47 protein-coding genes and 1 riboswitch (1 of these 48 running past the window's edge) are annotated in these 57671 nt (G+C 49.5%); of the genes, 31 read left to right on the forward strand and 16 right to left on the reverse strand.

Going from position 1 to position 57671, the window contains the following annotated elements; translation table 11 throughout:
* Nucleotides 1-198: 198 nt before the first annotated feature.
* Nucleotides 199-756, forward strand: coding sequence for an MATE family efflux transporter (locus JZI27_RS10000; RefSeq protein WP_280207432.1), 558 nt, complete (start codon nt 199-201; stop codon nt 754-756).
* The gene (locus tag JZI27_RS10005; protein WP_122908087.1) at nt 753-974 is read left to right on the forward strand and encodes a hypothetical protein; all 222 of its coding nucleotides are present in this window, start codon (nt 753-755) and stop codon (nt 972-974) included. The genes JZI27_RS10000 and JZI27_RS10005 overlap by 4 nt, the downstream gene beginning before the upstream one ends.
* A gap of 461 nt (nt 975-1435) precedes the next feature.
* Here the strand turns inward: JZI27_RS10005 and JZI27_RS10010 are convergent, their stop codons facing one another.
* On the reverse strand, nt 1436-1591 hold the full coding sequence (locus JZI27_RS10010) for a hypothetical protein (RefSeq protein ID WP_280207433.1): 156 nt from the start codon (nt 1589-1591) through the stop codon (nt 1436-1438).
* 60 nt (nt 1592-1651) lie between these two features.
* Nucleotides 1652-1792, reverse strand: a complete 141-nt coding sequence (locus tag JZI27_RS10015; protein ID WP_280207434.1) for a response regulator — start codon at nt 1790-1792, stop codon at nt 1652-1654.
* 225 nt (nt 1793-2017) lie between these two features.
* Here JZI27_RS10015 and JZI27_RS10020 point away from each other — a divergent pair, with 225 nt between their 5' ends.
* Nucleotides 2018-3157, forward strand: a complete 1140-nt coding sequence (locus JZI27_RS10020; RefSeq protein WP_280207435.1) for a nitric oxide synthase oxygenase — start codon at nt 2018-2020, stop codon at nt 3155-3157.
* A 113-nt stretch (nt 3158-3270) separates the two neighbouring features.
* The gene (locus JZI27_RS10025; protein ID WP_280207436.1) at nt 3271-4497 is read left to right on the forward strand and encodes an RNA polymerase sigma factor; all 1227 of its coding nucleotides are present in this window, start codon (nt 3271-3273) and stop codon (nt 4495-4497) included.
* A gap of 70 nt (nt 4498-4567) precedes the next feature.
* On the opposite strand, the gene JZI27_RS10030 is transcribed toward JZI27_RS10025, so the two are convergent.
* The 4 genes from JZI27_RS10030 to JZI27_RS10045 all read right to left on the reverse strand — a co-directional run bounded on the left by JZI27_RS10030 (nt 4568) and on the right by JZI27_RS10045 (nt 9176).
* The gene (locus JZI27_RS10030; protein ID WP_280207437.1) at nt 4568-6172 is read right to left on the reverse strand and encodes a family 10 glycosylhydrolase; all 1605 of its coding nucleotides are present in this window, start codon (nt 6170-6172) and stop codon (nt 4568-4570) included.
* Between the two features lie 93 nt (nt 6173-6265).
* On the reverse strand, nt 6266-8080 hold the full coding sequence (locus tag JZI27_RS10035; protein ID WP_280207438.1) for an SH3 domain-containing protein: 1815 nt from the start codon (nt 8078-8080) through the stop codon (nt 6266-6268).
* Between the two features lie 14 nt (nt 8081-8094).
* The gene (locus JZI27_RS10040; protein WP_280207439.1) at nt 8095-9030 is read right to left on the reverse strand and encodes a C1 domain-containing protein; all 936 of its coding nucleotides are present in this window, start codon (nt 9028-9030) and stop codon (nt 8095-8097) included.
* Nucleotides 9027-9176: a hypothetical protein gene (locus tag JZI27_RS10045; RefSeq protein ID WP_183184845.1), complete on the reverse strand. Its 150-nt coding sequence runs from the start codon at nt 9174-9176 to the stop codon at nt 9027-9029. The genes JZI27_RS10040 and JZI27_RS10045 overlap by 4 nt, the downstream gene beginning before the upstream one ends.
* A 203-nt stretch (nt 9177-9379) precedes the next feature.
* Here JZI27_RS10045 and JZI27_RS10050 point away from each other — a divergent pair, with 203 nt between their 5' ends.
* The 15 genes from JZI27_RS10050 to JZI27_RS10120 all read left to right on the forward strand — a co-directional run bounded on the left by JZI27_RS10050 (nt 9380) and on the right by JZI27_RS10120 (nt 31027).
* On the forward strand, nt 9380-11170 hold the full coding sequence (locus JZI27_RS10050) for a vWA domain-containing protein (RefSeq protein ID WP_280207440.1): 1791 nt from the start codon (nt 9380-9382) through the stop codon (nt 11168-11170).
* A gap of 13 nt (nt 11171-11183) precedes the next feature.
* Entirely contained in the window at nt 11184-14549 is a 3366-nt protein-coding gene (locus JZI27_RS10055; RefSeq protein ID WP_280207441.1) for a tubulin-like doman-containing protein, read from the forward strand.
* Between the two features lie 42 nt (nt 14550-14591).
* Nucleotides 14592-16943, forward strand: coding sequence for a hypothetical protein (locus JZI27_RS10060; protein ID WP_280207442.1), 2352 nt, complete (start codon nt 14592-14594; stop codon nt 16941-16943).
* Complete coding sequence (locus JZI27_RS10065) at nt 16924-18210, forward strand: vWA domain-containing protein (protein WP_122908080.1); 1287 nt, start codon at nt 16924-16926, stop codon at nt 18208-18210. Before JZI27_RS10060 ends, JZI27_RS10065 begins: the two co-directional genes overlap by 20 nt.
* Before the next feature lie 19 nt (nt 18211-18229).
* Nucleotides 18230-18865 (forward strand): beta-mannanase, encoded by a 636-nt coding sequence (locus JZI27_RS10070; RefSeq protein ID WP_280207443.1) that lies wholly within the window; start codon nt 18230-18232, stop codon nt 18863-18865.
* Nucleotides 18866-18875: 10 nt separating this feature from the next.
* On the forward strand, nt 18876-20141 hold the full coding sequence (locus tag JZI27_RS10075) for a TRAFAC clade GTPase domain-containing protein (RefSeq protein ID WP_280207444.1): 1266 nt from the start codon (nt 18876-18878) through the stop codon (nt 20139-20141).
* On the forward strand, nt 20141-22657 hold the full coding sequence (locus JZI27_RS10080; RefSeq protein WP_280207445.1) for a GAP1-N2 domain-containing protein: 2517 nt from the start codon (nt 20141-20143) through the stop codon (nt 22655-22657). The genes JZI27_RS10075 and JZI27_RS10080 overlap by 1 nt, the downstream gene beginning before the upstream one ends.
* A gap of 133 nt (nt 22658-22790) precedes the next feature.
* The gene (locus tag JZI27_RS10085; RefSeq protein WP_280207446.1) at nt 22791-23537 is read left to right on the forward strand and encodes a DUF4097 family beta strand repeat-containing protein; all 747 of its coding nucleotides are present in this window, start codon (nt 22791-22793) and stop codon (nt 23535-23537) included.
* Nucleotides 23538-23751: 214 nt separating this feature from the next.
* A complete protein-coding gene (locus JZI27_RS10090) occupies nt 23752-24705 on the forward strand; it encodes an ABC transporter permease (protein ID WP_251242745.1) in 954 nt (317 codons plus the stop codon).
* On the forward strand, nt 24702-25643 hold the full coding sequence (locus JZI27_RS10095; protein WP_280207447.1) for an iron chelate uptake ABC transporter family permease subunit: 942 nt from the start codon (nt 24702-24704) through the stop codon (nt 25641-25643). Before JZI27_RS10090 ends, JZI27_RS10095 begins: the two co-directional genes overlap by 4 nt.
* Nucleotides 25640-26398 carry an iron ABC transporter ATP-binding protein gene (locus JZI27_RS10100; protein WP_122908073.1) on the forward strand — a complete coding sequence of 253 codons (759 nt, stop codon included), beginning with the start codon at nt 25640-25642 and terminating at the stop codon, nt 26396-26398. The genes JZI27_RS10095 and JZI27_RS10100 overlap by 4 nt, the downstream gene beginning before the upstream one ends.
* A gap of 111 nt (nt 26399-26509) precedes the next feature.
* The gene (locus JZI27_RS10105) at nt 26510-27511 is read left to right on the forward strand and encodes a siderophore ABC transporter substrate-binding protein (protein WP_280207448.1); all 1002 of its coding nucleotides are present in this window, start codon (nt 26510-26512) and stop codon (nt 27509-27511) included.
* Between the two features lie 139 nt (nt 27512-27650).
* Nucleotides 27651-28742, forward strand: a complete 1092-nt coding sequence (locus JZI27_RS10110; protein ID WP_122908071.1) for a Fe(3+) ABC transporter substrate-binding protein — start codon at nt 27651-27653, stop codon at nt 28740-28742.
* A complete protein-coding gene (locus JZI27_RS10115) occupies nt 28743-30395 on the forward strand; it encodes an ABC transporter permease (protein WP_251242742.1) in 1653 nt (550 codons plus the stop codon).
* Nucleotides 30392-31027 carry an ABC transporter ATP-binding protein gene (locus JZI27_RS10120; RefSeq protein WP_122908069.1) on the forward strand — a complete coding sequence of 212 codons (636 nt, stop codon included), beginning with the start codon at nt 30392-30394 and terminating at the stop codon, nt 31025-31027. The genes JZI27_RS10115 and JZI27_RS10120 overlap by 4 nt, the downstream gene beginning before the upstream one ends.
* Before the next feature lie 101 nt (nt 31028-31128).
* Here the strand turns inward: JZI27_RS10120 and JZI27_RS10125 are convergent, their stop codons facing one another.
* The 6 genes from JZI27_RS10125 to JZI27_RS10155 all read right to left on the reverse strand — a co-directional run bounded on the left by JZI27_RS10125 (nt 31129) and on the right by JZI27_RS10155 (nt 35419).
* Entirely contained in the window at nt 31129-31431 is a 303-nt protein-coding gene (locus JZI27_RS10125) for a YxcD family protein (protein ID WP_280207449.1), read from the reverse strand.
* A complete protein-coding gene (locus JZI27_RS10130) occupies nt 31419-31877 on the reverse strand; it encodes a hypothetical protein (protein WP_280207450.1) in 459 nt (152 codons plus the stop codon). Before JZI27_RS10130 ends, JZI27_RS10125 begins: the two co-directional genes overlap by 13 nt.
* 118 nt (nt 31878-31995) lie before the next feature.
* Entirely contained in the window at nt 31996-32793 is a 798-nt protein-coding gene (locus tag JZI27_RS10140) for an FAD-binding oxidoreductase (protein WP_122908066.1), read from the reverse strand.
* A gap of 73 nt (nt 32794-32866) precedes the next feature.
* On the reverse strand, nt 32867-33529 hold the full coding sequence (locus JZI27_RS10145; protein ID WP_122908065.1) for a methionine ABC transporter permease: 663 nt from the start codon (nt 33527-33529) through the stop codon (nt 32867-32869).
* Nucleotides 33529-34566 carry a methionine ABC transporter ATP-binding protein gene (locus tag JZI27_RS10150; RefSeq protein ID WP_122908064.1) on the reverse strand — a complete coding sequence of 346 codons (1038 nt, stop codon included), beginning with the start codon at nt 34564-34566 and terminating at the stop codon, nt 33529-33531. The genes JZI27_RS10145 and JZI27_RS10150 overlap by 1 nt, the downstream gene beginning before the upstream one ends.
* A gap of 34 nt (nt 34567-34600) precedes the next feature.
* Entirely contained in the window at nt 34601-35419 is an 819-nt protein-coding gene (locus tag JZI27_RS10155) for a MetQ/NlpA family ABC transporter substrate-binding protein (RefSeq protein WP_122908063.1), read from the reverse strand.
* Between the two features lie 142 nt (nt 35420-35561).
* Nucleotides 35562-35665: riboswitch (SAM riboswitch) on the reverse strand.
* 229 nt (nt 35666-35894) lie between these two features.
* On the opposite strand from JZI27_RS10155, the gene JZI27_RS10160 reads away from it, so the two are divergent.
* The 11 genes from JZI27_RS10160 to recQ all read left to right on the forward strand — a co-directional run bounded on the left by JZI27_RS10160 (nt 35895) and on the right by recQ (nt 48928).
* A complete protein-coding gene (locus JZI27_RS10160; RefSeq protein ID WP_251242740.1) occupies nt 35895-36248 on the forward strand; it encodes a DUF2294 domain-containing protein in 354 nt (117 codons plus the stop codon).
* A 276-nt stretch (nt 36249-36524) separates the two neighbouring features.
* Nucleotides 36525-37607, forward strand: coding sequence for an ABC transporter substrate-binding protein (locus tag JZI27_RS10165; RefSeq protein WP_122908060.1), 1083 nt, complete (start codon nt 36525-36527; stop codon nt 37605-37607).
* Nucleotides 37608-37688: 81 nt separating this feature from the next.
* Nucleotides 37689-38618: a nucleoside hydrolase gene (locus tag JZI27_RS10170; RefSeq protein WP_251242738.1), complete on the forward strand. Its 930-nt coding sequence runs from the start codon at nt 37689-37691 to the stop codon at nt 38616-38618.
* 26 nt (nt 38619-38644) lie between these two features.
* On the forward strand, nt 38645-39466 hold the full coding sequence (locus tag JZI27_RS10175; RefSeq protein ID WP_122908058.1) for an ABC transporter permease: 822 nt from the start codon (nt 38645-38647) through the stop codon (nt 39464-39466).
* 6 nt (nt 39467-39472) lie between these two features.
* Nucleotides 39473-40261 (forward strand): ABC transporter permease, encoded by a 789-nt coding sequence (locus JZI27_RS10180; RefSeq protein WP_122908057.1) that lies wholly within the window; start codon nt 39473-39475, stop codon nt 40259-40261.
* A 36-nt stretch (nt 40262-40297) separates the two neighbouring features.
* Nucleotides 40298-41359: an ABC transporter ATP-binding protein gene (locus tag JZI27_RS10185; RefSeq protein ID WP_251242737.1), complete on the forward strand. Its 1062-nt coding sequence runs from the start codon at nt 40298-40300 to the stop codon at nt 41357-41359.
* 18 nt (nt 41360-41377) lie between these two features.
* On the forward strand, nt 41378-43087 hold the full coding sequence (locus JZI27_RS10190) for an adenine deaminase C-terminal domain-containing protein (protein WP_280207451.1): 1710 nt from the start codon (nt 41378-41380) through the stop codon (nt 43085-43087).
* Nucleotides 43088-43247: 160 nt separating this feature from the next.
* Entirely contained in the window at nt 43248-44606 is a 1359-nt protein-coding gene (locus JZI27_RS10195; protein ID WP_251242735.1) for an MATE family efflux transporter, read from the forward strand.
* 200 nt (nt 44607-44806) lie between these two features.
* Complete coding sequence (locus JZI27_RS10200; protein ID WP_122908053.1) at nt 44807-45484, forward strand: MgtC/SapB family protein; 678 nt, start codon at nt 44807-44809, stop codon at nt 45482-45484.
* A 129-nt stretch (nt 45485-45613) separates the two neighbouring features.
* Nucleotides 45614-47002: a class II fumarate hydratase gene (fumC, locus tag JZI27_RS10205; RefSeq protein ID WP_280207452.1), complete on the forward strand. Its 1389-nt coding sequence runs from the start codon at nt 45614-45616 to the stop codon at nt 47000-47002.
* Nucleotides 47003-47137: 135 nt separating this feature from the next.
* Nucleotides 47138-48928 (forward strand): DNA helicase RecQ, encoded by a 1791-nt coding sequence (gene recQ, locus JZI27_RS10210; protein ID WP_251242733.1) that lies wholly within the window; start codon nt 47138-47140, stop codon nt 48926-48928.
* Between the two features lie 466 nt (nt 48929-49394).
* On the opposite strand, the gene lplT is transcribed toward recQ, so the two are convergent.
* The 4 genes from lplT to JZI27_RS10230 form a co-directional block, all read right to left on the reverse strand.
* Nucleotides 49395-50600, reverse strand: a complete 1206-nt coding sequence (lplT, locus tag JZI27_RS10215) for a lysophospholipid transporter LplT (RefSeq protein WP_280207453.1) — start codon at nt 50598-50600, stop codon at nt 49395-49397.
* On the reverse strand, nt 50597-52711 hold the full coding sequence (locus tag JZI27_RS10220; protein WP_280207454.1) for an AMP-binding protein: 2115 nt from the start codon (nt 52709-52711) through the stop codon (nt 50597-50599). The genes lplT and JZI27_RS10220 overlap by 4 nt, the downstream gene beginning before the upstream one ends.
* A 161-nt stretch (nt 52712-52872) precedes the next feature.
* Nucleotides 52873-53511, reverse strand: a complete 639-nt coding sequence (locus JZI27_RS10225; RefSeq protein ID WP_280207455.1) for a response regulator — start codon at nt 53509-53511, stop codon at nt 52873-52875.
* A 30-nt stretch (nt 53512-53541) separates the two neighbouring features.
* Nucleotides 53542-54912: a sensor histidine kinase gene (locus JZI27_RS10230; protein ID WP_280207456.1), complete on the reverse strand. Its 1371-nt coding sequence runs from the start codon at nt 54910-54912 to the stop codon at nt 53542-53544.
* Nucleotides 54913-55086: 174 nt separating this feature from the next.
* Here JZI27_RS10230 and JZI27_RS10235 point away from each other — a divergent pair, with 174 nt between their 5' ends.
* Nucleotides 55087-57671, forward strand: the 5' portion of a protein-coding gene (locus JZI27_RS10235) for a sigma-54-dependent transcriptional regulator (protein WP_280207457.1). Its footprint extends 76 nt past the window's final position; only the first 2585 of its 2661 coding nucleotides appear in the window; its start codon is at nt 55087-55089; its stop codon lies beyond the right edge, outside the window.

Consider the following 57671-nt stretch of genomic DNA (forward strand, 5'->3'; position numbering starts at 1 on the left):
ATGGATACGAGTACAAACTTTCGGATATCCTCTAACGCAAAAAGGCCCAGAGCTTCGCTCTGGGTTTTCTTATGAAAAAGAATTGAGGATATCCACTATTTTCCATTAAGATAGAGAGGTCAGTAGCTACGATTCGATGTGGGAGGTATCTATGGAAACGGAAAAAATGCACCTGGCATGTGAAGTGGTGACAAAGGAATGGAAAGTAGTGGGGATGAGCATCACAGCCCCAGTGATTCAAAAACGCCTTTCTACTTTTTGTTGATCAATACGATCCTCAATATGCTCCTGCTGCCTGTCTTCATTTTTGGATGGGGCGGCGTACCTGCCTTCGGGTTGTATGGAGCCGCATATGCATCCGTAGTATCCGGTATTTTTACATGCGTATTCTTACTCGGGTATTTGTACCAAAGGAATCATGTCCTAAAGGTGGATCGCATGGTGTTGAAGCATTGCAGGCTAAATGGCGAGATATTAAAGACATTGCTTCGACTAGCCATTCCCACAAGCATCAGCATGGTGTCCCTCGCGATGTCAGAGATAGCGGTGATCACGTTCGTCAATGAGTACGGGTCGAATGCGACAGCAGCCTACGGAATCGTCAACCAGATCGCAAGCTATGTGCAAATTCCTGCGATGAGCATTTCCATTGCCATTTCTGTGTTCGTGGCGCAGTTTATCGGCTCTCAGAAAACGGCTCAGATTCGGTATGCGACCAAGACCGGGATATGGCACAGGCGATTTCAGCGACGATGAGAGCGTCGGGTACGGTCATGTGGCCCACGATATTCACGATTTCGTGTATTTGGTTGATCCAGGTGCCGGTGGCTTACTCGTTGTCTCATTTTACAGAGCTCGGCATCCAAGGAGTGTGGGTGACGTATCCCGTCGCTTTTCTGGTGAACTTCTTAGCCCAGTCTATTTATTACCGCTTTTACTGGAAAAAGAAAACGTTGCAGGCGCTGCTTCAATAAATCATAAAGACCCAGAGTGCTTAAGCTCCGGGTCTTCTCGTATAGATGATCGTCACTTCATAGCTTCGAAGGCAAGATCGACTTGCCCCCCGAGCTCATCCCAAAACCGTGAGATGTTGGGCTGGGTGTCGCCGATGATGCCCTCGCGATTCAAGGCGTAAACGATGACATGTGCGATCTCCCTTGCGATCGCTTGGTATGTACCATACCATGATCGCGATGCAGGGTACTATTGCGGCATGAGGGCCGAGAATGTGCTCGTCCCGGTATTTTTCGCGCAAATTTATTGATAATAATTATCAATTTCAGTAAATTAAGCTATAGACAAGTTGGAAATGCGGTCTTCTTAAGCGAGGTGTTTTTCATGATGACTTTGGAAAAGATGCAGACTTTTCTGGTGCTTATCCTGCAGCTGGAGCAGTTTTTTGATACCAAGCTGTTTACCCACTCAGGGAAACAGGTCAGATAATTTCATCGCCGATGCTCACCTGGTAGTTTTTCGTGTTCACGTGCAGATCCTTGAAGCGCAAGGTGTGTTCCCTGAAGTCACCGACCGTTCGCCGAACGAGAGCTTCCAGACGCAAAAGCAGCTCCTCCCGATGAAAGGGCTTGATCAAATAATCGTCGGCCCCTTTTTAAAAGCCGTGAATCTTGTCATCGATGCCTGTCCTTAGCTGTCAACAGGCGAAAATATTTTGCGATGCTAAAAACAACCCCTCCTCACCATCGAAGGCCTGTGTGGTTTCAAACATGACCGGCGCTGTTTGGCGGATGGTTTCGGAAAGATGTTGATCGTCTTCTATGATCAGGAGCTTCATGGGCAACACCTCTGTTGAAAAAATACCAGGTATGTATGTCACTACTATGTCCAAAAGGAGAAAAAGCGTACCTTTGGCCCCTTTTCTTTTCTGACAGAACTGTGAAGAAAGGCGTAGGTGATTGGTATTTGCATAGGAGGAAACTTATAATGAGGAGGATGCGTGATAGGAATGGAATCCGCTGTAGAGCCTTCTCTTAGAGGGAGAGCGGGAAAAGAGGGTAGGATGGACGATCAACAACGAATGGAAGCGGCAGAACGCTTTATTCAAACCTGCTACAAGGAACTGGGTAAAACCCCACAAGAGACAGAAGAGCGACTGCAAGCAATCAGAGAGTCTTTTGCCGCACAGGGCTTTTATGTACATACAGAAGAAGAACTCAGACACGGGGCGAAAATGGCGTGGCGCAACAGCAACCGGTGTATCGGCCGCCTTTTTTGGGAGTCGCTGCAGGTGTTTGACGAACGCCATGTGAAAAGTGAAGAGGAGATGGCACAAGCGCTGTTTCGCCACATCGAGTACGCGACCAATGACGGGAAAATACGACCGTCTATCACCATCTTTGCGCCTGCGGCAGGGGAAGGACCCCGCCCGCGCATTTGGAACCATCAATTGATCCGGTATGCGGGCTATGAGACAGAGCATGGGGTGCTGGGAGACCCTGTATCGATCGAGTTTACCCGACTTTGCGAGAAGCTGGGCTGGCAAGGGGAGCGGACGCGTTTTGATATCTTGCCGCTGGTCTTGCAAATGGGAGAGAAAACACCGCGTTATTTTGATATCCCCAAGCAATTGGTCTTGGAGGTTATGCTGCGGCACCCGGATTATCCGGCGTTTTCCGATCTTCATTTGAAATGGTACGGGGTCCCGATCGTCTCTGACATGCGTTTGGAGATTGGCGGTATCGATTATTTGGCAGCCCCGTTCAACGGCTGGTACATGGGAACCGAGATCGGTGCTAGAAATCTGGCCGATCAGGATCGTTACAATATGCTGCCCAAAATGGCCCAGATCATGGGGCTGGACACCAGTCGGGAAATCACGCTGTGGAAGGATAAGGCGCTGATCGAGTTGAATATCGCGGTTCTCCACTCTTTTAAAGAGGCTGGCGTGTCGATTGTGGATCACCATACAGCGAGTCAGCAGTTCCAGCGCTTTGAGCAGCGGGAAAAGAATGAGGGCAGGGAAATGACCGGAGATTGGACATGGTTGATCCCGCCTATCTCGCCTGCAGCTACGCATATTTTCCACAGTGCCTATGACAACCGTATGGAATCGCCCAACTTTTTTTATCAGGACAAGCCTGGTACTGCGGCATGTCCAAGTCATGTAAAGGGGCTGACTTGCCCTATGCATGAGCAGTAAATGACAATGACTACACCTGAGAGTGCCCTCTACGAAGGGCATTTTCTTTTTTCTTGGACTTTGTCACATATAGGATACCCTGCAACGTTATACCAGTTGAAAGGAGGGAGAGCGTGGACAGCAAAGCGATGGAAGCAGAGGATGCTGCACAGGAAGTCTTCATCAAGGCTTATCGCAATCTTAAAAAATACAATCGAATGATACCATTTGCAGCCTGGCTCTACAAAATTGCCTTTAACCATTGTATGGATCTGATTCGCAAAAGAAAGTGGAGTCGGCTGCTTCCCTTCCTGCAAGGTGTGGAACGAGGGGAGTCTCAGATTGATCAGCATATTGAGGACGTGTATTTTAGCGAGCCAGTATACCTTGCGATGACTTCACTTTCGGTGGAGGAACGTACCCTGCTGATCCTGCGAGGAGTAGAAGAAAAAACCTACGAAGAAATAGCCCTCATCATGAACAAGAATGCGGCCAGCCTGCGCAAAAAATTCGAACGCACAGCAGCCAAATTCAGATACGCGTATTCTCCTCAAGAGAAGGGAGGGGCGAAGCATGCGGAAACAGTCGGTTTGCTCGCTAGTGTTACTACGGCCTATGCCGCTGTCGAGTACTTTCAATTGAAAAATGAAAAGGGTGAGGTCATTTATCAGGAAAAGGATGCAACAGAAGCGCCGAACACGATCATCCAAGACCCGGATGGTACGATGCTGGCCTTTATGCAAAAAAGGGCAGAAGTCGAAGAGCAAATGGCTCCTGGAACAGTGGCTGCCGTCTACATCAAGGAGCATAATCCAAAGAAAAGCGTCGACACGATTATAAAGCCGTTTGAATTTGCCAAGCTGGAAGACATGCAACAGGAGGTTGGTGGACAATTTGAGATCCCCCAGGAGCTTCCGGGCGGGTTTGCGTTTGCCGCTGGAAGCGTAGAGTATGAGGTAGATCGCGATTACGACAAAGAAGAGCTGTATAAGCTGGCGGAAGCGACCGATCAGGATTTTGTGCAGCAGCCCTTGCGGTGGACTGATCAGCTGAGCCATATCACGGTCACGTACACGGCAGGAGAAGAATCGATACGGGTAGCCATCACCAATATCGAGGGTGTAGCGGATAATATGGTTTATTACGTCAATCAGGATCAAAGAAAAACGGAGAAAGTGGTTGTCGACCAGATCGAAGCCCTCTATGCAGAGCAGCCGATGAGGGAGACTGTGCTGAAAGATATCGTGTGGGTGACAGAGCATACGGGAGCCAAGCTGGAGTACCGGATTTCTACCCAATCACCGAATTGGGATGTTGAGGCAGCCAAGAAGATGATGAAAGTGTTCCAGACGAGTAAATAACGAATTAGCCCCGCAAACCTGATGCAGAGTGAGCTGTCCTCTGCTTCCAGGTAGCGGGGCTTTTCGGTTCCTAGCGGGTCAAGTAGTAGCTCCGAAGCTCTTGAATCAAGCCGAGTGGATTTTTGCGCAAATCCTTGGCGCTGAAGAAGATGCTTCCCTTTACTTCCGGATGCAAGGTGTTGTAATTCAGTTGATTGATGATCTCCTGCGCATTTTGCCAGCCTGCTTCATTGGTGCCCAGCTTGTACGGGGCGTGGCCGATGTACAGGGTCACATCCGTGCCTCGCACTTCATTGGACCACCAGGTCACGAGCTTGTCGTACTGGGCTGGAGCAAAAGACAGGCTCCAATAGATTTGCGGTGTCACGTAATCGATCCAGCCATGCTGAATCCAGGTGCGTACGTCCGCATGCATGTGGTCGTAGGCGGTGACTCCCGCTTTGGTATCCGAACCGCTCGAATCGTTGGCGATGTTGCGCCATACGCCGAACGGACTGATGCCGAACTGAACCTGTGGCTTCACGCTCTTGATCGACTGATCCAGCTGCTGTACGAACTGATTGATATTGTAGCGTCGCCATTCGGCTTTGTCTCCGAAGCCGTTACCGTAAGCACCAAAGGTCGCATCATCAGGAAAGGTGCCATTGGATGGATAGAAGTAATCGTCCAGATGAACGCCGTCAATATCGTAACGATTCACAACCTCCATAATGGTGGCAATAATGTGTTGACGCGCTTCCGGAATACCCGGATTGATGTACAGCTTGTTGCTGGAATTGACGATCCACTGCGGATACTTTTTCACCACGCTGTTGGCTGCTAGTATGTCGGTTTTGGCTTCTGTCGTTGCACGGAACGGGTTGAACCAGGCGTGGAACTGCATGCCGCGTCTGTGGGTCTCCTCAATCATGAAAGCAACCGGGTCATATCCCGGGTCTTTTCCTTGTGTTCCAGTCAGGTATTTGCTCCAGGGAACGAGACTGGATGGATACAGGGCATCGCCGGCAGGTCGCACCTGTACAAAGACGGCATTCATGCCCATATCCTGCAGTTCGTCCAGCATTTTCACGTATTCCTGCTTTTGTTTTTCTTGATTCCCATAAGAACCGGCAGAAGGCCAGTCGAGATTGTACACGGTGGACACCCATACGCCTCTCAGTGTGCTCGGGTTATGAGGCTGTGGCTGGGTGATCACATCCTGAGGAATGGGTTCAGGCTGCTGCACTGCGACATCGCCAGTCAACAAGGTAATCGTGCGAGTGGACTGATTCCAGTTTACCTGCAAGCCGAGCTGTTCCGAGACAAAACGAAGCGGAACCATCGTTCTGCCCGCTCTGTTTTCTACAGAAGCATCCAGCGGCATTTGACCGTTGTTTACCCATGCGAATTTTTGATTCATGGTCATGGAGAGCACGGTATCATCCTTGATGATGGTAGCGGTCTGGGATTGTCCATCCCAGTAGACTTCCGCCCCCAGGCTTTCACTGATTACCCGCAGGGGAACCATCGTCACGTTCACCTTTGGAATGATGTACGGGGAGACATCGCTATGTACCTGTTGTCCATCTAAGAAGATGCTGATCACAGGAGAGCTTTGTGCCTGTGCTGGGGCGCCAATAGCCGAAACACAAAGCACGAACAACAGTAAAAAGGTTAAACACTTCCGCCATTTCATTTGTGTGAATCCTCCAACACGTTAGTTTTGCGCTAAAACTCTTAATAAGCGTTAGACGTTTATTATAGCGCTTTGTTTCGCGAGATTGGGAGATTATTGGCTATTTGGAGGCAAAGAGCGAATCCAGCCTTCAGATCCTCCGTAATGAATCAGCTGCCAGCCGCTCTGACTGGAGATGACTTGATAGCTTCCTTCGATTACCTGACCGATCATGGCATGTTCTTCGCCTGGTCCTGCGTATACATCAAACGTGCGCCCGCTAGGGATGCTGGCAGGGATGTCGGCAGGAATATCAGCGGGCTTTTCGCTGGCAGCAGGGGTGTCTGGTATCTGGTCAGTTTCGGTTTGTTCAGTCGGCCATTCTTCCTGTTCGCTCGTTTCCTCTTGCGTTTCATCCGAATCCACCAGGTAATCCGCCCATTTTTCCTTGTACTCGAGTCCTGAATCCTTCAGTACGAAGTGCGCGATTTCCCGCTCACCTTCACCGACGGGGTTTTTCACAAGGATCTGGTCGGTGCTTTGCGCTTCCCAGCCATCTGCTTCCAATTGCCAGCGCTTGACGAAAGTCGCCCGGGACAGGTCGGGAACAAGGCCGAGATAGGAGTAGGCGCGCTCTTTACCCGCAGATTCCGCGACGAGGACAGGATATTCTTTGGAGCCAAGCATCTCCGACAGCGAGAAAATGACGGATTGACGATCCAGCGACAGAGCTTGATCCAGCTTGATCGTGGAGCCATCCTCCATACTCGCCGCCATGTAGAGATGTCCGTCGGTTTCATCCCATCCGATGGCATATGCTTGCGCTCCCCACAGCTCCTTGCCGGTCATGAGCGTTTGGAGCGTCTTGTCCGGAAATTGAGCCTGCAGCAATCGTCCAGGATCATAGGAAGTCCAGCGCTTCTCCAATTCGGACAGCTGCTCGGTGATATCCTCCAGACGGCTTAACTCCTGGAACAGCTCGATTGCTTTTTCAAAATGGTTCGTTTTTACATATTGTTCAGCCTTGCGATATTGCTCTCTCAGATGCTTTTCGATCATTTCCACCACTTCCGATTGGGAAGGGAGGAAGCTTTTCAGCTCCAGGTAAGCTTTCGCGCGAGTGACGAATTCACCCAGATCCTGCTGGCGGATGGTCTGATTGATTTCCTCTTTGGCATATCGCTCAAGCAGGGTAATTAGCCAATCTGTAGGAAAGTTCGCCTTGGCATATTCGCTGCGGCTGTTCGCAAAGCTCGTGATGACCTCGAAAAAGGTACCGTCAGCAGCCAAATCACGCAGCTTGGTTCGCTCGTAGCGCAGGAAGAGCACTTCCAGCTCCGCCTGTTTTTTATCCTTGCCCCCGTAATATTCGTCTGGGATTGTCGCCAGCGTATGGATAAACGAATGATTTTTATACTGTTTCTGGTCCAGATTGGCTTGCAGCTGCCCCTTGGCGTCTTTCATCGCTTGCTGATAGTACTGACCGAGTTGATTTTCAATGGCAAGGCGCTGAGCGATCTGATGGAAAAAGGAAGCAACCTGATTGTCGTTCTTTGCCGCTTGTTGTTTTAAGGATTGATAGCTTTGGTAGGCTGCCCGAGCTTGATCCGGATCGTTCTGTTGAATAGCGAATTGTACATCCCGAGCCAGGGATTCTAGCTCCAGCCGTACGGGAGTTAGTCGGGACAACAGGGCACTCCACGGTTCTTCTTCATAATGAATGGCAGAAATCTCACTTGCCTTTGCATAGGTTTCCTCAGCCAACAACAGGTTTTGAGACTCGTAATGGTCCTTGGCCTGCGCCATCAGCAACGATTTTTGATAGCTCTGCACGATCTTGACGCAAACACCGATCAGAGCAATGGCGACGAGCACGAGCAGAAGATTTCGGACCCACAGCGACTTTTGATAGGGAGAGATGATTTTCATAGCAAGAACCTCCTTCACAAAACGCTATTGAAGTCGGGATCAAAGGAGTAGTGCGTCTCAATTCGCCTTTTGGTCTCCTCTTCCAAACGCTCCCAGCCTGGCTGGCGATGATTGCTTACCATCCTGGCGAGACGAAGCAGGCGCTCCCGTGGCAAATAGTCGATGAATTCGATGATGAGGTCCTGGAACTCTTCCGCATAAGCACTCATCCTCAGGGCAGCTCCTGCCACCTGGCCGATCAGCTGTTCACCGTTTTCGTGCAGAAGGATGCGGCTTTTGTAACGACTGACGTAGGTGAGCACGGATCGTTTGACCAGCTCGGGCTTTACTTTGATCACTTCGCGCAAATACTCGACGAAATCCTTATCGTAGGTGGAGGGAATGAGAGAATCCAGCTCCAGCTCCATGTCTTTGCGCAGAATGAAGTGGTTCAAATACATGATTTTGCGGATTTTGATCGTATCGGAATGCAGGAAGTGGCTCATTTCCCGAATCTTTTCATAAGCGTCCTTGAAGCGCTCTGCCTTTACATCGGCACCGATATCCTCCTGCTGCTTCAGCAAGGATTTCTTGATGTTCTCGGTCTCTTGCGTCAAATAACGGAGGAAGTCCCGATTTTTTTCATAGATTCCGTACTTTTTTTGCAAGACAAAAAAGAACGCGGATAAAACGATGCCTCCGCCAATGGAAACACCAATCTGCAGCAGTGTGTCTGCGCTAAGAATCGCTAGACAAACAAACAGCGCGAGCAACAGGAATCGGGTCTGCACGTAGCGCCTGGTTACTTTGGCTGATATCTCGCGAACGGGCTGATACTCTCGCCCGCAAACGCTGCATTCTGTCTCCCAGAGCACGTGGTAGGTGTGGCAGTGCCTGCAGGCTTTCAAACGTTCGAAGACGTGTGCGGTCTTATGCGTTTTGCGAAACTGGACGCCAATTCGTTTCTTCATGGTAGTTCCTTCTTCCTGTTCAACAGATCGTGAAGATGCTGATCAATCTGTTGTTCGGAGGGATTCTGACGCTTCCATTTCAATAGCTTCAGCAAGCGAAAAACCAGTAGTAGCACAGCTGCGGACAGAAGAAAGTAGGTTAGCATAAATTTCCTCCATCAAGTTCTTGTCGAATTTTGCAACAAAAGGCCTACCCGTATCGTAATACGTAATAGGGAGGTAAAAATAGCTTTTTTTCTACTAGGGCTCCTCAATATAGTGGTAATATTGTCATAATGCTCCTTTATTTGCAACGATTCTCAACAATTGGCAAGAGAGGTCAAAGAAAAAACAGTGGAGGGGTTCACAGATGATCCGACTCAGTAAGCTGGTTCGAAATCTGTTATGTGTGGCGCTTCTGCTGGGTTCTGTAATGACAGGCGCGAACCTGGTTTTTGCCGGGACCAGTGGAAGTAATATGGATGCTGTATTGGTCGTAGACGTCAGCAACTCCATGAGCCAGAGTGATAAAAACAAAGTAAGCAACGAAGCGATGAAAATGTTCGTCGACATGACGTCGATACAGGCGAACAAAATCGGAATTATCTCTTATACGGATAAAATTGAACGGGAAAAGGCCATGATTCAGGTCAATTCCGAGCAAGACAAGAACGAGATCAAGGCGTTTATCGACAGCCTGCAAAAAGGGGCATACACCGATATCTCTGTCGGGGTAAAAGAAGCAGTGAAAATTCTGGATGCCGGACGTGATCCCGCCAACTCCCCGATCATCGTTCTTTTGGCAGACGGAAACAACTACCTGAATGAAGCATCCAACCGTACACAAGCGATGTCAGACCAGGATTTGCAAGACTCCATTCAGCAAGCGAAAAGCAAGGGGTATCCGATCTACACGATTGGGCTCAATGCAGACGGACAATTGAATCGCACGACGCTGGAGCAAATCGCCAGGGAGACGAACGGAAAATTCTTCGAGACGAGCACAGCAGACAATCTGCCGCAAATATTGAGCGAAATTTTTGCCAACCATCTGAAGCTGAAGGTGGTTCCAATCACGAACTTTACGTCCAACGGCCAGATCCAGGACGTAGCGATTCCCATTCCGAACGCCAATGTGATGGAAGCCAATATTTCGATCATGTCGCAAAAATCGGTTGAAGTAAAATTGTTTGATCCTTCGGGCAAGGAGATACATATTCCGTCCGATCAGGTTCGCTTCTCCCGTTCCAGTGCGTATTCGATGATCAAAATCGTCAAGCCGCAGCAGGGTGAGTGGAATCTGCAGGTAAAAGGGGTACCGCAGGACAAGATCGACATCAACATGATATTCAACTATGATCTGCAATTAGAGATGGAGCCGATCGCGAGTAACGCATTTAAAGCCGGGGACGTCATTCCTGTCAAAGCCGCACTCGCCAGCAACGGACAAAAGGTCGCGAGCCCAGAGCTGTACAACCAGATGAAGGCGACGCTGCTGATCAACGACCTTACCGATCAAAAGACGAGCGAAGTGGAAATCACGAACACGGGTAGCGGTTTTGAAGGCAGCTTTACGATTCCAGCCGACCACAAATACGAAATCAGAATCAAGGCTGAGGATACCAGCTTTTATCGCGAAACACCGCCAGTGACTGTCGATGCGTCATCCGCTGCCGGTGGGGCAACTACGCCGACACCGCCGCCAGCCGGGGATTCGGCAGCGACAGAGGAACCGTTCCCTTGGCTCACTGTCGTCATCATCGCACTCATTGTGATCTTACTGGTCGCGCTGGCTCTCTATCTGCTCTCCATTTGGCGCAAAGCGAACAAGGGGTTCATCGGACAGATTGCCATCGAGATTGTAGATGAGGACACAGGGGATAAATCCAACCCGCAATACAAGAAGCTGAACGCATTTAAAGGAAAAGTGAAGCTTCACCAGCTCCTGCAGCTGGCTCCAGAATTCCAGGAAACCGACAAAGTGGTGTTCCTGCCAGGGAAAAACGATACGCTGATCATCGAAAATCGCTCCTCCTGCCGCATCGAAAAGGGTGGAAGGGTGCTGGATGTCAGCAAAGGCAAGGAATTGAAGAAAAACGACAGAATCAAGATTTCGCTGTCGAGCGTGAACAAATCCGTTTTTGTAGACTACATCGTCTAGGGGTGGATCTAATATGAAAGCAGTCGTAAGAGAACATATTCAGCAATTGGACGTATCATTGGGCGGAGGCATCGTCAGTGACAAGATTCGTGTAGACACCATCGACAACCCGATGCTCGTAATCGGTTTGGGTGGAACGGGGATCGATGCTTTGCTTCGCTTGAAATATCAGGTAAACCGCCGCTTTAAGCTGCCGGTGGATTCTCTATCTAAAAAGCGCAAAGAAAAGCCGGACAATATCGAATTCATCGCTTTTGAAACCAATGAACATGACCGCAACAAAAAATACAAGGGCATCGGGCTTGATCCGGTCACGGAATTCGTCCTGCTCTCCAACCCGGAGATCGGCGGGGTTTTGCAAAACCGCAGTATCCTGGAGCCGTATATCACCGATTGGCTGTCTCCGGAGCTGACGATTACAGACGGGATCAGCGGAGCGTCAGGTGTGCGTCAGGCAGGCCGCTTGCTTCTGTTTACCAAAATCACGCAGGTCGTTCAAACGATTGAGAAAAAGATTAAAATGCTCACCGAAGGCACGAACAAAAAGCTGACTGTGTTCCTGCTGAGCGGACTTTCCGGCGGTACGGGCAGCGGCTGCTTCCTGGATATTTCGTATATCGTACGCGGAATTCTGGAGCGCGACTTCGGCAGTGGCGGCGTAGACAAGGTCAACATGCTGGGCTATCTGTTCACGCCGGATGTGAACCTGTCCAATAAGAGCCTGAGCTCCCATACTCGCGACTACATCATGAAAAACGGCTATGCGGCACTCAAAGAGCTGGATTACTGGATGAACGCTGACGAACGTATGGAGCGCTTCAAGCAGCAGTACGGCAATGTGCTGAATGTGCAATCGCCGATGCCGCCATTCAACCTGTGCCATCTGATCTCCGCGACCAATCTGGAAGGAAAGGCGCTGGAGAATGCCTACGATTACTGCATGAACGTGACGGCAGAGAACATCACGAACTTCATGGCGAGCGAGGAAAAGCGCTCCGGCGAAGAGTTCGCGATTCACGACTACATCAGCAATATCCGCACCAACATCAACCAAATGCCAAAAGCGTATGCGGCCAATTATCAGTACAACGTGATCGGCGCCTCCTCTGCGGTGCTGCCGATTGAAGAAATGACGACGTATCTGGCATATCGTCTGTTTAAGAAGATGGAGAAAATGTTCGCGGTCGCCCCTACTCAGGAGGATGCGGAGAAATTCGCACGCAAGCTGGGTATCGACATCGACTCGATCGCTCGCAAATTCGAGTCGCGCGTTCCAGAACCATTGCCAGGCTTTGAGAACAGCGAACGTTTGAACTACAGCAATGTGATCAGCCAGCAGGTGGTCAGCATCGATCACGAGCTGGAGCAGGGTTACCTGGCGAAAGCACGCGAGGAATACATCAAGTGCAAGAAGCAGACCCCGGGCGAATTGATCGAGACATTCCGTGAGATGATGACCCGTGTCTTCCTGCATCCACAGCAAGGACCGTTTTACGCATCGCGTCTGATCCACTCGGATAAAGGCTTTTGCCTGCTGAAAATGATCCTGTCTTACGTGGAGAGCATCAAAGCCAATCTGGAGAGCTTCCCGCGCGAGATCGAAGGTGCGCGCGAAAACGCGATTGAAAAGCTGGGCGATGCCCGCAGTGCCTTTATTTCCAAGGAAAAGAAGAAAAACATCTATATCGAAGCGAAGATCAACGAATACCAGCTGTTGGCAGACCAGGAAAAGCTGGAGCAGATGATCGAGTTCTACGAAGAGCTGCATCGTGTATTGAATGAAGAAAACAATCGGATCTACAGCGTCTTTACCGAAGTACTGAATGCCCTGAACCAGATCTTTGACAAAAACGGCGACATCTTGGTCAACGCCGAGGAAGAGATGGATCGCACAGGCAACAAGACGTACTACTGGAACATCGTCAGTGTGCCGGATGTCGCCAAAGTGATCGGCAACATTCTGGAGCAAAAGGACGCAGACGACCTGATCCGCGATTTCACCAGCGATCTGTTGAAGCACTCTGATCAATGGGTGAAGGAGCAAGAGCTCGATATCGTCAGCTCCATCTCCGACTTCCTGTCAGATAAATTCGGCGAGCTGATCACCAAATCGATGGAGGAGTTCTTGGTCATCAAATACGGGCAGGAAGAGACGCTGGATCGCATCGTTGAGCGCAAGATTGCCAGCAAGCTGGATGAAGAAGCGATTCCGGTCTTCCACTTGAGCAACAATCTCGGCAATATGCACTTCCCATCCTGGGGCTTTGTATCCGTGCCATTGAAAGCTCCATCGATTTTAAAAGGGATTCGCAACTACCAGGACACTGCGATTAGCGGCTCTCGTTTCACAGTGAAGGAGAGCGAGGTCAAAAACCGCATTTTCTGGCTGAATACGAAAAATGGTATTCCGCTCTTCGTCTACACGCCGCTGAAGGTCTACGAGGAAAGCTACGAGCGTACGATTCTGGATCGGGAAGGGGTTGGCCGCCACCTCGTACAGACGGAGAAGAACAACTGGGCCTACCTGCCGTCGCCGATTCCGGAAAAATCGTGGGGCGATACGTATCAGAACGACCGGATCAAGACGTATAACGCAGAAGTGCGCCGTCTGTTTGACAAGGCTATGCGCTTTGGCAGCATCCGTTCCAAAGGCGAGGACAGCAAAACAAGCAGCCGTTATGAATGCATCGTAACCAAGCCGTATGAAGTTCCAGCGATGGATACCTCCAAAATGAGCCCGGGCGAGCTCAAGCGCCTGTTGGCAGAGCTGAGGGGCTACATGAAGGATGGTCTGGAGCGCGACTTCCAACGCGATATTTTTGGCAGCATCCATGAAGAGATGGCCAAGGAGAACCTGATTCGCTATCCGGAATTGATCCGCCTCGTTCAAATCGAGGTGCGCAAATACGAAGCTATCGAGATGAAGATCCAGGAGCTGGAGCAAATCATAGGCGCGATGCAAGGGGAAGAAGAATTGCTTACCCGCTACATCGAAGCGCTCTACACGAATACGATCAGCAAAAAAGGCGCTTTGTTCGTCTATGACCGGGATGAGGAAGAAGAGGCATGGGAGCCGCTGCTCAACCTGATGAAAGTCAACAAGCATGTCGAGTACGTGGTGTACCAGCAGTTCCGCAGTCTGGACAGCAAAAAGCTGGCGACGTTGCAGCGCAAGGCGGCAAAACGCAGTGATCAGATGACGTCTGCAGAAGATACGCAAATGCTGGTCCAGCGTCTGGAGGAGATCGCGGCTTCCTTCCAATCGGTAAAAAGCGAGCTGGAATACGACAGGGATGAATACGTAAACGGGGAAGAGATGTACGAGTTTTACAAGAAGGTTTGGTCAAAAGTAAACGACATGCGCAAAACTTTGCAATAGCACAAGCGCACATGCACTTTAGATGAAATGGCGGGAAGAAGCATGAGGGAATTGCTGGATCAGTTCGCAACCGAATACGTGATCGATATGGAGAGACAACTGGATAACGGCTTTGGGCAGCGAAACATTCAGAACCCCGTGCTTTTTCTCTTCCTGGGGGATAAAAGTCTGGATGCCCTGCAAGCTGTCTGCCGGATGAACGAACAAAAATGGCACAACAGCGAAGAGGTGCTGTACATCCACGCCTATGAGAAGGAGACGTGGGAGCATCCGTTGGTGCATGGATTTCAACTCCCTGGGCCGGATTCGGATAAACGCAAGATGCGAAGCTCCATGTACGAATGCTTTGCACAGGATGAATCCATCCTGATGGAACTGAACAAAACCATGAAGCAGGCGAGTGTCCGAGTGGCCGAGATGGGTAAACGGTTTACGTCCTTTCAGCAGGTGAACCTCGCTGTCGTGACACGTGCAGACGATCCAGCCAACGTTCTTGTGCCTGAACTGACTCTGGTGCTGAAAAGCTATCTGGCGGAGCTTTTCAAGAACGTATCGATGGATTTATACGTTTTACTGCAGGAGAGAGGCGGCGAGGAATTTGCATTTTCTGCCGCGCTGGGCGTCAGCTTCCTGGAAGAGGTGAACCGCTATCAGCAACGTGATTACAGCTATCACGCCGATCTGCTGGTGACGAGCGACCTGGTTAAACTGCCTGTTGAGCATGATCGCGCTCCTCTCTTTTCACTCGTTTATCTGCTCGGCGACAAAAACGAGCATGGCATGTTTCTCGAAGCAGGCATGCGGGAGAACTACGAGCTGATCAGCCACCTGGTCTTGTTGCACAACAAGGGAGCAGAAGTAAACAGCAGCGACAGCTTTAGCAAGGTACAATTTGTCCGCAACATGACGGGCAGTCGGGAGGAAGCTACCTTTGCTTCCGCAGGCTTGTCCAAAGTCAAGCGACCTACTCACGCCATTGCCTTGACGGTACTGTCAGCGGTTTATGACACCTATTGGGAAAGGCTCAAGCAAGGGGCGATACCTGACAAGTCGAGCGTGCGGGAGCGGCTTGGTTTGATGTCTCACGATCTGCAAAGGCAGATTCGATTGGTGTTTCCGGATGAGACCAAGCGTGATGAAATGGGTGGATTGATGACCTCGGGTGTCAGCTACAAGGAGCTTGCCTCCATGACCCTGCGGGAAGCTGAGCAGGCTCTGTTTGAGGGGAGCAGTCAGATCTTTTTCGATACCAATCTGGTTCGACCTGTCTATCAGCGTCTGGAAGATTTGCTTAGAGAGGAAAGCCTCGCTTCGATTATCCAGGAGGAAATCGTCGGTGATCCTCGCTACGGTCTCTACGCTGCCTATCAGATTACCTCTGAACAAAGCAGCGTAGGGCATCTCTTGAACGAGCTTCGCGTGGGTATTCGGGAAACCAGCCGGGAGTTGGAGCTTGCACGGGCCGAGTTGGAGGAAATCTATCAACAACGCGTAGACCGCCAGGAGATTCGAGTGGGCGGTCTTTTCACCCGAGACAAGGAGCGAGTCAGAGCCTTTGTCCGTCACCTCTTTGATCAGATCTATGGCAAAAAGCTCGAGATTCTGGAGGGGGAAATCATCCTGCGCATCCTGCAGGAGCGGGAGAGGCAGGTAGGAGAGATTCATCGTCAGATCGGACGGCAGATCGAGCAATTGGAGGAGCTGCAAAAGCAGCTTCGTGAGCATGCACAGCGAAGCATTCGGGAAGCTGCCGATTATCTGGGAAAGAACATCGAGGACTATTACGGATCACTGGTGCGTGAGGCGATTGGTGCGATGGAGACACAGCGCGGGGCAGATTTTTATCTGGAGTCCCGGTACATCGGTACGGATTCGCTCCAGCTGTACAACGGAGTAGCTGGATTGATCGAGCGGCTCTGCCGGTTTTGTCGTACGGAGATTCTGCCTCGACCAGCCTTTGCGCTTACGTTTGACGCCGATTTGCTGGCGAGGGCCAATGTAGCGGCGGCGTATGAAAATCGCGCTGTGCTGACGCGCGACGATCTGTTCCGCGACCTTGCTTTTGCTTTGGAAGAGCGGGCAGCGGTCCACATCGAAGTTTTTCATTTCCTGCAAAAGCACAGATACGAGGAAAAATACCTGTTTGCTGACACCAGCAACGACTTCGTCCAGTTCGTTCTTCATCTGGACGAGGGAAATCGATCCTACAAGCAAGGATGCATCCACGAGGATCGAAAAAGCGGTATCGAAAAGCTGAACCTGATGGGCGGATTTGGGATGGAAGATCTCATGTATTATCGCAACAACAAGAAGTACCACACCTCTTATCAGGACAACGGCTTTTCATTCGCCGCCGAGGAAAGGATGAATCGTCATGAGACAAAGAAAGATTAATCTGCTCATGGTATTGTGCAGTCTGGTGGGTGGGGGCATCGGTTATGCGGTAGGAGAAATCCTGCTTGCGAATTTTTCAGGGGAATGGCCGACTTGGCTGTTAATGGGACTTTATTTTGGTCAATACGCATTCTTTGTAGGGCTGATGTGCCTGGTGGCAGAGATGGTTTCGCCCAGGCTCAATGGGCAGGGCTGGAAGCAGCGCTACGTCGGAGCATCCTGGAAAATGCTCGTACCCAGCACGTTTCTCATGATTGGCGTAGTGGCTATGCTCCTGCAGTTTGCTTATGGGGCTACGTTTCAAACCACGAGTGGTTCGGATAACATCGTCATGCTTCTGGATACCTCCGGCAGCATGAAGCGTTCTGACCCGAACAACCAGTTGTTCCCGGCAGCAGGTGACATGGTGCAAAAGATGGAGCAGGGGACAAATGTAGCGGTCATCTCCTTCAACGACCGTTCGGAAGTCGTCCAACCACTGATTCAGCTGGATTCGCAGACTGTGAAGGACGAGGTTGTCCAAAAGCTGCTGCAGCAGGCTGGAACGAGCGGCGGAACGAATATCGAGGAGGCTTTGCGGACAGCGCTGGAACATCTTCAAACCTCGCAAAAATGGAATCACAGTACGATTGTACTGATGTCGGATGGATACAGCCGTGTTGATCTGGAAAGCGCCCTTGCCCCTTTTAAACAAGCAAATATCGTCATTCATACCGTGGGCATGAGCGCTGTGGATGCAGAAGGAACCAATCTGCTGAAACAAATTTCTGCTAATACAGGCGGGAGCTATTTCGATGTCGAGCACGCTGACCAGATCACTGGTGTATTTGGACAGATCATCGAGCTGACGCGTCAGGAGCGCACACTCGTCTCCGACCGCAGCGATGCGACTGAGAGCAGTGCCTTGTACGCGAGCTTGCGGGTCTTGAGCATGGTCATCATCGGCACGCTGATGGGGCTGGCATTGGGCCTGATTTTTGACAATCGGCATCTGGCAAAGAGCTTTATTGTCGGCGGAGCCATTTCCGGGCTGCTCGCGGGTCTGGTGCTTGAATCCGGGTTTTCTTCAGGGGATTGGCCAGAAATGCTGCTTCGCCTCCTGGCAACACTGCTAATGGCTGTGGTGGTTGCGCTCTTTACGCTGCTCATCCCCGTAGCGGTCAATCAAGGCTCGTCGTCTTTTCAAGCGCGGCTATCACGCAGCAAGGCCCTGCCGGTTCGTTCCGGAGATGCCGGAAAACAAAACAGCAAGCGTTTTGATCTGTAGAGTGGGAGCATGATGTCTCATGATTGATCGGGAAATGATTACAGATGTTCTGATAAAAGATGTCGTGTGCCATCGCCAGGGAGATGAGTATGTCCTCAACTGGCACTGGGCGGAAGACGTGCCATGTGTATACGTGCACAAAACGACGAAGGACGCGCCATTCGATATCGAGCAGGTCGACGAAAGACAATGGAAGCTGTATACGCGCGAGGAGTACAAGGTACACAAAGGGTTGCGGGAAAAGAGCGAGGGAATCGGCCAATACACGTATCGCATTTTCGCGTGCCGTCTGGAGAAAGGCAAGCCGGTCTTGTTGGTGCCCAGCACGGATGCGCATGTGATCCACGTAAGCACGGGAAAAGCTAGGATTACGTACTCGCTAATCCGCAGCAAAAAGTGGTTCAGCTCCTATGATTCCTTGCAAATTCGCATATTTTCAGAGATTCCCGTACCGAAGGACGTCCTTTGCTACGTGAAAAAAGAAGGTTCCCCTCCCATTCACAAGGATGATGGCACACAGTACGCGTTTATTCGCGATATTGAACCGGGTGTGAATCTGTTGCCAGAAATCGAGGTCAAAAAGAAGGATGTTATCCGTCTCTTTTTTACGGACGGCAAAAAATACGGGGAACGCTACGAACTGATTCCCGAATAGGAGGGGCAGCATGTTTACGTTTCTGAAAAGCATGTTTGAGAAGAAACAGCCGATCAAGGAAAGACTTCCTTTTTACGATATTGTATGTCCGTTTTGCTTTTCCAAGTTCGAGCCTGACCAAGTGGTTTTCCGGGCCACACATGATCGTCCGGATGACGAGGATTACGCGCTGCAGGAAGATCATCGGCTCAATGCGTACCGGGACAAATTTGGCCTGGATGCGATCGAAGAACTGGAAGCCGTGATCGACCCTGAATCGATTCCGGAAGAAAATCACATCTACGTGGATCAGGTGCTGGTTGGAGTCACGGATCGCTACGGAGTCGTGTCCAAGCGCAGACTTTGCCCAAATTGCCACAACGAGCTGCCCATTACGGCAGGCAAGGCGCCGAGCAACATCATTTCGATCGTCGGTGCTTCCCAGGTGGGCAAGTCGGTATACATGACCTCGCTCATCCATACCTTGCAGAATACGACCGCCAATCATTTCAACGCGGCGTGCATGCCACTGAATGCCCAGATCAGCCGCAAGTTTCGCGAGCAGTACGAAGCGCCACTGTTTGAACGCGGTCAGCTGCTCGATTCTACGCAAAAAGAACAGCGGCAGGAGCCGTTTATCTTCCAGTTTGTATTCAAAGACAGCGAGCAGGCTCCGCTGATTCTCGTCTTCTTCGACGTAGCCGGCGAGGGTATGGTGGACCGGGAATACCTGGAGATATACGCGGCACACGTGAAGAATTCATCAGGTATCCTGTTTCTCGTCGATCCGTTGCAGATCAAGACGATTCGCGACCGCTTCCTGCTGCATGCGGGTGATGAACCGGGTGAATTCACAGCCCGATACGATGAGCCGCGTGAGGTGGTCATTACCCTGTTCGAGAATTTTATTGGCTATCAGGAACAGAGCAAAACCAACATCCCGACCGCAGTTGTACTTACGAAAAGCGATATGCTGCATGCGATCAAGGAAGAGGAAGGCACCTATATCCAGCCAAACAGCAATATTTTCCGCAACTTTGTTCACCAGCAGTATCTGAACACCTCCGAGTTCGAAAATATTAACGGTGAGGTTAGTCGTTTCATCGAAAAGGTAGACCGCCCGTTCAAGGACGCACTGGAGGTTTACTTTACCAATGTGGCCTATTTTGCCGTATCGGCTCTGGGCAGCAATCCGGTCAACCAGAAGGTGAGCGGGGTTGTCACACCTGTACGCGTAGATGAGCCGTTCATCTGGCTTCTGCATCAGCTTGACTACATCGAGGGGAGGGAGCGATAGTGAGTCGGCCGCTCATTTTGCAGCAGTATTACACCCGTGGGCGACAAGGGATCTTTCGGGCCAATGAAGGCTATGATACCGTCGCCAGAACACCTGGGCTGGACAACCAATTTATCAAGAAGACCTTGCATCCGTTTTGTGTGTACCATGCTCCTCGCCAACTGCAGGAACGAGCAGAGACAGACTTGTCGCAATATCCCAAAGCATTGGTTTGCTTTCGCGCGGAATCTGGAGAGCTGGTGCTCGGGCAGAGCGTGTTTGTCGGTGCCGATTTTACCGGACAGCGCAATACGTTCTTTAGCCATAACTACGTGATTCCTGCTGAAGCAAGCGATGTGTTCATCAAGGAACCAGCCCGTATCTTAAGCGTTCAATCCTTTCAGCAGCAGGTCGATGATGCAGCGAGCAAGGACCTTCCTGCGCTGGAGGCCATTCCTTATACAGCGAGCAAGCAGCTAGACAACAAAAAGCTTCTGCAGGGGCTTGGGATTGATGAGCCTTTGTTCAAGCAATTGCTGCATGCCGTCATGATGTCCCTGTCAGGGAAGAAGAAGGTTTTTATCAGCTTGCCAGGAGAAATGGCCGAAGCCACTAGACAGGCGAATCAATTGCTGGAAATCATCTATAGCTGCCTGCCTTATGAGATGCGCAGGCATTTTGGGTTTCTCACCTACAGCAACGAACCGCAGAGCAAAAAGCATATCCATCTCATGTTTGTGGAAAAAGGCAGCATCCGACCGGGAAACGGTCAAGGAGACAAGGATTTTCTGTTTGACCTTGCCAACCAGCGCTCGCTGAACACGGAATTGACCGAAGGCAGACACGAATACCTCGACTTCGTTTGGGAGTTTTTGCAGGATTCGCGGATACTCGCTTCATTTCACGCGTTTTGCGAGGAAGTGTTGCAGGGGGCTGAGCGTTCTGTCGCTCTGAACCTGGTGACTTACTACGAGCTGTGTGCGCTTTACCTGATTGAACAGGGACGCATGTCGGTCTATGAACGGAATCGTACGGCAATCTGGCAGTTGTTGAACAGCTATCTGCGGCAGACAGGACTTATCCAGAAGAACCGCTTGTACGACCTGATGGGCAAGCTGTTCCAAGCAGAGTCCCAAGCACTGGCACAACAGAAATGGCCGGAGCTGGAAGTGGTCAAGCAAATGATCGATTCTTATGATGTCGCACGCAATGAGGTCGCGAAGGCGGAGACGATTCAATATTTGATCGACGTACTGTTGAAGGGAAAGAACGCACACAAGGATGGATACGTTTCCGATGTGTACAAGTTTTTGAGCAGCCAGCGTGATCTGTTTGGCTCCCTGATGCGCAATGTGTTTGCCATCAAGCTCATTGTGAAGCCGTTGTTTGAAGACTATCTCACGGAGAGACTGAAGGCAGTTGCGGATATTCCCCAGATGCTCAAGGAGATTGAGTTCTGGGCAAAAAATGCACCACAAGCCATCCGACATGCCTTCTTCGCATCCACGACTATACCCAAGCTGCTCAATCTGTTGGCAGAGGAACGAAACAAGCTGGATGCGGTGTTACATATCCATCACTTTTTCGCGACGTTTGCCGGTTCACCCAGCTATGCGGAGGAATTGGTGGACGAAGTGGACAAGGCCTTGCTGAAGCGCATCGAGTTGACTTCGCTGTCCAAACAAGGCTTTGATACGGTTTTGTCTCTTCTGGAAGAGAAGCCGCAGACCTTTTTTGACGGACTCGACCTGGAAGGCCGCAACAAGCTGGACATGATGATGAATCTGGCTTCGTTGGAAGAGCTGACGACGACACCGCGGCCGGAGGAGTTTTTCCGCAAGTGGGATGCGCGTGATATCGAAAACCAGCAGAGACTGCTTCAGAACATGCTGGACAGTCTCCTTGGGGAAGAGAGCTTTTCCAAGGTGGCTCTTGTTTTCTACAACGCAGGGGACCTTGAGCGCACCAGCTTCCGCTATGGGGAAATGATCGCATTCGTGCATCAAAAGGGCGGGGATGAAGCGCTGCTTTCGTTCCTCCAGTGGGCGATGACACAACGGATGTTTTTTGAAGGAAAGTATATGGAACCACCATTCAGGGGTGCGCTCAAGTCGTTTTTCCGGGAAGACAAAGGGAGCCGGCTGCGTAGCAAAGAATGGCGCAAACGCTGGTATGCGATTCGCAATGCAGACTTCCGCAACATGCTGGACGAAGTGCGCAGCGAGACGACGCATCCTTTGGTCAAATTTTTTCGCAGTAAAGGCACGATCATCTCGGGATTGATCCTGCTGGTTGCCGCTGGTGCTGTTAGCGGTTACCTGCTCTTGCAGCCTGATCCGCTGCCGTCCACACAGCCGCAACCTGCGGAGGGTGATGGACAAACAGTGCCAGTCAGACCACCACAGCCCATAGAGGTGGTTCCGGTGTACAAGCTCTTGCTCGATCCACAGATTGAACCTGTTGAGCTGGTTCCGGTGAGTGAGAATTCTCCGCCAGACCAGACGCAAGAACCGGTGACTGAGCCAAACAATCCATAACGAATCAGCCGATGATCTCCAACTGCAGACGGACTTAGAAACACCTCGAGCGGCTGATTTCTCCCGTACTGGTCGATGCTACGATAGTGACAGGGAGATACATCCACTACGTTCGGGGGAGAATGAATCAAAAATGAAGGCAATGGGATGGTTGTGCATGCTGCTTGCAGGAGCCGTTCTGGCATCAGGATGTCAATTCGATCGAGTAAAAGAACATAGAGAATTGGAGCTGCCTGCCTCAGCGATTGAAAGCTTGGAGGTGGAGACCGGCTTCGGGGAGTTGACTATCATTGGTGACAAGGAAGCCAGCTCCATTCAGGCAAAAGCCACTATCAAGAGAAGCCAAAATGTAAGCGAGGAAGATATCCTCTTTACGCTGGAACAGGAAGGCAATACAGCAAAGCTTGTGCTGGACGATACGGCGGGATTTGGGCTCAGAAGTCTTGAGGTGAGCCTGACAGTCACGGTGCCTGCCGCAATGAGCATGATGGTCAAGGATGGTTCAGGCGATACCGAGATCAAGGATTTAGAAGGCCCCCTGGTCGTGCACGATGATTCCGGAGATTTGAAGATTTCAAATGTATCCGGTGAATTGGAGGTGCATGATCAGTCAGGAGACTTACAAGTGACCAATGCAAGCAACATCAAGCTGATCAACGACGAGTCGGGCGATATGAAACTAAAAAATACAAGTGGGGATATGCAGCTTCAAGATCAATCAGGTAATATTCACATCAACAATCATACAGGTGACCTCACGATCTGGGATGATAGCGGTGACCTTCTCATTGATGGTGTCGATGGGAACGTAACGCTTGAAGAGAAGGGGTCTGGAGATAAAACAGTCAAAAATATCAAAGGGTCCTGGACTGAACAGTGAGAAAAGGCCGCTGCCTCGATGAGGTGGCGGCTTTAATCGGTTGTTCACAAAGATTTTGGCTGGAATATAAAAAAGACTTTAACATGCTATTCGAAAATGCTAATATAACTACTGTAAGATCATTAATTGAGAATGAATATCGATATTATTGATAACGAGTATCTTTATTACTGAGACTCTATCCAAAATTAACCTTGATTCCGGGGAAACGCTTATGAAGATAAGATATCTGGTTGTTTTGCTCATCGTATTATCATTTGTTTCATTGTTTATCGGGGTTAAGGACATTTCGCCACTCGATTTGTTTGATTTGACTGAAGAATCCACGCAAATTTTGTGGATCAGCCGAATCCCTCGATTGATCAGCATCATTATCGCAGGGATCAGCATGAGTATCGCGGGTCTGATCATGCAGCAGCTCACGCGAAACAAATTTGTTTCTCCGACGACAGCAGGGACAGAGGACTCTGCGCGGTTCGGTATTTTGATTGCCATGCTGGTATTTACGGATGCGCCGCCATTGCTCAGGCTGGTTGTCGCTTTCGCCTTTGCCTTGCTCGGTACCTTTATCTTCATGAAGATTCTGGATCGCGTGAAGTTCAAGGACACCATCTTTATTCCGTTGGTCGGATTGATGTTTGGCAATATCGTTGGTTCGATCACGACGTTCTTCGCTTACAAGTACGATTTGCTACAAAATATAGGCGCATGGCTGCATGGAGATTTCTCCTCCATCCTGAAAGGCAGCTACGAGCTTCTATATATTAGTATCCCGCTCGTCATCATTGCGTATTTGTTTGCCAACAAGTTTACGATTGCTGGAATGGGCGAAGAGTTCTCCATTAACCTCGGCCTGAATTATAAGCAAGTTGTGAATGTCGGCTTGACGATCGTGGCGATGATAACCTCTGTGGTCATTCTTACAGTGGGAACTATTCCGTTTTTGGGATTGATTATCCCGAACATCGTGACGCTGTACCTGGGTGATAACCTGAAGAAAAGCTTGGCGCATACCGCCTTGCTGGGAGCAGTCTTTGTACTGGCCTGCGATATCTTGGGTCGTCTGATCATTTTCCCGTACGAAATCTCGATTGGCTTGATGGTAGGCGTCATCGGCAGCGGAATTTTCATTTTCTTACTCATGAGAAGAAGGGCATATGAACGATGAAAGCAAAAATTGGGGTACTAGCGCTCATATCCGTTGTGTTGATAGCCATATTTATGATGATCGATGCGGGTGGCAACTGGGATTATGTCCTGCCAAGACGCTTTAAGAAAATCCTGGCCATTATCTTAACAGGTAGTGTAATCGCCATCTCCACTGTCATTTTTCAAACGATTACGAACAACCGGATTTTAACGCCGAGCATCATCGGTTTGGATTCCCTCTATATGTTTATCCAGACCTTCGTCATCTTCGTGCTAGGATCTGCAAGTCGCACAGCGATGGACAAAAATATCAACTTTATCATTTCCGTCGGTTTGATGGTTTTGTTCGCCGCTCTTTTGTATAAATTGCTGTTCAAACGAGAGGGAAGAAACATCTACTTCCTTCTATTGATTGGCTTGATCTTCGGCACCTTGTTCAACAGTCTTTCGTCCTTCCTGCAAGTGCTGATTGATCCAAATGAATTTATGATTGTGCAGGACCGCATGTTTGCCAGCTTTAACAATGTGAATACCGACCTGCTGATCATCAGCTGCGGTCTGGTCATCGCCATCGGTTTCTACCTCAGACCTTTTCTCAAGTATCTCGATGTCCTTTCATTGGGCAGGGATGAGGCAATCAATTTGGGTGTAGATTACGATTATGTGGTAAAGCGGCTGTTGATTGTGATCGCGATCCTCGTATCGATCGCGACTGCACTGGTTGGACCGATTACTTTCCTGGGACTGCTCGTAGCCAACGTCGCTTATCAGTTTATGAAGACCTACCGGCACAAGCATTTGCTCATGGGTGCCTCACTGGTCAGCATTATCGCCTTGGTGGGCGGATTGCTGATCGTCGAAAGAGTATTTACGTTCTCGACTACGATCAGTGTCATCGTCAACTTTATCGGTGGAGTTTACTTCATTTATCTTCTGCTAAAGGAGAATAAATCATGATAGAAGTAAAAAATGTCTCGAAACGCTACAGCAACAAATATGTCGTCGAGGATGTTTCCCTGAAGATTTCGAAGGGCAAAATCACGTCCTTTATCGGGCCCAATGGAGCGGGGAAAAGTACCTTGCTGTCCATGATCAGCCGACTGCTCACGAAGGATCAGGGAGAAATTTTGCTGGAGGGTCAGGATATCAGCAAGTCCAAGAGTCAGGACTTGGCCAAGAAGATCTCCATCCTGAAGCAGTCCAATCACATCACGATTCGTTTGACGATTCGCGAGCTCGTAAGCTTTGGGCGCTTCCCTTATTCACAAGGAAACCTGACCCAAGAAGACTGGAAGCATGTAGATGAAGCGATTCGCTACATGGAGCTCGAGGATATCCAGCACAAGTTTCTGGATCAATTGAGTGGCGGTCAAAAACAACGGGCCTATATCGCGATGGTTATTGCTCAAAACACAGAGTACATACTCTTGGATGAGCCGCTGAACAATCTGGATATGAAGCACTCCGTTCAGATCATGAAGGTGCTGCGAAGACTGGTCGATGAGCTGGGCAAGACTGTGATTATCGTCATTCATGATATCAACTTCGCCTCTTGCTACTCGGACTACATTGTCGCTCTGAAGGATGGCAAGGTAGTGGAGGAAGGCGAGACAGACAGGATCATCAACTCGCACATTTTGAAAAGTGTTTATGACATGGATATTCAGATCGAGGACATCGATCAGAATAAAATCTGCGTGTATTACGCGTAAGCAATCTGCTCCCTATTCGTAAAATTATTATGGTGGAGGTCTGGCAAGCGCGCGCTCTATTTCCATCAATAATTTTAAATAAGTACCAACTATTTTATAGAGGTGATAGAAGTGAAGAAAAAATTATCCATGCTGCTCATGACGGGCCTGTTGGCTGTATTTACCGCTGCTTGCGGATCTGCAACGACAGCGCCTGCACCAGCAAAGAATAGCGAAGCTCCAGCTACAAGTGCCAATGCTACTACTCCTGCTCCAGCAGCGGAGAATGAAGAAATTACAATCAAACACAAACTGGGTGAAGCAAAACTGAAAAAGAACCCTCAAACCGTTGTTGTGTTTGACTTTGGTGTATTGGATTCCCTGGACAAACTGGGTGTTGAAGTAACGGGTGTAGCGCAAGCGAACATTCCGCCATATCTGAAAAAATACGAAGATGCAAAGTATAAAAATGCAGGCAGCCTGAAAGAGCCTGATTTCGAGAAAATCAATGCGATGAAACCGGACGTTATCCTGATTTCCGGAAGACAGCAAGAGGCTTATGAAGAATTGAACAAAATTGCGCCTACCATCTTCCTGGGTGTAGATACGCAAAACTACATGCCTTCTTTCACTGAAAACATGAAAACACTGGGAACTATCTTTGGTAAAGAAGCAGAAGTAGATGCAGAATTGGCTAAAATCGATGAGAGCATCAAACAGTTGAAAGAGAAAACGAGTGCTGCAACAGACAAGAAAGCCCTGATCGTCCTGACGAACGAAGGAAAAATCAGTGCTTACGGTCCAGGATCCCGTTTTGGTATCTTGCATGAAGTGTTTGGCTTCGCGGCAGCTGACGATAAAATTGAAGTAACGACTCACGGACAAAGCGTTTCCAACGAATATATCATGGAGAAAAACCCTGACTATCTGTTCGTAGTAGACCGTGGTGTGATCAATGAAGGTGCAGCTTCTACCGCTAAGCAGCTGATTGAGAACGACCTGGTGAAAAACACGAAAGCGTTTAAAGATGGAAACATCGTTTACCTCGATGCGAACTACTGGTATCTCTCCGGTGGCGGACTGGAATCCACTGCACAAATGGCAAACGAAGTATTGAACAACGTGAAATGGTAGTCTTTCACGTAGAGGATTTTCATAGTTGCAATCATGTTGAAGAAATCAATATAGATTGACATTACGCTGAAAAGTGTGTATGATTTTATTCATTGATAATGAGAATTGTTTTCATGTTAGATCGGGGAGGATATATACGATGAAGCGTCACACTGTTTTCTCTAAAATTTTTGCAGCATTCTTAGCGACTAGTCTACTTGCTGGATGCGGGGCTGGATCACAGGAACAAGGGCAGCCGGCACAAAAGGAAAATGCGAATGCCACTGCACCAGCCAAAGATCAGGAAGTCAATATTTATACCGCTAGACATTATGAAGTGGATGATGTGCTCTATAAAAACTTTACCGATGCTACGGGCATCAAGGTAAATGTGGTAAAAGGCAAGGCAGAAGAGTTGATTGAACGATTGAAGCGTGAAGGAAAGAACTCTCCAGCCGACTTGTTTATTACAGTGGACGGCGGTGTCTTGAACAACGCCAAGGAAAGCGACGTCCTGCAGCCCGTGCAGTCTGATCTCGTGAATGCGCAAGTAGCCGAGAAATACCGTGATAAAGATAACCAATGGATCGGATTATCTACGCGTGCCAGAATTATCGCCTACTCGAAAGAACGTGTAAAGCCAGAGCAGCTCTCTACCTATGAGGACCTGGCTAACGATCAATGGAAGGGAAAAGTGTTGGTCCGTTCTTCCAGCAGCATGTATAACCAATCGCTGGTCGCATCCTTGATAGAGCTCAATGGTGAAGAGAAGACAGAAGAATGGGCAAAGGGAATTGTGGCCAACATGAGCCGTGACCCTGAAGGCGGAGATCGTGACCAGGCGAAAGCGATCGCTGCCGGAGTGGGTGATGTAGCCATCATGAATACGTATTATGTGGGCCAAATGATGAATTCCAAAGACCCGGAAGAGGTAAAGGCGAGTGAGAAAATCGGCGTCTTCTTTCCAAACCAGGAAACTACGGGTACGCATCTCAACATTAGCGGGGTTGGTTTGACCAAGCACAGCAAGAACAAAGAGAACGCGGTTAAACTGATTGAGTATTTGACCTCTGAGGAAGCGCAGTCGATCATGTCGAAGCAAAACTTTGAATACCCGGTAAATGAAAAGGCAGAAAAGCCGGAGATTCTGAATACATTCGGAGAATTTAAGGCGCAAGAAATTGACTTTGCCAAGCTGGGCGTGCACAATAAAAAGGCAATCGAGATCCTGAACAAAGTAGGATGGAAATAAATGGTTTTCAAAACCTTGCTGCGCAATATCAAAATGAATACAAATGGCTGGTTGTTCATCAGCCTGATCGGGGTAGCAGTCATTCTGCTGCCCGTTTTCTCTATATTTGTTTCCTTGTTTGCAGAACCCAATGAAAACTGGGAGCACATCAAGCAGTACATGCTGACGAATTATATCCTGCAATCCGTAGGGCTTATGCTTTTTACGGGAATCCTCACGGTCATGATCGGTGTGACACTGGCGTGGCTGATTGCGGCTTACGATTTTCCATTGAAGCGTTTTTTTCACTGGGCACTTGTATTACCGCTCTCGATTCCGCCGTATATCGCCGCTTATACATACAGTGCTATGCTCAGCTATACGGGAGTTGTACAAACTGCGCTGCGCTCCACATTCGGGTTTACGCCTGACCAAAAGTGGTTTGATATTATGTCCTTTCCCGGAGCTGTTTTTATTTTCACGCTGTTCCTGTATCCTTACGTCTACATGCTTACCCGCTCCTTTCTTGAGCGACAAAGTGGATCTTATGTGGAAAATGCGATCTTGCTCGGCCGAAAACCAGTCTCAATCTTTTTCCGGATTGTCTTGCCAATTTCACAACCTGCTATTATTGGCAGTTTGATGCTAGTCATTTTTGAGGTTATAAGTGATTATGGCGTAACCAGTTACTTTGGAATCCAAACCATTTCTACTGCTATTTTTCAGACGTGGTTTGGCATGTACGATGTAGATACCGCACTCAGATTGTCCGCATGGATGATGGCAGGAGTGCTGGGATTGTTCCTGATCGAGAGAATGCTTCGGTATAACCGCAAGTATAGCGCCTCTACCAGCAAGTCGAGTCAACTTGTTCCAAAGCGGCTCAAGGGATTCTCTTCTTTTGCTGCTCTGTTCTTTTGTGGGGCTGTATTTGCCTGTTCTTTTCTGATTCCTGTTATTCAATTGATCGTCTGGTCATTCTGGACATATGAGGATGTCTTAACGGTTGCCTTTTTCGAGTTGACGATCAATACCTTATTCGTTGCTGCCATTGCTACCGGTATGATTATGTTTCTTGCTGTGGTAGTAGCCAACGTGGCTCGTCTGCAACCAAACCGGTTCGGCACAGTCTTATCCAAACTCATGGTGTCTGGTTATTCTCTTCCCGGTGCTATCATTGCAATTGGTGTGCTTACGTTTTTTATTGCACTGGACGAAAGAATGGAGTTTGTCTATCTCCTCTTCGGTTATGAGGATGCCCCCCTGCTGTTGAGCATGTCACTGGTCATGCTGATTGTCGCTTATGTTGTCCGATTTATGGCTACCGGCTACAATGCAGTAGAAGCAGGCTTTGAAAAGGTAGGGATGGTTTATACGCACGCTTCTCGCACGCTTGGCTACGGCATTACCCGAACCTTTTTTAAAGTGGATCTCTTCTTGATCAAAGGTGCGCTTATGGGCGGGACCATTCTCACCTTCGTGGAGATCATAAAGGAACTACCGATGGCACTGTTGCTTCGACCGTTTAACTTTGAGACGCTGTCTACCAAGACCTATCAGTATGCTAGTGACGAGCGCGTGATCGAAGCTGCCATTCCTTCCTTGTTTATCATTACTGTCAGCGTCATTTCTGTGCTTCTATTTCATCAATTAGGAAAGAAGATGGAAAAATGAGCTTTGTAAACATACAAGAGGTTTCCTATACCTATACAAGCAAGCAGCCGCCTATTTTGAATAAGGTTACCTTTTCGATTGATCAGGGAGAGATTGTGGGAATACTCGGCCCAAGTGGAAGTGGGAAAAGCACGTTGCTTCGTTTAATTGCCGGTCTAGGGACACCGGATCGTGGCATGATCTCGATTGCTGACCAGGTAGTCGTGGATGGACAAACCTTTGTTGCGCCGGAAGATCGTGGAGTGGGCATGGTCTTCCAGGACTATGCGTTGTTTCCACATCTGAACGTCGAAAAAAACATTGAGTTTGGTTTGCATCGCATGTCGAGAACAGAACGCAAAGCGCGACTCGACGAGATGATCGAGCTTGTGCAGCTACAAGAGTTCAGGAAGCGCTATCCTCACGAGTTGAGTGGTGGACAGCAGCAACGTGTGGCTCTTGCTCGTGCACTCGCCCCCAAGCCGTCTCTCTTATTGATGGATGAGCCTTTCAGTAATCTGGATACAGAATTAAGGAGCAGCATCCGAGATGAGCTCAGTGCTATCCTGAGAAAGGCAAAGATGACTTGTTTGCTCGTGACCCATGATTATCAGGATGTAAAGGCGATTTGTAACAGTGAAATCACCTTGTAAACGATGGTGGCGTACGCTCATATAGGGTTTCATAGAGGATGGAAACAGTTGAAGGGGCTGCCCTCAAGTAGAGAAATCAACTTGAGGGTCAGCCCCTGTGTTTATTGACCTTGGTATGTTACAAAAGCTTGAATGCCTTCTTCTTCATCCAGTACCAGTTCAATTCCAGCTGTGTAAGGATTGAGCTGCATCTGTGTCTGTAGATAGTAGCGGATTGCTTCAATCAGGTTGACCTCGATGAAGATTTGTTGTCTGCCCAGTGAGGATACCTCTGCGGAAAAACCGTATTCCTCATCCCACATCAGTTCAACCTCGACTTCCTGCGGTTGAATCTGTTTTTTGCTCGCCACATGCATGCAGATGGCGTTGATCAACAATTGCTCAGAGAAGGTTATCTTTTCCATGCGTTCGCTTCCCGTTTCTCACGTTGTGTTTTGAAGTAAACAAAGATCTTGCGGATCAAGACGATGACAGCGACGATCGCCAGCATGTTGATCAGGAAACCGAAGATCGCACCGAGAGCGCCCATGTCGCCGAACAAGCCGCCAAACAGCATACCTGCCAAACCACCCAGCATGAGACCTTTCATGAAGCCTCCACCCATGAAGCCGCCAGATTTGGTAGTCGAAGCAGCAGCTGGTGCGTTGGTTGGGGTTGTAGCTTTATTAGTAGGCGAATTCACACTGGAATTCGGAGTGCCTGGAGTTTGCGTATTTGTAGGTGAAGTCGTGTTGGAGTTAAAGGATTTTTTTCCGGACTTGTAGCCTTTCGCATCTGCCAGATCGTATTGATATCCAGCAGGAGCGAGAACGAGCATGAAGGCAACCAGTAGCATAACGAGTTTTTTCATCGTTTGAGTAGCTCCTCTCTGATTATAAAGCTTATTTATAAGTGTACACTAATATCTTGGGCTGTGACAATGATACATTTCGTGAACGAAGCAGGAATCCACAGGGAAAAGAGCTTGCTTAGTCCAGTATTTTTCCTGGATTTAGAATGTTTTTGGGATCGAATTGCTGCTTGATCAGCTTCATGAGTGGCAGCGAATCCGCATGCTCCTTGGCGAGGTATTTCTTTTTGCCGATGCCGATCCCGTGCTCGCCCGTGACGGTTTCGGGAATGCCGTACACTTTGAGCGTGATTTCCGTAAATACGCCGAGCGTCCCCTCTGAACCGACGAACAGACTGGTGAGGTGATAGCCTGACGAGGATTTTGCGGACAAGCCTCCTGTATGAACCAGACTGCCGTCTGCCATGACAACCTCCAGATCGCGCACCTGACTGCGCATGATGCCATAGCGGACACTGGTCGTACCGCTGGCGTTGGTCGCTGCCATGCCGCCAATCGTCGCGTCTGCACCGGGGTCTACAGGAAAGAAGAGACCATGCTTCTTCAAAGCCTGATTCAGCTGTGTGCGGGTCACTCCAGGCTGAACACGGACGAGGAAATCATCGGGACGAACCTCCACAATCTGATTCATATGCTGAAAATCAAGGGAAATGCCCCCTTGCAGGGGAATGCTATTTCCCTCCAGACTCGAGCCAGCCCCAAAGGGAACTACAGGAATGGCGTGTTCGTTTGCGTACGCAAGGATGGCGGACACTTCCTGTGCAGAAGCTGGAAAGACGACAACATCGGGCAAGACGGGAGTGTGATGAGATTCGTCCTTGCTGTGTTGGTGCAGCATCGTTTCGTTGGCTGTAGCGCGGTCTTCCGCAGTGATGGCTTTTAAATCTGCAAGCAGACGCTCAGCGGATATGTTCATGGAAAAACCTCCCTACATCGTGTTCGGACTTGTTACGCACAAGAACCCCTAACAAGGTTAGAGGTTCGTTCATTTACACGCTTTTCTTCAATTTTTTTGCTGCCCAGTTCCCAAGCGATTGGATCAGCTGAACCAGAACAACGAGGATGACGACAGTAATGAGCATGACTTCGATATCCCATTGCTGGTAGCCGTATCGCAGGGCCAGGTCACCGAGACCACCCGCACCTACAGCACCCGCCATTGCAGTCGCTCCGATCAGACCGATGGTAGCGATGGTCAAGCACAGGACGATACCGGGTCTGGCTTCACGCAGCATGATGCGGAAGATGATCTGGGAGCGGGAAGCACCCATAGCCTGATACGCTTCGATGACACCGCGATCTACTTCCAGCAGCGCTGTTTCCATCAGACGAGCAATGTACGGTGCCGTGTACACAATCAGGGGTACGATGGCCCCTTCAATCCCGATGGAGGTGCCGACAACCAGCTCGGTAAACGGAATGATCGCGACCATCAGGATAATGAACGGCAGCGAACGAAGGACGTTGATAATGGCATTCAGGATGTGAAAAAGGGTTTTGTTTGGAAAAAGGTGATTGCCTTGTGTGATCACGAGCAGGACGCCTAACGGAATCCCGATCACGGTAGCGATGAACAAGGAAACACCCACCATGATCACGGTTTCTTCCAGGGATCTGGTGAATAATGGAATCATCTCGACTAATCGGTCCATTAGTGAACTGCCTCCTCTCGTGTCACGATATCCACTCTGTAGACGGATTCGCGCAAAAATTTGATGCCGTCTTGCACAGCCTGTTCATCTCCGGAAATGTGCAACAGTAAAATACCAAGTGCTGTACCTTTGATAGACGTAATCGATCCGTACAAGAGATTGGTCGTAACCGGGAAGCGAGCCGACAGATGTCCCAGGACGGGATCCAAGGCTGCATCCCCGCGAAAAGCTACACGGAGAATTTCCGCGGCAGGACCGCTTTGCTTGATGTTGGACAAGATTTCAGTCGGTACCTCATCATCAAAAATCGTTTTGATGAAATTGCGGGTAGTCTGTGCTTGTGGGTTGCTGAAAATATCCAGAACGGAGCCCTGCTCAATAACTTGACCATTTTCCATGATGGCGACTTGGTCGCAGATCTTTTTGATGACCTGCATCTCGTGTGTGATCAGGACAATAGTCAGATTGAACTTGCGATTGATGTCCAGCAAGAGATCCAGAATCGACTCGGTGGTCTGTGGATCAAGAGCAGATGTGGCTTCGTCGCAAAGCAAAATCTCCGGATCAGTCGCGAGCGCACGGGCAATCCCGACACGCTGCTTTTGGCCGCCAGACAATTGAGAGGGATAGGAATGAGCCTTATCCTCCAGGCCGACGAGTCTCAGCAGATCCTCAACCTTCTTCTTAATGACATCTTTCGGTACCTTGTTCATGCGCAAAATCTCGGCTACGTTGTCAAATACATTATAGGAAGAGAGAAGGTTGAAGTGCTGAAAGATAATCCCGATCTTCTTGCGTGCCTGTCGAAGCTCTTTTTCCTTCAGCGACAGCATATCCTGACCGTTGACGACTACTGAGCCGCTAGTTGGCTTTTCGAGCAAGTTGATCGTACGGAGCAGGGTACTTTTCCCAGCTCCGCTAAATCCGATCACTCCGAAAATTTGACCTTTCTCTACGTTCAGTGACACGCCTTTCAAGGCTTCAACCTGTTTGTTTCCGACCTTGTACGTCTTATGGATCTCTGTAAGCTGAATCATCTATCCAGTCTCCTTGCTGTGCAAATTTCCTGCCTTACCAGGACGGGAGGACGGCTCCATCAAAGTGTTCGTCGATAAATTTCTTCACTTCTTCCGAACGATATGCTTCTACTAGTTTTTTGATAGCAGGGTTGTCTTTATTCGATTCATTCACTGCAATGACATTAACATAAGGAGAATCAGATGTCTCGGAGAAAATCGAATCTTTTTTTGGAGAGTAGCCAGCAGACATCGCGAAGTTGGTATTGATACTTGCGAGCTCTACGTTGTTCAGGGAGCGTGCCAGGAAAGCAGCTTCCAGTTCTTTAAACTCCAATTTTTTCGGATTTTCAATGATATCCAGAGGAGTAGCTTCGTTTCCTACGCCTTCTTTTAGTTTGATCAATCCTGCTGCTTCATATAGCAGCAATGCACGGGCGCGGTTTGTTGGATCATTTTGAATACCAACAACTCCACCTTCAGGTACATCAGCTACGTTTTTATGCTTGGTGGAGTAGAGACCCATTGGGAATGTAACCGTTTTGTCTACGACGACGATTTTTGTCTTGTGGTCAGCATTGAATTTATCGAGAAACGGAATGGTTTGGAAGCTGTTCGCATCCAGAGCACCTTTATCCAAGGATTGGTTTGGCTGCACGTAGTCATTGAATACGACAACCTCTACTTCCAAGCCTTTTGTTTGGGCAACTTCCTTGACTTTGTTCATGATCTCTTCGTGCGGTCCAGCGGTTACGCCTACCTTCACTTTAGTCTGTTCAGCGGCTGCTGGTGCTGCTTCTTGTTTGGCTCCGCAAGCGGTCAACAAGGAAGCTGCAAGCAACAAGGATGTAAGCAAAAATCCGGTCTTTTTCATAGTAAATTTCTCCCCTTTTTTTCTGTTAAATTCTATATGTTTAAAAAATTGAAGCCCATGACCAAGTGTGTCTAGCAATCAAAAAAACCTCTTCCCGAAAGAAGAGGTTATCATGCAACACGAATAAAAGTCGCTTATACCTCTCTTATCTTCCGGAAAATATCTCCGCTGGAATTGGCACCATATCCAATTGGATAGGTTGCCGAGGTTTCATTGGGCCAGTCCCTCTACCTCTCTCTATAAGAGATGATTACATATGAAGTTAAATTGACACTAATTCTTACTTGGATAGTTGGATTATATAGTTCTTATTTATATCTGTCAAACACTTTTTGTAAGTAAGTAAAGTCGTACGAAGTAGAGCATATTTATCAAGGAAATGAGCAAAATACGAATATTGAACTTGAAAACGACTATGATCATATGTATAATGGGGGAGTAAAAAAGCCTGACAATTACGCTTGCAGGTGATGTTATGACCATACAGGACAATAGCGACAGTAGAAAGAAACTGTCTCATATCTATAATGAGATAGCCAAAGAGTTGTTCGGTTTTGGGACAACTTCACTAAAGGTTACGATTGAGAAAAACCTGATTGCTTTTCAAGCCAAGCACCGACGCTCTCCAAGATCCGATGCGCTCGAAGGCGAGGCTCCTGCACTAAAGCTGGAAGTAGATTTTCGGATGTCGCTTCTCTATAAGAAAAGACTGCGGGAACGTTTGGAAGAAGAAATGGGTCTGCAGCTGGAAGCGATATTGCGTGATTATGACGCTACTACACAGTGGGCCTTTACCAATGTGATCTTGTCGGATTCCACCGAAAAATAAATAGTCAACATTCCTATCTGGGATTTTTTCTTTTGATTTATCTTAAGGGAAGACCCGGTCGGGATGAAACAGACGTACAATTCTTTCGTTTACGAAGAAAAGTGCTCTTGTTTAGAAGAAATTATCTATTCAAGGGTGCTTTTCTTTTGTTTATTTCCTTATTTTTCCTTATTGAAGGGAGTGATGCGGGAAAGATCATCGGTTCTTTGGAGAAAGTAAAGTAAGGGGTTCATGGAACAAACAATAAAGAGATAGGTTTGAATGGAGGACTTTTACATGAAAAAATTATTTACTTCTTTGCTCTCTGTATCCGCACTTTCTCTCGCGCTGGCCGGCTGTGGCAGTGCAGATCAAGCTCAACAGCCAGAGGGAAATGCTGCTGGTGAAGCTCCAAAAGGCGCCCCTGCAAAGCTGGTGATCTCGACATGGGGTTTTTCTGAAGACTTCTTCCGCAAAGAAGTATATGAGCCATTCGAAAAAGAACACAACGTGGAAATTGTCTTGGAAATCGGAAACAACGCAGAACGCCTGAACAAAATTCGCCAAGGCAACTCTGCTGTCGACCTGATCTATCTATCGGACTACTACGCGCAGCAAGGGATCGATGACGGGCTGTTCGAAACGATCGATCGCAGCCGTATTCCGAACTTGAATGAAGTCTATGATATTGCCAAAGCCCCACTCGGAGAAGAGTACGGACCGGCTTATACCATCGGTCAATTCGGTATCGCGTACAATCCCAACCTGATTCAATCCGAGATCAAATCCTGGAAAGATCTGTGGAGTGCTGATTTGACTGGCAAGCTGACTCTGCCGAACATCACTTCGACCACTGGTCCGATGATTCTGGATGCTGCATCGCAAGTTTCAGGCAGCGCGACATTCAACGAAGACCAAGCATTTGCCAAAATGAAAGAAATCAACAGCGGAGTTGTCAAATACTACGATAAAACCTCTGAGTACGTGAACATGTTCAGCCAAGAAGAGATCGCAGTAGGACCGATCATGGAAATGTACTTCAAGGATATCCAGGCAGCTGTTCCAGAAGCGAAATTCGTTTCTCCTGAAGAAGGCGGCTACGCGGTCATGAATACCGTCAATATCGTCAAAGGCAGCAAAAACAAACAACTGGCTGAAGACTTCATCAACTACCAACTGAGCAAGGAAGTACAAGAGAAAGCTGCGAAAGCAAAAGTCGACTCACCTGTAAACACGACGCTGACTCTGACTGAAGAAGAAGCAAAAGGCATTACCTACGGAGAAGAAACGATCAGCAAGTTGCGCAAGCTAGACATGAAAGCTGTCAACGAACAGTCCAAAGCTTGGATTGACCGTTGGAACCGTGAAATTATCCAATAGGCACGGATGAACAGGACAAGGGTATTTCGAGTTGAATATACCCTTGTTTTTTTAGATCAGAATGGAGCAGGGGGTTGACGTATGAAAAAAATCGTATTGGATGTGGACACCGGAGTAGACGATGCGTTGGGCATCATGCTAGCCGTCAAAAGTGGTCGCTTCAACTTGCTGGGCATTACGACAGTCAATGGCAATGTTTCCTTGTCCAAAGCTACGGAAAATACCTGCAAAATCCTCGACTTTTTGCAAGTGGAACAGGAGATTCCTGTCGTTCGCGGAGCATCTCGCCCCCTCTTGCGCCATGTTTACTTTGAGCACCGGATTCACGGCGAAGATGGCTTGGGTGGAGCTCTTCGCGATGTACAGGTGCGCACCGAGGTGAAGGAAGGTTTTGGGCCTGATTTTATGATTGAACAGGTAAAAAAGCATCCGGGCGAAGTGACTTTGATTATGACTGGTCCTTTGACCAATCTGGCTTTGGCTGTAAGTCAATATCCTGAACTGGTCGATCAGGTCAAGGAAGTGATCTTCATGGGGGGAGTTGTGAAGGAACACGGCAATGTCACCCCGACAGCTGAATACAACATGTACGTGGACCCGGAGGCTGCCAAGATCGTCTTTCACGCCGGTTTTCCTTCGTTGACGCTCGTCGGTTTGGACGTGACGCGAAAAGTGCTACTAAACGAAGCGCATATACAGGAGCTGGGCGATACCCCGATGGCTGAATATGTGAAGCAGAGCACCTCCGAGTATACGCAGCGCTATTTTCAAAGAAACGGTGTGCGAGCCTGCGCCCTGCATGATCCTTTGGCGGTCGCGGTGGCCATGTCCCCGGAATTGGTGACCACACGAAAGCTGTATGTGGATATAGAGACGAGAAGTGAGTTGTGTGATGGGCAAACCGTATGCGATTTTCAGAATCGCTTGATGAAAGAGCCGAACATGCAGGTTTGTCTGGATGTGGATGCTCCCGCATTTTTTGAGCAGTTTATCCGTGTGCTGAAAGCCTGACGATACCGGGAACAGGAGTTAAAGCGATGAAGAATAAGGGCTTGTATGTATTGTTATTGCCAGGCGTAGTGTTTTTGACGTTGTTTCTGGTCATTCCTATTGTAATGACGATTGCCTCTACTTTTTTTCAGGAAGGCAGCTTTACTGTACAAGGTTACCTAACCTTTCTTACGGACCCGTACAATTTGAAAATCGTGTGGACGACATTGCGTGTCAGCTTCGTAACAACGATTGTGTGCATTCTGCTCGGTTTTCCGGCATCTTATTATATTTCCAAGCTGGGACCTCGCAAAAAAGGCATTTTGCTGGCATTGGCGATCTTCCCTCTGCTGACCAGCTCGGTCGTTCGGTCCTTCAGCTGGATGATTATTCTTGGAAAGAAAGGGCTCCTCAACAGCTCCCTATTGTCGATCGGGTTGATTGAAAAGCCTTTGGAGATATTGTATACCCCGACCGCTATGATGATCGGGATGATTCACCTGTTTTTACCACTGATTATCATCACCTTGGTAGGGGTGATGGAAAACATCGATCCTGATCTGCTGAAAGCAGCAGAAAGCCTGGGTGCTTCCAAATTCACAGCATTTCGACAGGTGATATTGCCCTTGAGCATGCCAGGGCTGATTATCGGCAGCATTCTCGTCTTCGTCGGCAGCCTGACAGCTTATACGACACCTGCCCTGCTGGGCGGCAAGCAAGGCGTCATCTCGACGTTCCTCTACCAGAATGCGATTACGCTGAACGATTGGCACATGGCTTCCGTGATCGCTACGATTATGATTGTGATTACCTTTGTGGTGATTGGCCTGATGAACAAAATAGCAAAGAAATTAAATCCGAAGGGGTAGAAGGGTATGCAGGAGAAAAATTACGGGTTGGCCCTGTTTACACTTCTCGTGTTCGTGTTTTTGCTAGGGCCGCTCATCATCATTTCCTTTACTTCGTTTGAACCTGGAACCGTCTTGAGGTTTCCGCCGGAGGGCTTCTCCTGGCGCTGGTACGAGAACATTTTTGAAGTGAAGATGTTCATGAAAACGTTTGGTACGTCCATGTTTGTTTCGTTGGCGGGCAATCTGCTTGCTTTGCTGCTGGGTGTTCCAGCTGCCTATGCGCTAAGCCGTTTTCAGTTCAAGGGAAAGGGAGCGCTGAATGCCATCTTCATTTCACCTGTCCTGATTCCCGGCATCGTCATGGGCTTTGCGATGCTCAAGTACGTGATTATTACCTACAACCTGCCTATTTACGCGGGGCTGTTGATCGGACATACCGTCATCATGCTTCCTTTTATTATTCGGGTCGTGGCGTCCAGCCTGTCCAACTTTGACTTCGCTATCGAAGAAGCAGCTCTCAGTCTCGGGGCCGGACGTATCGAAACCTTTTTCAAAGTGGTACTGCCCAATATCCGTTCGGGGATCATTGCAGCCATTCTGATCGCTTTTCTGGAGTCGTTCAATAATGTGGACATCTCTGTCTTTATGACAGGTCCAGGGGTCAGTACGCTGCCGATCCAGATGCTTACCTACGTGGAAAACAACTTCGATCCGACGATTGCCGCACTTTCTGTTCTGCTTATGATCATTACGGCGATCTTCATGTTTGTCATCGAACGTCTGATGGGTCTTTCCTACTTTACAAAACGATAAAGTAGTTTTACTAAACGGTAACGGAGGCATCAAAACATGGCATTGCTCACGCTGGAAAACGTATCGGTTGCCTACGACAATCAATACATTTTAGAAAACTTCCACTTGAATATTGAAAAGGGCCAGTTGATTTCGTTGCTCGGTCCGAGCGGCTGCGGGAAGACGACCACTCTTCGCCTGATCGCGGGATTTCTGGAAGCGAAGGACGGCAAATTTTTGTTTGATGGAAAAGATTACACACGAGTACCGGTGAACAAGCGCAATTTTGGATTCGTCTTTCAAAGCTACGCCTTGTTTCCGCATATGTCTGTGTACGATAATGTTGCGTTTGGCCTTCGTTTGCGAAAAGTGAGCGAGTCCGAAGTGAAAACGCGCGTGCGGAACATCCTGGACGTGGTCAGTCTCGGTGGCTTTGAGAAGCGCTTCCCCAAGGAATTGTCCGGCGGTCAAAGACAGCGGGTGGCAATTGCCCGTGCTCTCGTCATTCAGCCTGATCTGTTGTTGTTCGACGAGCCTTTGAGCAACCTGGATGCCAATCTGCGGGTCAACATGCGTGTGGAGATTCGCCGCATTCAGCAAGAACTGGGGATTACTACGGTATATGTGTCGCACGACCAGGAGGAGTGCTTCTCCATTTCGGATCAAGTGGCGATCATGAACAAGGGTGTCATCGAGCAGCTGGATGATCCGGCGACGATCTTTAAATACCCCAAGACCGAGTTTATTGCGCGTTTTATTGGTTTCAACAACTTTATATCCTTTGGTGAGCGCACCGAACAAAATGGTGAAATCGGGCTGCGAGTTGGCAACCATTCCTTTAGCGCGGCTCATAATCCTGGAACTGCCAATCCGGGAGCGAAAAAATGCGCGATGCGTCCGGATGACCTGATCGTGACGACAGAGGCCGAAGCGAGTCAAAGCGAAAATCGTCTGGCAGGCAAAGTGAAGATCAGTACGTTCTTGGGTCGGAGCTATCAATACGTAGTGGAGACCGATCTGGGTGATTTTACAGTCAATCAGGAAATGGAGACTCCTTATAAAAGTGGACAGGCAGTCAATCTGCTTTTCCCGAAAGACAAAATGGTGCTGGTGGACTAACGACAGGAGTGTTTGAACATGAAAGTGGACTTGCTGATTGAGAATGTTCATGTCTATAACAGCTATTTCAAGAAGTTTATAGCAGGAAATGTAGCCGTGCTGGACGGCAGATTTCTCTACATTGGTCAGCGTGGTACCGATACATTTGAAGCGGCGGATATCCTGGCAGGCGAGGGGCGTTATCTGGTCCCTGGACTGGTCGATATTCATTTGCATATTGAGAGTACGATGGTGACGCCGGAGACCTTTTCATACGGCTTGATTCAAAATGGGGTGACCACGGTCGTCCCTGAGCCGCATGAGATGGCTAATGTGTTCGGGATCGAGGGAATCAAGGAAATGATTCGTGCGAGCCGCGATTGTGTCGTCGACATGAAGTACGCGATCCCCAGCTCGGTGCCAGCCACCTCGATGGAAACGACCGGAGGGACTGTGGAGGTCGCCGATATCGAGGAGTTGCTGCGGTCGGAAGAAATCATCTGCATGGGCGAGATCATGAACTACGTGGACGTGATCTCGGACCCGAATTGCAAGACCAATCAGATCCTGGATTACTTGCGTAAAAATTACCCGGACCTCGTCATTGAGGGACACGTTCCAAAACTGCTCGATCTGGAGCTGCACCAGATTCTTTATGCCGGAGTCAATTCTGACCATACGCACCAGACGGTGGAGGGACTGGAAGCAAGGATCGGGGCGGGCATGTTTATTGAGATTCAGGAAAAATCCATGACGCCTGAAGTGGTGGAATACCTGATTGGGCATGAAGTATCCGAGCATTTTTGTTTTGTGACCGATGATGTCATGACGGATTCGCTGTTCAAGCGTGGTCATTTAAATCATATCGTAAAAAAAGCAATTCAGATGGGAATGACGCCTGAACAGGCGATCTACGCTAGTACGTTTACGCCGGCACGCCGGATGAAGATGAGTGACCGAGGTGCGGTCGCGCCGGGCAAGCTGGCTGATTTCCTGCTATTGTCCGATCTGCAGGCGTTTACGATTGACTGTGTCTATAAGAACGGGAAAAAGGCGTATGATGCTGCCGAAGAATACATCCAAGTGACCAAAGAAAAACAATTTCCTGCTCATTTTTATCAAAGCGTTCAGCTGAATCCGCTGACAGAAGCAGACTTTTCTGTTCGGATGGATGTGCCGGACAACCGCTATCCGTGCCGCGTGATGCTGGTACAGGACGGCTCCACCTTTACCGAGGATCACCGCGGGATTGTCGAGACGCGGGAAGGGCAGCTGTGCTGGGAGGAGAGTCCCTACGGCCTGATCGCTGTTTTTGAGCGCTACGGGATAAATGGCAACCGCGGGTACGGTCTGATCAGCGGCGATACGATCAAGCGGGGAGCCATCGCGACCAGCTACTCTCACGATAATCATAACTTGCTCGTAGTCGGTCACAATCCGAGGGATATGATGCTGGCTGCCAACGAAGTGATTGGCATGCAGGGTGGTTTTTGTGTCGTGGAGGACGGACAGGTGAAGGCTCGTTTGCATTTGCCGGTAGGAGGAATCCTGACGGAAGAGCCACTGGAAAAAACAGCGAAGGAAGTTGAACAGCTGCGCCGGGCGATGGAAGAACTGGGATACAAGCACTACAATCCGATCATGTCGATCAGTACGCATTCCTTGCCGGTAAGTCCAGCATTAAAAATTACGGATCTGGGCTTGATTGACGTCAATGCTGGAAAAGTCGTTCCTTTGCTGCTGATGTAAATGTAGAGGAATGTAAATAGCGCGCCACTCAAGAAGCCGTCTGGGACTATCGCCTGACGGTTTCGTCTGTTTGGATGTTTCTGTTGATGAGAGGTAGGCACTTTGCTATAATCGGAACTTAAATATTGGGATTGCCTTCCCTGGTTAGGACGTATAAACAATGGTTGAAACCTATTCTTTATCTGGAAAGTGGCGTCAGTTTCTAACGGTGTTGCTGCCTATTTTGATTTCACAACTAGCGCTATTCTCCATGACTTTTTTTGATACGATCATGTCAGGCCACGCCAGCCCGATCGATTTGGCTGGAGTTGCGATTGGATCGAGTCTATGGGCACCCGTCCAGGCAGGTCTGACAGGGATTTTGATGGCAGTGATGCCAATGATTGCCCAAATGGTGGGGGCAGACAACAAAAAACAGGTGCCGTTTACGGTGATGCAGGCCATGTACATGGCAGTGGTCATCGCGGTGGCGGTGATCCTGCTCGGAGCTTTGGTTCTGAACCCGGTTCTGAATATGATGGGACTTGAACCGGATGTTCGCCAGATTGCATTCGATTACCTCGTCGCCTTGTCATTTGGAATCATTCCTTTGTTTCTCTATACGGTTTTCCGTTGTTTTATTGATGCACTAGGACATACTCGGGTCACCATGGTCATTACGCTCATTTCCTTGCCCATCAATGTCGTGCTGAACTACGTCCTCATTTTCGGGAAATTTGGTTTTCCGCGATTGGGAGGAGTAGGTGCCGGTTATGCAACGGCGATCACCTTTTGGTGTATTTTATTGATCAGTCTGTACGTTGTGAAACGTGTGCAGCCATTTGTGGAGTTCGGTCTGTTTACCGAGTTTTACCGCATTTCCTTGAGCGCGGGCAGAGAGCTGCTCAAGCTGGGACTGCCCATCGGCTTCTCGATCTTTTTTGAAGTGAGTATTTTTGCTGCTGTCACACTGCTCATGAGCGAATACAGCACGATCACGATTGCGGCGCATCAGGCTGCGATCAACTTTGCTTCGTTTATCTACATGGTGCCGATGAGTATCTCGATGGCCTTGACGATTCTGGTCGGGTTCGAGGTGGGGGCGAAGCGTTACAAGGACGCCAAACAGTACAGCTATCTGGGTATCGGCAGCGCACTGTTGCTGGCGCTGTTGTTCGCGGTGGTTCTGTATGTGTATAACGAACAGGTAGCAGGGTTCTATACGACGGATAAGGAAGTGCTGCGGCTCACGCAAACGTTCTTGATGTATTCGATTCTGTTCCTGATTTCGGATGCTGTTGCAGCGCCGATCCAGGGGGTGTTGCGGGGGTACAAGGATGTGACCGTACCTTTTATCGTTGCGTTGGTATCCTATTGGGTCATTGGGCTTCCGCTGGGATACGTGTTGGCCCAATACACCTCCTTTATGGCGTATGGCTACTGGATTGGACTCATTACGGGCTTGGCTGCCGGAGCTGTCTTTTTGTTCGGACGTCTGCTGCGGCTGCAAAAGCGAATGATTACCGAAGCAAATTCATAAGGATGGTATGAAGGACTGGCGGAAAATCCCGATGCAAGGGATTTTCCGTTTTTCTGTAAGAAAAAACGGGAGGCTGGATGCAAGAGTTGGGGAAAATAAGAGAAATTTCACTCCTAATTTTTAGTTAGAACGTATATACTTTCATTAATGGAATTATGGAAGAATATCTGACATGGAATGTAGGGAAGGGGGAACTATGGATGTCGTATGATTTTTTATTGAAGCTAGGTATTGCACTTTTTCTTGGATTATTAATTGGCGTAGACAGACAGCTCAAGCATAAGCCGCTTGGTGTCAAGACGAGTATGGTGATATCCGTAGCCAGCTGCTTGATCACGATTGTCTCGATTCAATCCGTGCCGAAGTTCTCCGTACCTGGAGTAACCAATATGGATGCGATGCGTCTGGCAGCACAGATTGTGAGTGGGGTAGGTTTTCTCGGTGCAGGTGTGATTCTGCGCAGAAGCAATGATGTGATTTCCGGCTTGACGACAGCTTCGATGGTTTGGGCAGCTTCCGGGCTGGGAATTGCAGTTGGAGCAGGCTTTTACTTTGAAGCGGTGACGGCAACAGCCCTTATCATCCTGGCGATCAACCTGTTTCCTTTCATTCTGAAATGGATTGGTCCGAGCTCCTTGCGCCAACGCGATTTGTCGATCAAGATCATCGTGCAGGGCAATGGCGATCTGGACGATGTCTTCAGGCAGATTAAACACCTCCACATGCAAGTGAAAAGAGTGAAGGTAAAAGATGTGGATAACGGACAGAAGAAGCTGGAAATGATGATTGCTGCCTCGGATGATACGTATACCACAGATATATACAGTTCCTTGAAGCATGTGGATCACGTCGTTTCAGTAGAAGTGGAGAGCAGATAAACAGGAAAGACCAAAGACCGATTGTAGCCAAAAGTGAATGGTGCATCGGTCTTTTTTCATACAATAACTGGGCATGATAATGAGGTGAGTCTTTCAGATGCGTGGTCCCGTAAAAAAGGAGGAAGCGTGATGGATTACAGAATCGAAAGGGATACCTTGGGCGAGATCCAGGTTCCCGCAAGTGCGTGGTGGGGGGCGCAAACCCAGCGCAGCTTGCAGAATTTTCGCATCGGAACCGAGAAGATGCCGCTTGAGGTTGTCCGCATGTTTGGCGTGTTGAAAAAAAGCGCGGCTTTGGCTAATCACAAGCTGGGCAAGCTGGACGATGAGAAGGCAAGAGTGATCGTGGCTGCTGCCGATGAAGTCATTGCAGGTCAGTGGGACGACCATTTCCCGCTCGTCGTCTGGCAGACGGGAAGCGGCACCCAGTCCAATATGAACGTAAATGAGGTGATCGCTCACCGCGCCAACTCCATGCTGGAGCAAAGCGGAAGCGCCGTGCGCATTCACGCGAATGACGATGTGAACAAATCGCAAAGCTCTAACGATACCTTCCCTACTGCGATGCATCTAGCCGCTCTCGTTGCCGTCGAGGATCAGGTGCTTCCCGCACTTGCCCGGTTAAAAACCACCTTGGAGCAAAAGAGCAGCGAATTCATGAACATCATCAAGATCGGCAGGACCCATTTGCAGGATGCTACGCCGTTGACACTCGGCCAGGAGGTGAGCGGGTGGGTTCACATGCTGGATAAGAGCGGACGCATGATCCTGGAAAGCGCGCAGTACCTCCGCGAGCTGGCGATTGGCGGAACCGCAGTCGGGACGGGAATCAACGCACATCCCCGTTTTGGAGAAATGGTCGCTGCCGAGATAACACAGCAGCTGGGCAAGCCCTTTCAAACGGCGACGAACAAATTCCATGCGTTGACCAGCCACGACGAGCTGGTGCATGTTCACGGTGCGCTGAAGGCATTGGCGGCAGATCTGATGAAAATTGCCAATGACGTCAGGTGGCTCGCGAGTGGACCGCGCTCCGGTATCGGTGAGATCTCAATCCCTGCCAATGAGCCGGGCAGCTCGATCATGCCAGGTAAAGTAAACCCGACACAGAGTGAAGCCATGACGATGGTAGCCTGCCAGGTGATGGGCAATGATGCGGCGATTGGCTTTGCCGCCAGCCAGGGAAATTTTGAGTTGAATGTATTTAAGCCGGTCATTATCTACAACTTCTTGCAATCCACTCGACTGCTGGCAGATACTATGCATTCGTTTACGGACAACTGCGCAGTCGGAATCGAGCCCAATCAGATCGTCATCGAGCGCAACCTGAAAAACTCCCTGATGCTCGTTACAGCGCTGAATCCTCACATCGGCTATGAAAATGCCGCGGCGATCGCCAAGCTTGCCCACAAGGAAGGCTTGACGCTAAAAGAAGCCGCGATCAAAAGTAATCTGCTGACGGAGGAACAATTTGACCAGATCGTACGTCCCGAGCAGATGATTCACCCCAGAGAGTAGCCACAAGCCCATAATGAGAGCCGATCGTGCAGCTTTGTGCGATCGGTTTTTTTACGAACCCTTGTTTTGTCTTAAAGAAGACAAGTACACTAATAGAGGTCGATGATGAAAAAAAGTAAGAGAAGGTGAATTCTCTTGTTGCATAGAGCAGAAGAAGTATTGCAGAAATATTTTGGCTACCCGACGTTTCGGGAGGGGCAAAAAAAAATCATCACGAGCCTGCTGGAAGGCCACGACACCGTAGGTATTATGCCGACAGGCGGCGGGAAGTCGATCTGCTATCAGGTTCCAGCGATGCTGTTCGAAGGTGTGACGATCGTCGTCTCACCTCTGATCTCGCTGATGAAGGATCAAGTAGACGTATTGGTCAGCATGGGGATTCCTGCTACACAGATCAACAGCTCGCTAACATACAGCGAGGTTAGGGAGAGAATGCTGCAAGCCGCTCGCGGCGAGTACAAGCTGATCTACATTGCGCCCGAGCGGCTGGAATCCGATTCCTTCCAATCGTTGATCCAGGATGTACCGATCTCTTTTGTGGCCGTGGATGAAGCGCACTGCGTCTCCCAGTGGGGGCATGATTTCCGACCGAGCTATTTGGAGATTGCCCGCTTTCTGGACTCGCTGCCCCAGCGCCCTGTAGTCGTAGCACTGACAGCGACGGCTACACCGGAAGTTACGTCCGATATTCAACGACAGCTGTCCTTGGAGGGCGAACAGATCTTCATCACAGGCTTTGGTCGAGACAATCTGAATCTGTCCGTGCGCAGGGGAGAGAACCGCCGCGATTTCATTCAGGAGTATATACGTTCCAACGGTCAGCAAGCCGGGATCATTTATGCGGCCACGAGAAAAGACGTGGATGCGCTCCATGCTGATTTGAACAAGCGCGGATTTTCTGTGACCAAATATCACGCAGGACTGACAGAAGAAGAACGCGCAGAGAACCAGGAGGCATTTCTGTTCGATGACGTGCGCACGATGATTGCCACCAATGCCTTTGGAATGGGAATCGACAAGTCCAACGTCCGCTACGTGATCCATTACAACATGCCGAAAAATCTGGAGGCGTACTACCAGGAGGCAGGGCGTGCAGGACGGGACGGCGAGCCGAGCGAGTGTGTCCTATTATTCCAGCCGCAGGACATCCAGACACAGACCTTCTTCATTGAGCAAAACACGCTCTCCGATGAGCGGAAGGAGCACGAGTACAAGAAGCTGTACGCCATGATTGATTACTGCCGCACCCCACGCTGCTTGCAGCAGTACATCGTTCATTATTTTGGCGAGACCTCAGCAGCTGAATGCGGCCGTTGCGGCAACTGCACCGATCAGCGTGAGCTTGCCGACATCACGGTGGAGGCACAAAAAATCTTTTCCTGCGTCAAGCGCATGAAGGAGCGTTTCGGTGCTGCTCTGGTAGCTCAAGTGCTGAAAGGCTCCAAAAATAAAAAAGTGACCCAATTTTCCTTTGATCAACTGCCTACCTACGGCTTGATGAAAGAGTACAAGGAAAAAGAGATCGTCGATTTGATCCAGCTCTTGATCGCAGAAGGCTACCTGCAGGTGACAGAGAGCCAGTACCCGGTGCTCAAGCTGGGGGAAAAGGCCTTGCCCGTTCTGCGCGGAGAGGAGCAGGTCTGGCAAAAAATCGTGATTCGTCCCGTGCAGCAGACAGAAGACGACGACTTGTTCGAGCGTCTACGCAGCCTGCGCAAGGAGATCTCGCAGCGTGAGGGTGTGCCGCCCTATGTTATTTTCCATGATAGCACCCTGCGTGAGATGAGCAGCTTATGCCCGAAGGATAAGAAAGAAATGCTGCAAATCAAGGGAGTCGGGGAAACCAAGTTTGATAAATACGGTCAACCCTTCCTGGACTGCCTGCAAGTCTACGAGGCACAAAAAGGTGTAAAGTCAGGTGGCTGACAGAAGTAAACTGGGAAAAAGGGGGGACAATGATGAAATTGCAAAGCGCCTCATCCAGCTTAAAACGCAATATCCGGTCCAATTCATACGTGGGAACTGTGATCGCGAAGTCGTCCTCGCTTTCGACGAGAAGCCACTTCGTTCTGAAATGTCAGCGAAGGGACGTGAAAAGACGGAGTGGGTCGCCAAACAGTTAAACCGAGAACATCGAGACTTTTTAGCCCTACGATGGAGAAGCCGCTGCTCACCTGCTGATGACCAGCACAGATCCGCAGGTGAAAGAATTCATCGAGGAGAATGTGCTCAATGTCCCTACTGCTGCCGAAGTAATAGAAGTGTTCGAGAAGATATCTAGGAATCAACGATTGTAAACAAAGTACAAAAGGACAGCTAGGCTTGTTGCCGAGACTGTCCTTTTGCTATTGAACATTTTGTTTCGCACTCATATGGCCTGAGAATGTTCATCTCAAAAAAGTTCTCCCCTGAGTCCGAATCTGTTGGTTTTTTTCGCCAGGTAAGCCAGAAAGACCAACAGGATCAGGCCTTGGAAGACGATAGCTCCGGAGATCGAATTACTCATGTAGGTAAACAGGTAGTAGATTCCGGAACCTACTGCCATCAAGAAGTTTTCGATAAAGTTCTGAATGGCGATGGTTTTCCCGGAGCCCACCATCTTCTTTCCTTCCTCCTGCAAGATCGTATTCATCGGAATGATGAAGACCCCGCCCATAAAGCCTACCAGCAGCAAGAGACAGATCGCGAAAAACGTGACGTGAATCCAAGGAAACAGGACAATCACCAGGAACATGCCAAAGCCATAGATGATCGAGCGTGTAAATTGGTGCAGCGGTATGAGTTTGGGAGCCAAAAAAGCTCCCGCGATAATGCCGATCGAGGTAGTCGCCAGGATCAATGAAACCGAAAAGTGCTGCGGATCGATCGCGAGTGCTGCGGGAATCCAGGCAAGCACCGCGACACGCAAGACAGCTGAACTCATCCAGAAGGCGCCCGTTCCGACGAGGGCAAAGTTCGTATCCGGCCGTTTCATCAAAGCTTGAAAGTCAAGGAAGAAACGACGAGCTTCCGTACCGTAGCGAATCGCAGCATTTCCGTGCATGCGTGGGATGAAGAACGTCATGAACAATGACAGCAGGTACAGCGCGAGACAGATGCCAGAGGAAAGGAACGGGTGCGTCATGGAAGCAATTGCACCACCCCCGCCAATCCCGGTCAGAATCGCGATAATCGTATACGCTTCGATTCGTGCATTCGCATGAAACAGCTCATCCTCGTTCTTCGTCAGCTCCGGTAAGATTCCGTATTTGGCTGGGGAGTATACGACTGCTCCCACACCTACCGTGAAGTAGCAGAGCATCAGCAGCAGGATGCTGGATTGATCGATCACGAACAGCAGCAGGACACCGAGAGCTTTGATCAAGTTGCCGATCACCAGTACGAGCGATTTGGGATGCTTGTCGGCAAAAGGCCCCACTAGCGGAGCGAGAAAAATATAAGGGAGAAAAAATGAGATCGAGACGAGCGCGAGCATGGCGGGAGAAAAGCCATTCTCCCGCAGCAGGTTCGCGATCACGAACAAAATCATGTTGTCGGCAAAGGCGGATAGGAACTGTGTGAAATACAAAGCCTGCAAGGGCTGTAATCGCGTTTTCATGATGGATCGCCTCCACGCTCAGCCCATTGCTTGAGGCTGACGTAATCTGTTTTTCCACTGCCCAAAAGCGGCAGGGATTTGGTGTGACGAATGGTTGCAGGGACCAGTAACGGTGAAAACTGGCGTTGCTGGATATAGGCGCGAAGCGGGCTTAGCTCTGCACGATCGTCAGTTGAATAGAGCAGGACGCGCTCCCCTTTGCGCGGGTCATTGATCGTGATGGCGGCAAATCCAGAGTGACCGAAGCACTGCATGGCCAGCTCCTCGATCAGGTTGAGGGAGACCATTTCCCCGCCGATTTTGGCGAAGCGCTTCAGGCGGGACTTGATGGTCAGGAAGCCTTCTGCGTCTGCTTCCACCAGGTCGCCGGTCTGGTACCATTCTTCTGCGGGCAGAAAGCCTTTCCCGTGGATCATATACCCTTTCATGACATTGGGGCCTTTGACAAGCAGCTGCCCGCCTTGCTCGATTCCTTCCACGGCGTCCAGTCGATACGACATGCCAGGCAACAGGCGGCCTACCGTACCCTGCTTGTTGGAAAGAGGCGTGTTGAGTGACAGGATGGGAGAGGTCTCGGTAGCGCCGTAGCCTTCAAAGATACGTACTCCGAATTTCTCCATCCACATTTGACGGACATCGTCTTTCAGTTTTTCAGCACCAGCGAAGACGTAGCGCAGTGAATAGAAATTGTACGGATGTGCCATCCGACCGTATCCAGCCATAAAGGTAGATGTGCCGAACAGGATCGTCGCGTTCTGATCGTAGACCAGCTCGGAAATGGCTTTGTAATGTAGCGGACTCGGATACAGGTAGACCGGAACTCCTTTGACGACTGGCAAGAGCGTACCTGCTGTCAGGCCAAAGCTGTGAAACATCGGCAGTGCATTAAAGAACTTGTCACGTGAAGTGATGTCAATCACGCTGGTCACCTGTTGAATATTTGCAAACAGGTTGGTATGTGTCAGCACCACGCCTTTTGGTTTGCTTTCGCTGCCTGAGGTGAACAGTATCAGCTCGTTATTGCCGGTCTGTGCAGGTTGTTTGGTCAGGAAGCGGAACAGGGCGGCCACTTTGTCAAAAGCGGTGGCAGATGCTTTCAAATCTTCCAGGTAGACGATTTTCATGCTGTCTTCCAGTCCGGCGATGATGTGGTCCAGCTTCCCTTTTTCGATAAATACGCGGGAAGTCAGAATCGTTTGGATCCCAGCAGTTTCGCAGCAGTCCAGCAAAGGGCGGACACCCAAGGAAAAGTTCAGAATCGCAGGTGTTTTGCCGATGCGGAACAAGGACAGCAACGTGATCAGGTGACCGACAGAGTTGGGCAGGAACAGTCCGACCGTTGATTGACCCAAAAGCGATGGACGGAGCTTGTTGCCGAGCAAGTAGCTGCCGACCAGCAAAGTCCGGTAGTTGACGGCAGCAGTGAGATCTTTTGCGATTTCCATTTTGGCGCCGTTGATTTTCGAGGCGCGCAGGACTTCATCGAACAGGTTGACGTTTGGCTTCATTTGACTTTGGAACAGCTCGTTTTGCATGGTACGTAAAACCAGATCGCTGGCGGATGCTTTTTGATCACGCATCGACCGTGTTTTATCGTGTTCGATGGTATAGGGATTGCTGATGGTGATCGTCACTTCCGGGAACCATTGCAGGCGCAGCTTGCCTTTTAAGTAAGAGAAAATGGAGCGCTGCAGACCTTGGATGATGACCGGATAGACGGGTACGCCAGTGCGCATCGCGAGATAACCGACACCACTGTAAATTTTCATCAAGCCGCCCGTAGTCGTGATGCGACCTTCTGGGAAAATCACCAAGGTTTCTCCTTTTTTCAAGATCCGCAGCATTTGGCGAATCGAGTATGGATTGAGCGGATCAATCGTGATGTGCTTGCGGAAACGAAGGAAAAAGGCGAACTTTTTGGCGATCTCTGTGTTGACGACGAAGGTCGCGTTTTTCGGCAAGTAAAAGGAGAGCAGGACCGCATCCAAGAGAGATACGTGGTTAGGTGTAATCAGTGATGGTTTGGAGAGATCCAATTTTTCAAGACCTTGCATGCGAGGGCGGAACCATAGCACTAAGATAGTTTTTAAAAGGGCGTGAATCAAAAACATGTATACCACACCTTTACAAAAAGGATAATTGCTTAGCTCTCATTGTAAAGAGTGGGGGGATATAAAAAAGTACCAACTTTTATTGGTACCTGATCATAAGTCCTGGTCGAAATGTAAAGGCAAGCAGAGGAGGGAGTCGCGGAAAGCCGCGCCAAAGCGATTTAGAATAGCTTGCGCTGGCTTGCTTTGGCGGCGGCTTCCTTGCTCGTTTTGACGCCCATTTTTTTGAGGATGCGGTTGATGTGGTTTTTGATCGTGCGCTTGGTGATATGAAGAGATTGTTCGATTTGGGTTTGCGTTTGTCCCTGATGGATGAGCTGCAGGATGTCCTTTTCTGCAGGAGAGAGCAGCTTTTGGTACTCATCGTTTTTCAGGCGTAAAAATTCATTGCGCAGGGCCGCGGCAGCCGTGGGATGGATAGCGGATTGCTTGGCATGGGCAGCGCGGATCGCATCGGGAATTTCCTTGAAGCTGGACTTGCTGATGTAGTTGACGGCGCCAGCCGAAAAGGACTCGACTATCACCTGTTCATCGGTCAAGGAGGTAAGCATGATGATTTTACATTCCGGTTGCAGCTGGATGAAAGCGATGGCGGTCTCGATTCCGTCGAGATTGTTTTCCGTCAGGTTGATATCCATCAGCACAACGTCTGAGTCAGCCGGTGTGAAACGTTCCAGAGCCTCTTCTTTGGTGCCTGCTTCTCCGATGACGGTGAGGTCAGGCTGGTTATTCAGATAATCGACCAGGCCTTTGCGCCAGACCGGGTCGTCTTCTACGAGGAATACACGGATAGGGTCCATAAGAGTGCCAAGCCTCCTTTCGCAAACGATTTATTCGTGGACGATGCGTTTTTTCGGAAACAGCAGAAAGACGGTCGTTCCTTTTCCGGGTTCGCTGGACAGCTCCAGCAGCCCTTGGTGCTTTTGCATGACATGATAGCAGTAGGAGAGCCCCAGACCGAAGTTGTGCCCGGTCCTCTTCGTCGAGAAAAAGGGGTCCAGCACATGCGGGAGATTTTCCTTGCTGATGCCAGTGCCAGTATCGGTGATGGCGATGACGAGATGCTTCTTGGAGAGGAACATCTGCACCTGGAGGGTACCTCCGGCTTTCATCGCTTCGATCGCGTTCATGCCCAGATTGGCGAGGACTTCCCGCAACTGGACGGGGTCGCATACCAACTGCACTTCTTCCTGCAGCTCCAAGCTGACCTCTATCCGGTTTTTCTCTGTATAAGGCTGCAGGGTATGCATGACCTGCGTGATGATCTGGCTCGGAAAGACTTGGTCCTCGCGCAGGACCACCTCGCGCAGCTGCTCCTGGATGCGCCCTACCATGTTGAGGATGTGCTGGGAGGATTCTATCAATACCTGTGTGTCTTCCTTCAGATCAGGCTGATTGGTATTCTCTGCGTAGGTGTGCATCCGGTCGGCGTAGAGAGCGATTTTGCCTACTTCATTTTTAATCGTATGGTTGACGATTTGCGCACCAGAGGTCATAGCACGCAGCGTGCTGTCCAGACGCTTTTTTTCCACGCGAAGCCGAACGCCGAGAAAGCCGTATTTGAGACTGACGGCGACGATGAAAATGAACTGGATCGCCACGACAAATGTATTGTAGCGCCAAGCCTCGTAGTCATTTTGGATGCGCATGACATAGATGAATGTAAAGACAAAAAAGAGCGGGACGATGATCAACAGATTGGTGTAAAAACGATTTTTTTTGACGAGTGGGTCTTTTTCCTGCCTGTACAGAATAATGAGAATGGAACAGGCTGCCAAAAAGTACGGAATGACCCACGCCACCATGATCCAGTAATTAAAGGACAGTACTGGATAGAGCGGCGTAATCACCAGCATGATCAGCGGTGGAATCAGCGAGAAATACTGCGTGATTCTTTTGACTTTACGAGAGAGCGAGTCGCTGGAATGGACGGCAAACATCAAAAAGGTGTAAGGCAATCCCACCTGGCAGACGAAAGAAGCGAGTCTGCTCAAAAAAGTAAGTGTTTGGAGCCAGTCAGGATGCTGAGCGAAGGTATCGGCCCAAATGACGAGCACGTATTCATCGATCACACCCGATAAAAATCCGCCGCCTCCCACAAAGGCTGTCGCACTTGCCCAGCGAATAGCGGTGTGGCGAGGGTCGGTGAACAATACAAAAAATCCCAATGCCCAGATGGTAAACAAAACGAAAACCAGCATGGCGGTAACAGTCCCCTGTCTCTTCAATGCAAGACATAAACAGTGTCTTGTCATTTCATTATACCGTAGGAGCAGGCAAGGGTCAGAAAATAAATAAAGGTCTCGAAATAAGGAAGGTTTTTCCTGTTTGATATGGAAATCAAAACCAACACGTCTGGAGCGGCAGGTGATGGTATGAAACGGATTGACCTGATTTATCAAAAGCTGATGGAATTGGGCTCTCAAAACAAGGTGAGTGCCAGCGACCTGGCCAAAATGATGGGATTGGCCCGAGCAAATGTAAGCAATGATCTCAATCAGCTATGGAAAGAGGATAAGGTTGTAAAAATCATAGGCAGGCCTACTCTTTTTTATGTAAAGCAAAAGGACGATTCGCTGTATCAAGTGGAAACGGCGCTGGACCGTTTGGCCAAGTCGAATAAAAGCTTGCGGACGCAGATCGAACAGGCAAAGGCGGCTGTGCTGTATCCGCCACGCGGCATGCACTGCCTGATCTTGGGGGAAACCGGTGTAGGGAAATCGGTGTTTGCAAACTGGATTCACGAGTTTGCTGTCGATACAGGCAGATTGAGTCCAGAAGCGCCGTTCGTCGTCTTTAATTGTGCCGACTATGCCAATAATCCACAGCTTCTGATCAGTCAGTTGTTTGGTGTGAAAAAAGGGGCGTATACCGGTGCTGAGAATGATCGCAGAGGATTGGTGGAAAAAGCGGATGGAGGCATCCTGTTTCTCGATGAGGTTCATCGTCTGCCGGCAGAGGGGCAGGAGATTTTTTTTACTTTCATGGACAAGGCTACCTTCCGGAGGGTTGGCGAAACAGAGGTAGAGCGCACGGCGCAGGTGCAAATCATTTCGGCGACAACGGAAAACCCGGAATCAAGCCTGCTCAAGACGTTCATCCGGCGGATTCCGATGATTATCAAGCTGCCTTCCCTGGCTGAGCGCGGAATCGAAGAGAGATACAACATCGTGATTGATTTTTTCCGCGAAGAAGCGTTTCGATTGGGGCGTGAGATTCAGATTTCAGCCAGCGCCATTCACGCTTTTTTAGCCTATCACTGCCCCAATAACATCGGACAATTGCGTACGGATATCCAGCTCACGTGTGCGAGTGCGTATGCCGATTTTATTTCCACGCGAAAAGGGCAGCTGCACGTCGCTGTTCAGGATTTGCCTCATCATGTGAAGCAGGGCCTGCTGTATGCCAAGGAGCTGCGTCCTGCGCTGGAAGAGTTGTTTGGCATAGATCACAAGAGCTTTGTCGTCCAGCCGCAAGCGGAGAGCATCCAGGTGGAAAGGGAGCGGGATGATTCGGCGGACAGCGTCTACGAAAAAATCGAACAGAAAATCGCGGAGCTGCGCGATCAGGGCGTCAGTGAAGAGGAACTGGAATTCGATATCGAAAATTACTTTACACCGTTTATCAAAGGGGTTCACCAGCGAATCAACAAAGAAGATATGGGGCGTATCATCGATCCCGTCATCATCCATCTGGTAGAAGAAATCGTCCGGTATGCAGAGGGCAAGCTGGGCAAAATTTTGAGTCAAAAAGTGATCTTCGGACTTGCCTTGCACATTCAGACCTCGAAGGAAAGGCTGGCCCAAGGGAAGCAAATCATCAATCCACATATCAACAGTGTGCGAATGAAGTACAAGAAAGAGTTTGCGGTAGCGTTGGAATGTGTGCGAATGATTGAAGAGACTATCCTGATGGACCTGCCGATCGGAGAAGCGGGTTACCTGACGATGTTTTTCGTGTTGGATGACGAAAACCTCCAAGCCGAGCGGGAAACGATCGGTATTCTCGTCATTACGCACGGCAGTGGCGGAGCAACAGCGATGGTAGACGTCACCAACCGCTTGCTGGTTACGCAGTACGCGAGAGCGATTGATTTGCCCTTGGAAGTGGATTCATCCAGGATTTTGGAGCAAGCCATCGAGGTGGCGCGGGAGATCAGCGGCAGTGCAGGGCTTTTGTTGCTGGTGGATATGGGTTCTCTGCTCACCTTTGGAGAGATTCTACAGGAGAAGCTGGGCATCCCGGTCAAAGTCATTCCGCTGGTCAGCACACCTCATGTGATCGAGGCGACGAGAAAAGCGATGCTGGGTCATTCCCTGGAGGATGTGTATCGCGCTGTGGTCCATCTCGCATTGGAACAAAAGGAGTACCAGCTCAAGGAGAATACGGTTCGTACGGCGCCTGTACTGGCTATTGTAGCTGCTTGTCTGTCGGGTGAGGGCAGTGCCTTGTTCTTGCAAAAGCTGCTGGAATCCCGACTGCGCTATGATGCTGCCCTGCTGGAGTTCGTGCCGCTGCAGCTGGTCGACAAGGCAGAAGCACGCAAGCAGCTGAAGGCAATCAAGGAAGATCGCAAAGTGTTGTGCGTGGTCAGCAACTACATGCTGGACAAAGACTTGCGCTGCTATGGCTTGGATGACGTGCTGACCGGAGAGGCATTGCAGGACATCCAGCAGACGATCGATCAGGAAGAAGCGCTGGTCATGATGGAAGAGATGCTGCGCGTGCATCTGAAGATGGTGGAGGGCAAGACCGTTTTGCGTGATGTGCGGACGTGTGTAGCCCGAATCGAAGAGCGTCTGCACCGAAAACTGGATTTTGATACGCGGATCGGAGTCTACTTGCACATGTGCTGTCTGGTCGACCGATTGAAGACGGACGAGCACGCTATCCACTATGCCAACAAGGAGCCCTTCCTTTCAGAGCATAAAAAAGTCTACAGTCTGATACGGCATGAGCT

This window comes from Brevibacillus sp. AY1, assembly GCF_029870785.1.
GTDB classification, from domain to species: Bacteria; Bacillota; Bacilli; order Brevibacillales; family Brevibacillaceae; genus Brevibacillus; species Brevibacillus invocatus.

Coding starts and splice junctions, on each gene's coding strand:
- JZI27_RS10055 (WP_280207441.1), top strand. CDS start 11,184: ATGAAAGCAGTCGTAAGAGAACATATTCAGCAATTGGACGTATCATTG.
- JZI27_RS10060 (WP_280207442.1), top strand. CDS start 14,592: ATGAGGGAATTGCTGGATCAGTTCGCAACCGAATACGTGATCGATATG.
- JZI27_RS10085 (WP_280207446.1), top strand. CDS start 22,791: ATGAAGGCAATGGGATGGTTGTGCATGCTGCTTGCAGGAGCCGTTCTG.
- JZI27_RS10160 (WP_251242740.1), top strand. CDS start 35,895: ATGACCATACAGGACAATAGCGACAGTAGAAAGAAACTGTCTCATATC.
- JZI27_RS10030 (WP_280207437.1), bottom strand. CDS start 6,172: ATGAAATGGCGGAAGTGTTTAACCTTTTTACTGTTGTTCGTGCTTTGT.
- JZI27_RS10005 (WP_122908087.1), top strand. CDS start 753: ATGAGAGCGTCGGGTACGGTCATGTGGCCCACGATATTCACGATTTCG.
- fumC (WP_280207452.1), top strand. CDS start 45,614: ATGGATTACAGAATCGAAAGGGATACCTTGGGCGAGATCCAGGTTCCC.
- JZI27_RS10170 (WP_251242738.1), top strand. CDS start 37,689: ATGAAAAAAATCGTATTGGATGTGGACACCGGAGTAGACGATGCGTTG.
- JZI27_RS10110 (WP_122908071.1), top strand. CDS start 27,651: ATGAAGCGTCACACTGTTTTCTCTAAAATTTTTGCAGCATTCTTAGCG.
- JZI27_RS10020 (WP_280207435.1), top strand. CDS start 2,018: ATGGACGATCAACAACGAATGGAAGCGGCAGAACGCTTTATTCAAACC.
- JZI27_RS10090 (WP_251242745.1), top strand. CDS start 23,752: ATGAAGATAAGATATCTGGTTGTTTTGCTCATCGTATTATCATTTGTT.
- JZI27_RS10165 (WP_122908060.1), top strand. CDS start 36,525: ATGAAAAAATTATTTACTTCTTTGCTCTCTGTATCCGCACTTTCTCTC.
- JZI27_RS10000 (WP_280207432.1), top strand. CDS start 199: ATGGAAAGTAGTGGGGATGAGCATCACAGCCCCAGTGATTCAAAAACG.
- lplT (WP_280207453.1), bottom strand. CDS start 50,600: ATGAAAACGCGATTACAGCCCTTGCAGGCTTTGTATTTCACACAGTTC.
- JZI27_RS10070 (WP_280207443.1), top strand. CDS start 18,230: ATGATTGATCGGGAAATGATTACAGATGTTCTGATAAAAGATGTCGTG.
- JZI27_RS10145 (WP_122908065.1), bottom strand. CDS start 33,529: ATGGACCGATTAGTCGAGATGATTCCATTATTCACCAGATCCCTGGAA.
- JZI27_RS10225 (WP_280207455.1), bottom strand. CDS start 53,511: ATGGACCCTATCCGTGTATTCCTCGTAGAAGACGACCCGGTCTGGCGC.
- JZI27_RS10040 (WP_280207439.1), bottom strand. CDS start 9,030: ATGAAGAAACGAATTGGCGTCCAGTTTCGCAAAACGCATAAGACCGCA.
- JZI27_RS10200 (WP_122908053.1), top strand. CDS start 44,807: ATGTCGTATGATTTTTTATTGAAGCTAGGTATTGCACTTTTTCTTGGA.
- JZI27_RS10150 (WP_122908064.1), bottom strand. CDS start 34,566: ATGATTCAGCTTACAGAGATCCATAAGACGTACAAGGTCGGAAACAAA.
- JZI27_RS10050 (WP_280207440.1), top strand. CDS start 9,380: ATGATCCGACTCAGTAAGCTGGTTCGAAATCTGTTATGTGTGGCGCTT.
- JZI27_RS10125 (WP_280207449.1), bottom strand. CDS start 31,431: ATGGAAAAGATAACCTTCTCTGAGCAATTGTTGATCAACGCCATCTGC.
- JZI27_RS10095 (WP_280207447.1), top strand. CDS start 24,702: ATGAAAGCAAAAATTGGGGTACTAGCGCTCATATCCGTTGTGTTGATA.
- JZI27_RS10015 (WP_280207434.1), bottom strand. CDS start 1,792: ATGAAGCTCCTGATCATAGAAGACGATCAACATCTTTCCGAAACCATC.
- JZI27_RS10115 (WP_251242742.1), top strand. CDS start 28,743: ATGGTTTTCAAAACCTTGCTGCGCAATATCAAAATGAATACAAATGGC.
- JZI27_RS10185 (WP_251242737.1), top strand. CDS start 40,298: ATGGCATTGCTCACGCTGGAAAACGTATCGGTTGCCTACGACAATCAA.
- JZI27_RS10180 (WP_122908057.1), top strand. CDS start 39,473: ATGCAGGAGAAAAATTACGGGTTGGCCCTGTTTACACTTCTCGTGTTC.
- JZI27_RS10220 (WP_280207454.1), bottom strand. CDS start 52,711: ATGTTTTTGATTCACGCCCTTTTAAAAACTATCTTAGTGCTATGGTTC.
- JZI27_RS10230 (WP_280207456.1), bottom strand. CDS start 54,912: ATGCTGGTTTTCGTTTTGTTTACCATCTGGGCATTGGGATTTTTTGTA.
- JZI27_RS10035 (WP_280207438.1), bottom strand. CDS start 8,080: ATGAAAATCATCTCTCCCTATCAAAAGTCGCTGTGGGTCCGAAATCTT.
- JZI27_RS10075 (WP_280207444.1), top strand. CDS start 18,876: ATGTTTACGTTTCTGAAAAGCATGTTTGAGAAGAAACAGCCGATCAAG.
- JZI27_RS10155 (WP_122908063.1), bottom strand. CDS start 35,419: ATGAAAAAGACCGGATTTTTGCTTACATCCTTGTTGCTTGCAGCTTCC.
- JZI27_RS10195 (WP_251242735.1), top strand. CDS start 43,248: ATGGTTGAAACCTATTCTTTATCTGGAAAGTGGCGTCAGTTTCTAACG.
- JZI27_RS10175 (WP_122908058.1), top strand. CDS start 38,645: ATGAAGAATAAGGGCTTGTATGTATTGTTATTGCCAGGCGTAGTGTTT.
- JZI27_RS10100 (WP_122908073.1), top strand. CDS start 25,640: ATGATAGAAGTAAAAAATGTCTCGAAACGCTACAGCAACAAATATGTC.
- JZI27_RS10045 (WP_183184845.1), bottom strand. CDS start 9,176: ATGCTAACCTACTTTCTTCTGTCCGCAGCTGTGCTACTACTGGTTTTT.
- JZI27_RS10190 (WP_280207451.1), top strand. CDS start 41,378: ATGAAAGTGGACTTGCTGATTGAGAATGTTCATGTCTATAACAGCTAT.
- JZI27_RS10130 (WP_280207450.1), bottom strand. CDS start 31,877: ATGAAAAAACTCGTTATGCTACTGGTTGCCTTCATGCTCGTTCTCGCT.
- JZI27_RS10120 (WP_122908069.1), top strand. CDS start 30,392: ATGAGCTTTGTAAACATACAAGAGGTTTCCTATACCTATACAAGCAAG.
- JZI27_RS10140 (WP_122908066.1), bottom strand. CDS start 32,793: ATGAACATATCCGCTGAGCGTCTGCTTGCAGATTTAAAAGCCATCACT.
- JZI27_RS10065 (WP_122908080.1), top strand. CDS start 16,924: ATGAGACAAAGAAAGATTAATCTGCTCATGGTATTGTGCAGTCTGGTG.